Annotated in this window: 56 protein-coding genes (2 of these 56 running past the window's edge); 24 read left to right on the top strand and 32 right to left on the bottom strand. The window is 45.6% G+C overall.

Going from position 1 to position 57,671, the window contains the following annotated elements; all coding sequences use genetic code 11:
- The 3 genes in view from pnuC to D2V93_RS04065 are tightly spaced (at most 41 nt apart) and all read right to left on the bottom strand, a layout consistent with a single transcriptional unit that may run on beyond the window.
- Positions 1 to 368, bottom strand: partial view of a nicotinamide riboside transporter PnuC gene (pnuC, locus tag D2V93_RS04075; protein WP_083569535.1) — the 5' portion only. The gene continues 274 nt to the left of window position 1, outside the view; the window shows 368 of its 642 coding nt (coding positions 1-368); its start codon is at positions 366 to 368; the stop codon falls past the left edge of the window.
- Positions 352 to 612 carry a YkoF family thiamine-binding protein gene (locus D2V93_RS04070; RefSeq protein ID WP_119618493.1) on the bottom strand — a complete coding sequence of 87 codons (261 nt, stop codon included), beginning with the start codon at positions 610 to 612 and terminating at the stop codon, positions 352 to 354. The genes pnuC and D2V93_RS04070 overlap by 17 nt, the downstream gene beginning before the upstream one ends.
- Positions 613 to 653: 41 nt before the next feature.
- The gene (locus D2V93_RS04065) at positions 654 to 1,295 is read right to left on the bottom strand and encodes a 4'-phosphopantetheinyl transferase family protein (protein ID WP_119618492.1); all 642 of its coding nucleotides are present in this window, start codon (positions 1,293 to 1,295) and stop codon (positions 654 to 656) included.
- A gap of 74 nt (positions 1,296 to 1,369) precedes the next feature.
- On the opposite strand from D2V93_RS04065, the gene ahcY reads away from it, so the two are divergent.
- On the top strand, positions 1,370 to 2,686 hold the full coding sequence (gene ahcY, locus D2V93_RS04060; RefSeq protein WP_119618491.1) for an adenosylhomocysteinase: 1,317 nt from the start codon (positions 1,370 to 1,372) through the stop codon (positions 2,684 to 2,686).
- 70 nt (positions 2,687 to 2,756) lie between these two features.
- Here ahcY and D2V93_RS04055 read toward each other — a convergent pair whose 3' ends face one another.
- On the bottom strand, positions 2,757 to 3,335 hold the full coding sequence (locus D2V93_RS04055) for a DUF3332 domain-containing protein (protein ID WP_072876015.1): 579 nt from the start codon (positions 3,333 to 3,335) through the stop codon (positions 2,757 to 2,759).
- A 161-nt stretch (positions 3,336 to 3,496) separates the two neighbouring features.
- Between D2V93_RS04055 and D2V93_RS04050 the strand changes: the two genes are divergently transcribed.
- Positions 3,497 to 4,609 carry a D-TA family PLP-dependent enzyme gene (locus D2V93_RS04050; protein WP_119618490.1) on the top strand — a complete coding sequence of 371 codons (1,113 nt, stop codon included), beginning with the start codon at positions 3,497 to 3,499 and terminating at the stop codon, positions 4,607 to 4,609.
- Positions 4,610 to 4,613: 4 nt separating this feature from the next.
- On the opposite strand, the gene D2V93_RS04045 is transcribed toward D2V93_RS04050, so the two are convergent.
- From D2V93_RS04045 to D2V93_RS04020, 6 genes are all read right to left on the bottom strand, one after another.
- A complete protein-coding gene (locus tag D2V93_RS04045; RefSeq protein WP_119618489.1) occupies positions 4,614 to 5,636 on the bottom strand; it encodes a phytase in 1,023 nt (340 codons plus the stop codon).
- Positions 5,637 to 5,746: 110 nt separating this feature from the next.
- On the bottom strand, positions 5,747 to 8,647 hold the full coding sequence (locus D2V93_RS04040) for a TonB-dependent receptor (RefSeq protein ID WP_119618538.1): 2,901 nt from the start codon (positions 8,645 to 8,647) through the stop codon (positions 5,747 to 5,749).
- 171 nt (positions 8,648 to 8,818) lie between these two features.
- The gene (locus tag D2V93_RS04035; protein ID WP_072876021.1) at positions 8,819 to 10,420 is read right to left on the bottom strand and encodes a tetratricopeptide repeat protein; all 1,602 of its coding nucleotides are present in this window, start codon (positions 10,418 to 10,420) and stop codon (positions 8,819 to 8,821) included.
- A 140-nt stretch (positions 10,421 to 10,560) separates the two neighbouring features.
- Positions 10,561 to 10,821, bottom strand: a complete 261-nt coding sequence (rpmA, locus tag D2V93_RS04030; protein ID WP_072876023.1) for a 50S ribosomal protein L27 — start codon at positions 10,819 to 10,821, stop codon at positions 10,561 to 10,563.
- A 24-nt stretch (positions 10,822 to 10,845) separates the two neighbouring features.
- Positions 10,846 to 11,385, bottom strand: a complete 540-nt coding sequence (gene rplU / locus D2V93_RS04025) for a 50S ribosomal protein L21 (protein ID WP_119618488.1) — start codon at positions 11,383 to 11,385, stop codon at positions 10,846 to 10,848.
- 102 nt (positions 11,386 to 11,487) lie between these two features.
- Complete coding sequence (locus D2V93_RS04020; protein ID WP_119618487.1) at positions 11,488 to 11,934, bottom strand: DUF4199 domain-containing protein; 447 nt, start codon at positions 11,932 to 11,934, stop codon at positions 11,488 to 11,490.
- Positions 11,935 to 12,118: 184 nt separating this feature from the next.
- Here D2V93_RS04020 and D2V93_RS04015 point away from each other — a divergent pair, with 184 nt between their 5' ends.
- The 3 genes from D2V93_RS04015 (at position 12,119) to D2V93_RS04005 (ending at position 16,072) form a co-directional block, all read left to right on the top strand.
- Positions 12,119 to 13,441 carry a M16 family metallopeptidase gene (locus D2V93_RS04015; protein WP_119618486.1) on the top strand — a complete coding sequence of 441 codons (1,323 nt, stop codon included), beginning with the start codon at positions 12,119 to 12,121 and terminating at the stop codon, positions 13,439 to 13,441.
- A gap of 1 nt (position 13,442) precedes the next feature.
- Complete coding sequence (locus D2V93_RS04010) at positions 13,443 to 15,515, top strand: M16 family metallopeptidase (protein WP_119618485.1); 2,073 nt, start codon at positions 13,443 to 13,445, stop codon at positions 15,513 to 15,515.
- A gap of 119 nt (positions 15,516 to 15,634) precedes the next feature.
- Positions 15,635 to 16,072: a hypothetical protein gene (locus D2V93_RS04005; protein ID WP_119618484.1), complete on the top strand. Its 438-nt coding sequence runs from the start codon at positions 15,635 to 15,637 to the stop codon at positions 16,070 to 16,072.
- Here the strand turns inward: D2V93_RS04005 and gldD are convergent, their stop codons facing one another.
- From gldD to mutY, 4 genes are read right to left on the bottom strand one after another with little or no spacing between them, the layout of a single operon-like run.
- Entirely contained in the window at positions 16,073 to 16,639 is a 567-nt protein-coding gene (gene gldD / locus D2V93_RS04000) for a gliding motility lipoprotein GldD (protein WP_072876036.1), read from the bottom strand.
- Positions 16,626 to 17,939, bottom strand: a complete 1,314-nt coding sequence (locus D2V93_RS03995; RefSeq protein WP_072876038.1) for a gliding motility-associated protein GldE — start codon at positions 17,937 to 17,939, stop codon at positions 16,626 to 16,628. Before D2V93_RS03995 ends, gldD begins: the two co-directional genes overlap by 14 nt.
- A gap of 24 nt (positions 17,940 to 17,963) precedes the next feature.
- On the bottom strand, positions 17,964 to 18,419 hold the full coding sequence (locus D2V93_RS03990; protein WP_119618483.1) for a single-stranded DNA-binding protein: 456 nt from the start codon (positions 18,417 to 18,419) through the stop codon (positions 17,964 to 17,966).
- A 23-nt stretch (positions 18,420 to 18,442) separates the two neighbouring features.
- Positions 18,443 to 19,483, bottom strand: coding sequence for an A/G-specific adenine glycosylase (mutY, locus tag D2V93_RS03985; protein ID WP_119618482.1), 1,041 nt, complete (start codon positions 19,481 to 19,483; stop codon positions 18,443 to 18,445).
- A 124-nt stretch (positions 19,484 to 19,607) separates the two neighbouring features.
- Here mutY and D2V93_RS03980 point away from each other — a divergent pair, with 124 nt between their 5' ends.
- The 3 genes from D2V93_RS03980 to D2V93_RS03970 all read left to right on the top strand — a co-directional run bounded on the left by D2V93_RS03980 (position 19,608) and on the right by D2V93_RS03970 (position 22,263).
- Positions 19,608 to 19,898: an HU family DNA-binding protein gene (locus D2V93_RS03980; RefSeq protein ID WP_072876044.1), complete on the top strand. Its 291-nt coding sequence runs from the start codon at positions 19,608 to 19,610 to the stop codon at positions 19,896 to 19,898.
- A gap of 276 nt (positions 19,899 to 20,174) precedes the next feature.
- Positions 20,175 to 21,722, top strand: coding sequence for an Rne/Rng family ribonuclease (locus tag D2V93_RS03975; RefSeq protein ID WP_119618481.1), 1,548 nt, complete (start codon positions 20,175 to 20,177; stop codon positions 21,720 to 21,722).
- Between the two features lie 55 nt (positions 21,723 to 21,777).
- A complete protein-coding gene (locus D2V93_RS03970; RefSeq protein WP_119618537.1) occupies positions 21,778 to 22,263 on the top strand; it encodes a regulatory protein RecX in 486 nt (161 codons plus the stop codon).
- On the opposite strand, the gene D2V93_RS03965 is transcribed toward D2V93_RS03970, so the two are convergent.
- The 4 genes from D2V93_RS03965 to bioA all read right to left on the bottom strand — a co-directional run bounded on the left by D2V93_RS03965 (position 22,260) and on the right by bioA (position 26,857).
- On the bottom strand, positions 22,260 to 23,135 hold the full coding sequence (locus D2V93_RS03965) for a cupin-like domain-containing protein (protein ID WP_072876048.1): 876 nt from the start codon (positions 23,133 to 23,135) through the stop codon (positions 22,260 to 22,262). The two genes, D2V93_RS03970 and D2V93_RS03965, sit on opposite strands and share 4 nt — an antisense overlap.
- Before the next feature lie 59 nt (positions 23,136 to 23,194).
- Complete coding sequence (bioB, locus tag D2V93_RS03960) at positions 23,195 to 24,292, bottom strand: biotin synthase BioB (protein ID WP_119618480.1); 1,098 nt, start codon at positions 24,290 to 24,292, stop codon at positions 23,195 to 23,197.
- Between the two features lie 81 nt (positions 24,293 to 24,373).
- Entirely contained in the window at positions 24,374 to 25,561 is a 1,188-nt protein-coding gene (locus D2V93_RS03955; protein WP_182849936.1) for a beta-ketoacyl synthase N-terminal-like domain-containing protein, read from the bottom strand.
- A 9-nt stretch (positions 25,562 to 25,570) separates the two neighbouring features.
- The gene (bioA, locus tag D2V93_RS03950) at positions 25,571 to 26,857 is read right to left on the bottom strand and encodes an adenosylmethionine--8-amino-7-oxononanoate transaminase (protein ID WP_245978088.1); all 1,287 of its coding nucleotides are present in this window, start codon (positions 26,855 to 26,857) and stop codon (positions 25,571 to 25,573) included.
- A gap of 62 nt (positions 26,858 to 26,919) precedes the next feature.
- Here bioA and D2V93_RS03945 point away from each other — a divergent pair, with 62 nt between their 5' ends.
- Positions 26,920 to 28,395, top strand: coding sequence for an ArnT family glycosyltransferase (locus tag D2V93_RS03945; RefSeq protein ID WP_245978087.1), 1,476 nt, complete (start codon positions 26,920 to 26,922; stop codon positions 28,393 to 28,395).
- Here the strand turns inward: D2V93_RS03945 and bioD are convergent.
- From bioD to D2V93_RS03930, 3 genes are read right to left on the bottom strand one after another with little or no spacing between them, the layout of a single operon-like run.
- Positions 28,387 to 29,001, bottom strand: a complete 615-nt coding sequence (bioD, locus tag D2V93_RS03940; protein ID WP_119618478.1) for a dethiobiotin synthase — start codon at positions 28,999 to 29,001, stop codon at positions 28,387 to 28,389. The two genes, D2V93_RS03945 and bioD, sit on opposite strands and share 9 nt — an antisense overlap.
- Positions 28,998 to 29,384 carry a putative signal transducing protein gene (locus D2V93_RS03935; RefSeq protein ID WP_119618477.1) on the bottom strand — a complete coding sequence of 129 codons (387 nt, stop codon included), beginning with the start codon at positions 29,382 to 29,384 and terminating at the stop codon, positions 28,998 to 29,000. The genes bioD and D2V93_RS03935 overlap by 4 nt, the downstream gene beginning before the upstream one ends.
- The gene (locus D2V93_RS03930) at positions 29,381 to 30,532 is read right to left on the bottom strand and encodes an aminotransferase class I/II-fold pyridoxal phosphate-dependent enzyme (RefSeq protein WP_119618476.1); all 1,152 of its coding nucleotides are present in this window, start codon (positions 30,530 to 30,532) and stop codon (positions 29,381 to 29,383) included. The genes D2V93_RS03935 and D2V93_RS03930 overlap by 4 nt, the downstream gene beginning before the upstream one ends.
- 63 nt (positions 30,533 to 30,595) lie before the next feature.
- Here D2V93_RS03930 and D2V93_RS03925 point away from each other — a divergent pair, with 63 nt between their 5' ends.
- Both D2V93_RS03925 and D2V93_RS03920 read left to right on the top strand, forming a co-directional pair.
- Complete coding sequence (locus D2V93_RS03925; RefSeq protein ID WP_119618475.1) at positions 30,596 to 32,392, top strand: M61 family metallopeptidase; 1,797 nt, start codon at positions 30,596 to 30,598, stop codon at positions 32,390 to 32,392.
- Positions 32,374 to 32,922, top strand: coding sequence for a GNAT family N-acetyltransferase (locus D2V93_RS03920; RefSeq protein WP_245978086.1), 549 nt, complete (start codon positions 32,374 to 32,376; stop codon positions 32,920 to 32,922). The genes D2V93_RS03925 and D2V93_RS03920 overlap by 19 nt, the downstream gene beginning before the upstream one ends.
- A gap of 50 nt (positions 32,923 to 32,972) precedes the next feature.
- Here the strand turns inward: D2V93_RS03920 and D2V93_RS03915 are convergent, their stop codons facing one another.
- From D2V93_RS03915 to D2V93_RS03890, 6 genes are all read right to left on the bottom strand, one after another.
- Positions 32,973 to 33,251: a F0F1 ATP synthase subunit delta/epsilon gene (locus D2V93_RS03915; protein WP_072876069.1), complete on the bottom strand. Its 279-nt coding sequence runs from the start codon at positions 33,249 to 33,251 to the stop codon at positions 32,973 to 32,975.
- Positions 33,252 to 33,327: 76 nt separating this feature from the next.
- On the bottom strand, positions 33,328 to 34,836 hold the full coding sequence (gene atpD / locus D2V93_RS03910) for a F0F1 ATP synthase subunit beta (protein ID WP_119618473.1): 1,509 nt from the start codon (positions 34,834 to 34,836) through the stop codon (positions 33,328 to 33,330).
- Between the two features lie 163 nt (positions 34,837 to 34,999).
- Positions 35,000 to 37,816 (bottom strand): TonB-dependent receptor, encoded by a 2,817-nt coding sequence (locus tag D2V93_RS03905; protein WP_119618472.1) that lies wholly within the window; start codon positions 37,814 to 37,816, stop codon positions 35,000 to 35,002.
- A 205-nt stretch (positions 37,817 to 38,021) separates the two neighbouring features.
- Complete coding sequence (gene glmS, locus D2V93_RS03900) at positions 38,022 to 39,869, bottom strand: glutamine--fructose-6-phosphate transaminase (isomerizing) (protein ID WP_072876075.1); 1,848 nt, start codon at positions 39,867 to 39,869, stop codon at positions 38,022 to 38,024.
- Between the two features lie 130 nt (positions 39,870 to 39,999).
- Entirely contained in the window at positions 40,000 to 41,823 is a 1,824-nt protein-coding gene (locus D2V93_RS03895; protein WP_119618471.1) for a DUF4270 family protein, read from the bottom strand.
- Positions 41,824 to 41,828: 5 nt separating this feature from the next.
- Entirely contained in the window at positions 41,829 to 42,638 is an 810-nt protein-coding gene (locus tag D2V93_RS03890; protein ID WP_072876854.1) for a glycogen/starch synthase, read from the bottom strand.
- A gap of 102 nt (positions 42,639 to 42,740) precedes the next feature.
- On the opposite strand from D2V93_RS03890, the gene panC reads away from it, so the two are divergent.
- From panC to radA, 5 genes are all read left to right on the top strand, one after another.
- Complete coding sequence (gene panC, locus D2V93_RS03885; protein WP_072876079.1) at positions 42,741 to 43,589, top strand: pantoate--beta-alanine ligase; 849 nt, start codon at positions 42,741 to 42,743, stop codon at positions 43,587 to 43,589.
- A gap of 12 nt (positions 43,590 to 43,601) precedes the next feature.
- Positions 43,602 to 43,952, top strand: coding sequence for an aspartate 1-decarboxylase (gene panD / locus D2V93_RS03880; RefSeq protein WP_072876081.1), 351 nt, complete (start codon positions 43,602 to 43,604; stop codon positions 43,950 to 43,952).
- A 2-nt stretch (positions 43,953 to 43,954) separates the two neighbouring features.
- Positions 43,955 to 44,920, top strand: a complete 966-nt coding sequence (locus tag D2V93_RS03875; RefSeq protein WP_119618470.1) for a lysylphosphatidylglycerol synthase transmembrane domain-containing protein — start codon at positions 43,955 to 43,957, stop codon at positions 44,918 to 44,920.
- 24 nt (positions 44,921 to 44,944) lie between these two features.
- Entirely contained in the window at positions 44,945 to 46,090 is a 1,146-nt protein-coding gene (locus D2V93_RS03870) for an alpha/beta hydrolase (protein ID WP_119618469.1), read from the top strand.
- 122 nt (positions 46,091 to 46,212) lie between these two features.
- Positions 46,213 to 47,574 (top strand): DNA repair protein RadA, encoded by a 1,362-nt coding sequence (gene radA, locus D2V93_RS03865; RefSeq protein WP_119618468.1) that lies wholly within the window; start codon positions 46,213 to 46,215, stop codon positions 47,572 to 47,574.
- Positions 47,575 to 47,710: 136 nt separating this feature from the next.
- Here radA and D2V93_RS03860 read toward each other — a convergent pair whose 3' ends face one another.
- Complete coding sequence (locus D2V93_RS03860) at positions 47,711 to 48,751, bottom strand: aldo/keto reductase (protein ID WP_072876091.1); 1,041 nt, start codon at positions 48,749 to 48,751, stop codon at positions 47,711 to 47,713.
- 60 nt (positions 48,752 to 48,811) lie between these two features.
- Positions 48,812 to 49,576: an exodeoxyribonuclease III gene (locus D2V93_RS03855; protein WP_119618467.1), complete on the bottom strand. Its 765-nt coding sequence runs from the start codon at positions 49,574 to 49,576 to the stop codon at positions 48,812 to 48,814.
- Between the two features lie 124 nt (positions 49,577 to 49,700).
- On the opposite strand from D2V93_RS03855, the gene D2V93_RS03850 reads away from it, so the two are divergent.
- The 3 genes from D2V93_RS03850 (at position 49,701) to D2V93_RS03840 (ending at position 52,704) form a co-directional block, all read left to right on the top strand.
- Positions 49,701 to 50,249 (top strand): cysteine hydrolase family protein, encoded by a 549-nt coding sequence (locus tag D2V93_RS03850; protein ID WP_119618466.1) that lies wholly within the window; start codon positions 49,701 to 49,703, stop codon positions 50,247 to 50,249.
- A 47-nt stretch (positions 50,250 to 50,296) separates the two neighbouring features.
- Entirely contained in the window at positions 50,297 to 50,818 is a 522-nt protein-coding gene (locus D2V93_RS03845) for a DUF1697 domain-containing protein (protein ID WP_119618465.1), read from the top strand.
- A gap of 173 nt (positions 50,819 to 50,991) precedes the next feature.
- Positions 50,992 to 52,704: a DUF262 domain-containing protein gene (locus D2V93_RS03840; RefSeq protein WP_119618464.1), complete on the top strand. Its 1,713-nt coding sequence runs from the start codon at positions 50,992 to 50,994 to the stop codon at positions 52,702 to 52,704.
- Positions 52,705 to 52,709: 5 nt separating this feature from the next.
- Here the strand turns inward: D2V93_RS03840 and D2V93_RS03835 are convergent, their stop codons facing one another.
- A complete protein-coding gene (locus tag D2V93_RS03835; protein ID WP_119618463.1) occupies positions 52,710 to 52,898 on the bottom strand; it encodes a hypothetical protein in 189 nt (62 codons plus the stop codon).
- Positions 52,899 to 52,997: 99 nt separating this feature from the next.
- Between D2V93_RS03835 and D2V93_RS03830 the strand changes: the two genes are divergently transcribed.
- The 4 genes from D2V93_RS03830 to D2V93_RS03815 all read left to right on the top strand — a co-directional run bounded on the left by D2V93_RS03830 (position 52,998) and on the right by D2V93_RS03815 (position 54,790).
- Entirely contained in the window at positions 52,998 to 53,222 is a 225-nt protein-coding gene (locus D2V93_RS03830; protein ID WP_119618462.1) for a helix-turn-helix domain-containing protein, read from the top strand.
- 108 nt (positions 53,223 to 53,330) lie between these two features.
- The gene (locus tag D2V93_RS03825; RefSeq protein WP_245978085.1) at positions 53,331 to 53,681 is read left to right on the top strand and encodes a DUF4844 domain-containing protein; all 351 of its coding nucleotides are present in this window, start codon (positions 53,331 to 53,333) and stop codon (positions 53,679 to 53,681) included.
- Positions 53,682 to 53,882: 201 nt separating this feature from the next.
- Positions 53,883 to 54,137, top strand: a complete 255-nt coding sequence (locus tag D2V93_RS03820) for an autorepressor SdpR family transcription factor (protein ID WP_072876099.1) — start codon at positions 53,883 to 53,885, stop codon at positions 54,135 to 54,137.
- Positions 54,138 to 54,139: 2 nt separating this feature from the next.
- Entirely contained in the window at positions 54,140 to 54,790 is a 651-nt protein-coding gene (locus tag D2V93_RS03815) for an SdpI family protein (protein WP_119618534.1), read from the top strand.
- A 51-nt stretch (positions 54,791 to 54,841) separates the two neighbouring features.
- Here D2V93_RS03815 and D2V93_RS03810 read toward each other — a convergent pair whose 3' ends face one another.
- Positions 54,842 to 56,383, bottom strand: coding sequence for a glycine--tRNA ligase (locus D2V93_RS03810; RefSeq protein WP_119618460.1), 1,542 nt, complete (start codon positions 56,381 to 56,383; stop codon positions 54,842 to 54,844).
- Between the two features lie 36 nt (positions 56,384 to 56,419).
- Positions 56,420 to 57,316 carry a hypothetical protein gene (locus D2V93_RS03805; protein ID WP_072876105.1) on the bottom strand — a complete coding sequence of 299 codons (897 nt, stop codon included), beginning with the start codon at positions 57,314 to 57,316 and terminating at the stop codon, positions 56,420 to 56,422.
- Between the two features lie 296 nt (positions 57,317 to 57,612).
- On the opposite strand from D2V93_RS03805, the gene D2V93_RS18805 reads away from it, so the two are divergent.
- On the top strand, positions 57,613 to 57,671 hold the 5' portion of the coding sequence (locus D2V93_RS18805) for a ComF family protein (protein WP_245978084.1). 388 nt of this gene lie beyond the right edge of the window; only the first 59 of its 447 coding nucleotides appear in the window; the start codon lies at positions 57,613 to 57,615; the stop codon falls past the right edge of the window.

Here is a 57,671-nt window from a genome sequence, read left to right as displayed (position 1 = left end):
ACCCCATAGGTAACGAGCATGGTGAGGACAAAAAGGCCGAGACCTACCCATTTTTCCTTCGTATCCGTTCTGGTGATAAGCACCACGGGGTCTCTGTTCTCCTTTCTTCGGGCCCAGTTCCACCAGCCATAAATACTCATGATGGAGAAATAGAAATTCAACATCATATCCCCAAAAAGTCTGTCCACAAAAAAGATGTAGGTGGTGATGGCCGTGCCCACCAAGCCCGTGGGATAGACCATGATGTCTTCTTTCTTGGCATAGACCACACTGGCAATCCCGAAGAAAAAAGCGGTGGCCTCCAAGATGATGAGGGAAAGCTCCCTATCCTCGTAGGGCCCTAGGAAAAAATCAAAAATGGGGCTCATAACCGCTTCTGTCGGATTTTACCATTTTCATGGCCAGTACCACATGGTCCAGGGCACCAAAAGTTTCCTTGATCTCTTTTTGGAGCAATACCATGACCTTGTCGTAGTCCCCGAATACTTGTGTGCTCAACGGATTCTCCAGAACGGTGAGCCCAGAAGCACGCAATCTTTTGATAAAATCAATGATAGGAGGCTCAAAATCATCTTGTAACGGGGTAAGGGTAAGCTCTACGGAAATCTTCATGGGAACACTTTTTCAGGGGCAAAACTACTAAAAAGAAACGGTCAACCCCCCATCATTTTGAGTGCATACACGCAGGTGAATCCTTCAAACTCAAAAAACTCGATCTCATACTGCGATTTTTTTCCCTTGTATAGAATTTCGGCCACGGTGCGCGAATCATCGAACGTAAAATCCATGACATTGATATGCCGCAAAAAACTGAGTCCCTGCTGCGCGTATATTTTATAAAGGGACTCCTTCGCGCCCCATACTATGGTCAGTTTTCGGATGATGGCCTCTGCATTGGCCAAGGTCTTGTACTCCCCAATGGGTGTGAACTTGTGTGCAATATTGAGGATTTTGTCCCGCTGCATCTCTATGTCGATGCCTACCTCGTCGGTCTCGCTCACAATGATCCCTGTAAAATTGTGGGAATGGGTAATCGAAATGTAGCTTCCATCTTTGAGATGGGGCTTGCCAAAATCATCGTAGTAAAGGTCGCTGTCCTTGTATCCGGCCTCTGCCATCAGGTGTCTTATGCTCAAGAATGCCCTACGGTGCGCCTCGGATTTCATGCCGTCCATCCTGCTCTGGCAATGCGAAGTGAGCTCCACATTCCTAGATAGCTGGGACTCAGGTTCGGTGACCTTCCAGACATATACCTTGGTAGTGGGTGAAACTGTTATGGTTTTGTAAATGGGCATGACCAAAAGTTAAGCGAATTTGTATCTTTGTAGCACTAATAAAGCGAAGCTACAAAAGTAAATATACATAAAGTATGAGCACAAAGACAATTCCGTACATACCCTATAAGGTAAAGGATATCTCCCTTGCAAGTTGGGGAAGAAAAGAGATTGAGCTTGCCGAAGCGGAAATGCCAGGACTTATGGCGTTACGGGAGGAATATGGGAGCCAACAGCCCTTGAAGGGCGCCCGAATTGCCGGTTGCCTGCACATGACCATCCAAACAGCGGTCCTTATCGAGACCTTGGTGGCCCTTGGCGCAGAGGTGACCTGGAGCTCCTGCAACATATTTTCCACACAGGACCATGCCGCTGCCGCCATTGCCGCAGCAGGCGTTCCCGTTTATGCCTGGAAAGGAATGAACGCACAGGAATTTGATTGGTGCATTGAGCAGACCTTGTTCTTTGGGGAGGATAGAAAACCCTTGAACATGATCTTGGATGATGGTGGTGACCTTACCAACATGGTCTTGGACAAATATCCAGAATTGGCCCCAGGTGTCAGGGGACTTTCCGAGGAGACCACCACGGGGGTACACCGTTTGTATGAACGAGTGAAAAAGGGAACTTTGCCCATGCCCGCCATCAATGTGAACGATTCCGTGACCAAATCCAAATTCGACAACAAATATGGCTGTCGTGAAAGTGCTGTGGATGCCATCCGCAGGGCCACGGATACCATGTTGGCCGGAAAGCGCGTAGTGGTTGCCGGTTATGGCGATGTTGGCAAAGGTACTGCAGCCTCTTTCCGAGGGGCCGGATCTATTGTCACCGTTACCGAAATAGACCCCATCTGTGCCCTACAGGCCTGCATGGACGGCTATGAGGTGAAAAAATTGGAGACCATCGTCTCCAATGCCGATATCGTGATCACTACCACTGGCAACAAGGACATTATCCGTGAAGAGCACTTTAGGGCCATGAAGGACAAGGCCATTGTCTGCAACATAGGGCATTTTGACAATGAGATTGATATGGCTTGGTTGAACGACGCCTATGGCGACACCAAGGACGAGATAAAACCACAGGTGGACAAATACACCATCAATGGCAAGGATATCATCATTTTGGCGGAGGGCCGATTGGTCAACCTAGGTTGTGCCACAGGACACCCCAGTTTTGTGATGAGCAATTCGTTCACCAACCAGACCTTGGCACAGATAGAGCTCTGGAACCACAGTGACAAGTATGAGAACGACGTTTACATGCTTCCAAAGCACTTGGACGAAAAAGTGGCCAAACTGCATTTGGCCCGTTTGGGTGCAGAGCTCACCGAGCTTAAGGAAGACCAGGCCGAATACATTGGCGTGACCGTTGATGGTCCTTTCAAACCTGATTATTATAGGTATTAAAAATCCTACAAGTATAAACATAAAACCCCAAGGCAAGCCTTGGGGTTTTTATTTGCAAATTATTTTTACGTTAATCCGCCAAAAGACCTTGCTCGTAGTAGCAGGTCTTGTTCTCTTTCAACAAAGCCAAGCCTTCTTCCCTTGTATCCATTGGGTCGATTTTGATCTGCTCTCCGTTGGGCATATAAACAATGTAAAACCCTTCTTCAAAAGAGGAAAGTTTGATGATCTCTCCATTTGGACGAACGGCGTTCCAGGATTTTTCATCCGGCTTGTACACCAAATCTATTTTCTTTCCTTTCTTGGGCCCTTCGACCACGGTCACTTGGATCCTGTTCTGGGTGGCCACCATTTTGTAGGTATTGCCCTCGTGCTCCACCATCTGCGTCTCAGATTCCCCTGGTTTCATGGCGATGGGATTGGATCCCGACCAGAACTCGATGACGTTGAAAATCAAAACATCACCTAAAAAGAACAGTCCATAGACAGGGACAATGTTCAGTCCCCAGAAAATCAGGTTGTCCAAAAATTTGCTGTCTGTCAATCCCTGGTTCCAGTCCTTTAGGTTATTGAACGCTTTAAATGAGCCCAAACAACTGGTAAACAGAATAGAACAGGCCAACAATGAAGAAATAACGGCTTTTTTCATGATATAAGAATTATGGTTAATGGTCTTAAAGCTACGAAAAGATCTTCTTGGAACCATTACAGATTTCATACCCGTATCAACATATTTTCCATTTTTAGTACAGGTAAGGTCCCTTTCAATTCTACAGTGATGATTACCTTTACCTCTAAAAACAGGTAGGCATGGATACTAATTGGCACCGAATAGAAAATGTGGAAACGGTGGACTCCCCATCAATTGTTCTATACCTGGAACACATAAAGTACAATTTGGAAAGGATGGCATCCCTTGCCAATGGCCATATCGAGCGGTTGATGCCACACATCAAGACCAACAAAATGCCGAAAGTGATGCAATTGTTGTTGGAGTCGGGCATTTCCAAATTCAAGGCATCGACCATTGCCGAAGCGGAAATGGCCGCCGAAGCCGGGGCGGCATCTGTGCTCATCGCACATCAACTGGTGGGGCCCAAAGTGGATCGTTTCATCCGTTTGGCCAAACATTTTCCCGATACGGAGTTTTCCACCCTGATAGACAATATTGACAGTGCGGAACTTTTGAACCAAAAAGCATTGGAACAGGAGCTTATCGTCAATATCTATATCGACATCAACAATGGCATGGACCGTTCCGGGATCAGGATCGGGACGGAACTGGATGTGTTGTTGGATTATTTGAAAATTTGCAAAAATCTTTCTTTCAAAGGGTTACACGCATATGATGGTCATCTGAGGGATACTGACTTTGCCGTCCGGAATGAAAAGATAGAAGCGGGCATAAGAGATGTGGAAACCTATTTTGAAGCCCTCAAGGAAAGCTATCCGCAGGCCCATTTGATCTGCGGCGGTACGCCTTCCTTCACTTCACACATCCTACAGGAAAAAAGGATCGCCAGTCCGGGTACCTGCGTACTTTGGGATTGGGGGTATGGTGAAAAATTGACGGAACAGGATTTCAAATATGCTGCTCTTCTGGTGACCCGCATCATTTCCAAACCCACCGAGGGCATCATCACCGTGGACATGGGTCACAAATCCGTGGCCTCCGAAAACCCCATTGACAAACGCATAAAATTCCTGAACCTTGACTCCTATGAATTGGTTTCACAAAGTGAAGAACACGGGGTCATCAAGGTTCGGGACTGGGACAAATGGAAGGTCGGAGATGTACTTTACGGTGTTCCCTACCACATTTGCCCCACCATCAATCTCCATGATGAAGTATCGGTGATCCAAAACGGAAGAAAAATGGACACTTGGGAAATCACTGCACGGAAACGAAAGCTTCGCTTTTAAGGCATCAATCCAAATCCAGTACTTTCCCCAAATCGTAAAAGTAGAAATCCTTCGCGTCGTTCATAGCGGCAAAGAGCCCATTTGGAAAGGTATCGTTCAAGGGCACCGTGACCACATCGCAACCATCGGTCTCGGTCGTGGATAGGTTCACCGCCTTGATGAAGCTGTTGTCCTTTCGGGAGAAAATGTTGAATTGCCCCCTTTGCTGGTCGGAAACAATGATATAGCCTTCACCGTTCGGATATTTGGCGATGGCGATTCCCTCAATGTCCTCCAAAAACAGCTCGCCGCCAAAGCAGGCCAGTTCTTCGTTACCCATGTTGGGTTCGGCATGATACTTTTTCACACATTCCCCTTCATCGGAATAATACACAAAGCCGAGCTCGTTGTCCACGGCAATAGCCTCGATTTCCTTTCCTCCGGTAAAGCTCCCGAACTTCCGTACTAAACGGGCAGAAATCCCTGTGCTGTCGGATTCCAATTTATATTGATAGAGGTAAGAACCGCTGGGACCTATTTTTCGCCCTACAATGGCATACATGGACGAATCTTTAAGCGATTTGTACAGGCTGATTCCCATGGCCAACCGCTGCTCTGCATTCGGTTCATCTTCAAAAACAGGGAAGCCGCCACCGTCCAATGGTTTCATGTCGGGCACGGAAAACAATCGAATCTGCTGTTTTTCCCTTTCGGTAAAGGCAATGATGTCCACGGCAATGGAATCGTTCAACTGAAAACCATATTCCACATCCGCATTATTGGGCCGTTGGATATCCGTTATTGATTTCTCCCTAATGATCTTTCCGTTCAGGTCAAAGGCATAGACACCCCCATTGGTTTCCTTATCGGTTCCAAAAACGATGCTCTTTGAGGCATCTTTAGGATGGATCCAAATGGCGGGGTCGTCGGTGTCATTAGGTGTTTTTTCGGTGATGATGTCCGGTGCTATGGCAGGCAATTTGGGAGCCTGTTGTTTACAGGAAAGCACCAAAATTGATAAAAAAAGTAATATTCGTATCTGTTTCATTAGGATCTATCTATTAAAAGTACATTCAAAAATGTCATATCGAGCGCAGTCGAGATGTTTTTCAGGGAAAACGTTCATACTCGTTCTCGACTACGCTCGAACTGACAATGCTATTTTTTGAACAAGTCATATTTTAACCCAAAGGTCCATCGGGTACTGTAGAACTCGGCCTGCTGGGTCCTTTCCTTTACACTTTGGAAATAGCGCAATGGTTGATTGGTGATGTTGTTAACATCGGCATAGAGCCTTAGGTTCTTGTTGATGGTATAGCTTGCATTGAAATCCAGAAAGAACTGGGTGTCATAATACCTGTCCTCAAAGGCATTGCCCCCGATTTCATCAATATAGGAATCGGAAAAGTTGGCAGACAACCTCGCACTGAACCTTTTATCGGCATAGCCCAAAGACCCGTTGAACATGTTAGGTGCGGTATTGGGCAGGTCCAGATCGGTACGCTCGTCACCATCTTCGTTGCGGATACCATCAGCACTTGAGCTCAAATAGGTGTAGTTCAAGTAGATGCTGAAGTTTCTGGCAAAACCGGGCAAGAAATCCAGCTGTCGTTGGAATGAGACCTCTGCACCAAAAATAGAGGCAGCATCCCCATTCAAAGGTTGGTACACATCATATCCCGCGGTACCAGCTCCAAAGGTGTCGCCCTCTGCCTGCGTGATATAGGTGTAGATAAAATCGTTTATCCTCTTGTAAAAAACGCCTCCGGAGATGATTCCCACACTTTCAAAATAGTGTTCGGCATTGAAGTCAAAGTTCATGGAAGTGGTAGGGTCTAGTTCTGGGTTGCCCACAACAACCTCCCTGTCCTCATTGATTATCTCTGCCCTTGGAATCAAATCCACATAGTTTGGACGGGCCAAGGTATTGGTCCATGCCAATCTCAAAACAGTACTATTGTCCAAGTCATATTTAAAATGGATGCCTGGCAAAAGGTTGGTGTACGAGTTCTCATCCGATACTTGTTCCACTTCAATCCCTTCCTCTATTCCGGCATCTTCGTCCTCTTCAATATAGGTCACCCTATTGCCCTCTGTCTCCAATTTGGTGTTCTCCATCCGAAGACCTGCCAATACGCTTAACTTATCGGACACTTTTTGGTTGATCATGGCATAAGCGGCCCACACATTTTCCTTCACCTCAAAATTACCGGGAAGATACTCGTCTGGAACGGCCTCCCCATTGGTACTGTTCAGGTCCAAGGAACCCAGCCACTCCTCACTGGCAAAGGTCCCTGCGCGGTACTTTTCCCCAGCCAAGAAATCAGGATTGGTGTAGTCTTTGACTGGCACATCGGCCAGAGTGGGGTACAGGTCTTCAAAATCATATTCAAAGAAATCGTTGTTTCTTTCCTTGGTCTTGAAGCGTCCCCTTGCCCCAAACTTTAGGGTGCCTCCATTGCCCAAAAGATCTGCAGGCAATTCAAAATTGGCAAAGAAGTTCATGTCCTCTTCGTCGGTGTACTGGTTCTCGTTGGTCAGTTCGTCAAATTCAAATGCCCCCAAATCGTTAAAATCACTGGCATTGGCAGCGGTCATGATCGGGTATTTTGGGTTGCTGTTGTCATTGTTAACGATATATTCGGTGGCATAGACCGCATATCTTTCATTCAATCGCTCCTCGGATGCCTTGGCATAGGACCCCATCCAATCAAATTTCAGGCTGCCGAACAAATGATTACCACCAAGGGTATAGTTCTGCATACGTTGGTCTTCCAACCTGCGGTTTTGGTTGCGCCCTCCGGCTATACCCCCCTTGGTTTCCCGGACCACCTCGGCCGGAAACCTCGTAGGCACTCCATTGGTAATGGTAAAGTCACCTGCTTCAATATCCTCTCCGTCCAAAATCTCTTGTGCAAAGGCAAACCGATTTTCACGATCATCCCTCCAATTATACATGGTCTTTAGGAAAATATTGTTGTCCGCATTGATCTGGTAATCCAAATTGGCGGCAAAACTCCGTCTTACCCTTTGCACCAAATACGTGCGTTGCTCGGTAACATTGGTATAGGGGTCTACATCCACTTCTTCCAAAATGGGCTCGCCCTCTTCATCTTCTTCACCTGTGTTGTACTCAAATTCATCGGTCCATTCGGCCTCGATGTTGTGCGATCCAAAATCATTATCGTTGATGGTGGCCGAGACCATCCATCCAAATTTTCCGTCTTTGGTACGGTCCCCCACCAACAGTGACCCGTTCCAAATCCTCTTATCGGTGATGAAATTGACGCCTGAACCAGCAGTTGCCGAAAGCCTGAACCCTTGTGGTGCAGTCCGGGTGACCAAGTTCACGGATCCCCCCAAGGCATCTGCATCCATATCGGGGGTAACGGCTTTGTTCACTTCAATGGTCTGGATCATGTCCGAAGGAATCAGGTCCATCTGGATGTTCCTATTGTCCGCTTCCGCAGATGGGATCCTGCTCCCGTTAAGGGTCACGGAGTTCAATTGTGGAGATAGACCCCGGACGATAATGTTCCTTGCCTCCCCTTGATCCACCTGCATAGTGATACCGGGTATACGCTTGACGGCATCCCCAATGTTCGCATCGGGAAATTTTCCGATTTGATCAGTGGATACCACATTGGTGATGTTCAGGTTCGTTCTTTGTGTGTTCAACGCCTTTGCCTGGCCGCTGAGCCCATAGGCACTTACTTGTACTTCATCAAGTTCCACGTTGGTCGGGTTCAGGACTATCCCCACCGATGTGGTCTGTCCGGCCGTAACGGAAACTTGTTGCTCTACATCGGCATACCCCATATAGGTAATGGTAAGGGTATAATCTCCAGCAGGAATACCCACCAAAGTAAACCTCCCATCAAAATCCGTAATCCCTCCTTTGGAGATGGACTTCATATACACATTTGCGCCTGGGACGTAAATTCCGTTTTCATCGGTAATGGTTCCTTGTATGTTTCCTGTTTGGGCCTGTGCATTTGCGAGGCCAAACAGTGGAAAAAGCGTTACAAAAATTAGTTTTTTAAGGTTCATCAGTTTCATTTTGGTTTGAATTAGAATGCCTTCCAAAACTATGTATATCAGGTGATTATGATTTAAATTAAAGGGAAACAAAAAGGAAACAAAAGTGAAAAAGGGCGGAAACAACAGGGCAACAATTACAGTTATTTTACATTGGGCTAACCTTTTCCAAATAAGAGGCGAAAAATAGCGTCAGAGATCGATCATAAAATTTACCAGCTCTTCTTTTTGGTCGATGGGCAGCTTTTTTCTCAACCTATGCCTCGCCACGCGAACACTGTCCGGGGTGACCCTCAAAATGGAGGCAATTTCCTTGGAGGACAAGTTCAACCGCAACAACATCCCCAAACGTAATTCTGCAGGGGACAGACTATTTTCCGATAAGGATGAAAGTTTTTTGATGAACTCTGGATGGATCTCCTTGAAAAAGACCATAAACTCATCCCATTCCTGTTCCTGCTGTAGGTTAAAATCAATTTCCTTGACCAGTTCCTTGATCTTGCGAGAGGCATCCATGTTTTTTCGGGCGGCAATATTCCTAAGGGTATTGGCCAAATCCAGCAAGATCTTGTTCTTCTGGGACAAATGAAGACTGTATCGGGACAGGGAGGCTGTTTTCAACTGGATTTCATCCTGTAGATTCTTCTCTTCAATGGCCTTTTTCTCCAATTCCGCCTTCAACATCCGCTGCTTATACTCCTGGATCTTCAGCGTGGCCTTTCTTTTTCTTCCCAAATAATTATACCCAATGGTGAGGATGGCTACAATAGCGAACAGGGCCACCCACAAGAGGTTTTGGTTGGCGACACTGACCTTGTTCTGTTCTTTGAGCAGTTGGATCTCCACCTCTTTTTTATTGGTCTCGTATATGGTCTGGAGTACATTGAGCTGGTCCGTGTTCTGTGATCGGAGCATGGCACTGTTGAATTCCTCTGCTTGCAAGAGATGGGCATGTGCCTTTTCGTAGTCTCCCATGAGCGCATAGGTCTTGGACAGGTCTTTGTGGGCACTTTCCAATTGATGGAGATCGTTCAGCTGCTTTGCCGCCTCCAAGGCCATGCTTGTTTTTTCCAACGCAGAAGGATAATCCCCGGTCTTTCTGAAAGCATCGCCCAAATTGTTGAGGACATTGATTTCCTCCGCCTTTCCAGAACCTTTTAGATATTCATAGGCCCGCATGAAGAATTTGTGGGCCAGATCAAATTTTTCCAAATCTTCATAGATACTGCCAATGTTCTCATTGGTGATGGCCACACCATGTTCGTTCCCCAACTTCTCGAACAGGGAAAGGCTTTCCTCTTGATCTTTCAGGGCCTCCTCATATTCCCCCTGCTTTTCATGGCTTGCACCGAGCAGCCCCAAGGAAATGGCAAGGCCCTTATCATTTTTTAACTGTATCGATGATTTTCTGGTTTCCTCAAAATGCTGTTCGGCCAGTTCAAAATTGTTGAGTGACAGGTATACCTTCCCGATATTGTTGTTCAGGACGATGAAAAGTTCATCACTAAAACCAGTTCCCAATTCTTCCAAGGCCTTGTTGTATTCCGCCATGGCCTCGGTATACAATCCGAACGAGTGATAATACTCTCCCAGTTGCAAATGGGCCTCTGCTATTTTTATGGGAAATCTAGGTTGCTCCTTGGATTCTTCCAATCGTTTCTGAAGGGCATAAAAAGTGGAGTCGGGTCTCCTGATATTGGAAACTGTATGATTGGTTTGCTGGGCAAAACCAACTGAATGGATCAACACAAGTGCGAGTGCCATCACATAACCAAACCCAAAGAACTTTTTCATTGGCACGTTTAGGGATATCAACTTTCAAGAAAGTCAATCATCCTCACCAAAACATCAACTTTAGGTTATGAAACCATTAAAAAACAGCAACAAAAAAGGCCCATCGAAATGATGGGCCTTTTCACTAGTATGAGTTTTTATTAAGCTTGGAATGGCTCAATGGAAACAAAAGATTTTCCACTTGCCTTTTTCTCAAACTTAACGATACCGTCCACCTTGGCGTGCAAAGTGTGGTCTTTACCTGCGTATACGTTGTCTCCTGGATTGTGCTTGGTACCACGTTGTCTAACAATGATGTTACCGGCAACAGCTGCCTGGCCACCAAAAATCTTAACGCCCAAGCGTTTCGATTCTGATTCCCTACCGTTTTTTGAACTACCTACACCTTTCTTGTGAGCCATGATATATAAATTTTAGTTCGTTTCTTATTTGCTTAATGCTTCGATCAACTCGGCCTTCTTCATGGAAGAATAACCGCTAATGTCCTTGGCCTTTGCCATGTCCTTCAATTCGGCCACTGTTTTGGAGTTTAGGTCCTCAGTTGCCTTTGGAGCTTCTTTTTTTGGAGCCTCAGCTTTTTTCTCAGCTGCTTTTGGTGCTTCAGCTGGTTTTTCATCAGCTTTGGCCTTGGCAGGAGCCGCTTTCTTGGCACCTTTGGCCACGATACCTTCAACCACGATCTCGGTCAGATATTGTCTGTGACCGTTTTTCTTTTGGTAACCTTTACGTCTTTTCTTTTTGAAAACGATTACCTTGTCACCTTTTAGGTGCTTTACGATTTTGGCCTCTACGGCCGCTCCTTCTATGACTGGGGCGCCAATGGTTACGTCACCTCCATCTTCCAAAAGAAGTACTTTGTCAAAAGTGACTTTTTGGCCTTCTTCTTCCTGCAAACGGTGAACGTACACTTTCTGGTCTTTTGCAACTTTGAATTGCTGCCCTGCCATCTCTACAATTGCGTACATAATACGTTGATTAGATTAAAATTAATTCGCTTAATCAAAATTAGCGGGTGCAAATATACTGCTAAATCCTTAATCTACAAGTATTATTCCCCTATTTACCCATTATTTTTTGGAGTTGTTGGAGGTTTTGAACAACTGCATGAAGGAAAGGGTCAACACCAAGGAGGTGGCAAATCCCATAATGGCAACGGTAAAGAAAACGATCCCTTCAAAGTTTCTATAGTCCTTGGCCCACACGGAGGAAAGCCTGTCCAGAAAATTACCGTCCAGTTCCGTGGCATAGAGCGCAAAAAAAATGGTGAACAACAGGGTGGCAATGAAGCCAGTGGTAACCCCCGCGGTGAACCCATTCCCGTAGCTAAACCCCTTACCTTGCCTGAGCTTGGTGTATTTTATGGTCTCATAGATCCCAAAACCTGTGATGACCCCGTTAAAAAGACTGTAGAACACATTGGTGTGCTTGCCGATGAGCGATAGTATCAGAAAATAGGCAATCAATACAGCACTGGTAACTATTCCAAAACGAATGGGAAGGGTCATTTTTTTCATCACTTGGCTTTTTTTGAATGTGATGTTTAAATTACTGAATGTTTGTGAATTATGCCACTATTTATTCCAAAAGGCTTGGACCCCTGTCCCGGCCTTGCAATTTTTATGCTATATTTAGTGTAACATCCATCAAAAAAACAACACCAACCTCTGTATTGACCTATCACTATAAAATGAAAACTTTATGAGAAAACATCTGCTTTCAGCATTTTCCATACTCTTTGCAAGCTCCCTCCTTTCCGCTCAGGAAGTGGTTTTTGAAGAGTATGACCTCGACAATGGACTCCACGTGATCCTGCATCAGGACAATTCGGCACCCGTGGTCACCACTTCGGTCATGTACCATGTGGGATCCAAGGACGAAGATCCCCAAAAAACGGGCTTTGCCCATTTCTTTGAACACCTGCTGTTCGAGGGCACCAAAAACATTGGACGTGGGGAATGGGACAAAATCGTTTCTGCCAATGGGGGCAGCGGCAATGCCAATACCTTTCTGGATCGTACCTATTATTATGAGACTTTTCCATCCAACAGTTTGGAAGTGGGCCTATGGTTGGAATCCGAAAGATTGATGCACCCCATCATCGGACAGGTCGGGGTGGATACCCAAAAAGAGGTGGTGCAGGAAGAGAGAAGGTTGCGTGTGGACAATTCGCCCTACGGCGCATTTTTTGAACAGCTCCTTATGAATCTATATTCCAAACATCCATATCGTTGGGGCGTTATCGGCTCGCTGGACCACTTGGCCAGTGCCACCTTGGACGATTTCAAAAAGTTCAACAAAACCTATTATGTTCCCAACAATGCCGTTCTGGTGATCGCTGGGGATTTTGATACCGCAAAGACCAAAAAAATGGTCGCAGATTATTTTGGTCCCATCCCAAAAGGGGCCGAAATCAAAAGGCCAGACGTAAAGGAAGATCCCATCACCCAAACCATTTATGCATCCTATCAGGACCCGAACATCCAAATCCCCGCCATTCTTCTGGCCTATCGCACACCGGGACAAGGGCAACGGGATGCCTATGTGATCAACATGATATCCACCTACCTGAGCGATGGGGAAAGCTCCAAGCTCTATAAAAAACTGGTGGACGAGAAAAAAATGGCGCTACAGATCCTTTCCGTTCCCATCGATGCGGAAGACTATAGTTCCTACATTGTAGGTGGACTTCCCGTGGGGGAAAACTCCATCCAGGACATCAAAAAGGAAATCGATGAGGAAATCCTGAAACTACAGATGGAATTGATTTCCGAAAAGGATTACCAAAAGCTCCAGAACAAGTTCGAGAACCAATTTGTGAACGCCAACAGCAGTGTTCAGGGCATTGCCAATTCCTTGGCAGAAAACTATATGTTGAAGGACGACACGAACCTCATCAACACGGAAATCGATATTTATCGCTCCATAACCCGTGAAGAGATCATGGAAGTGGCCAAAAAATATCTAAAAGTGAACCAACGTGTGGAACTGGAATATCTACCTGAACAAAAAGCAGCCAATTAAGATGAAAAGATATATTGTATTGACCGTGCTGTCCCTTTTGATGACAGCATCCTACGCACAGATAGACAGGAGCAAACAACCCAAGCCAGGACCCGCTCCAGAGATCAATTTAAAGGAGCCCTCCCGTTTTGAACTAAGCAACGGACTAAAGGTTTTGGTGGTCGAAAACCACAAGCTGCCTAGGGTAAGAGTGCAACTGTCCATCGACAACCCTCCCATTCTGCAAGGGAACAAGGCAGGGGTTTCGGACCTGACTTCCAGCATGCTCGGCAAAGGGTCCAAGAACATTCCCAAGGACGATTTTTACGAGGAGGTGGACTTCCTTGGAGCAAGCATCTATGTAGGCGATCAAAGTGCCTTTGCAAGCTGTCTGTCCAAGTATTTCCCAAGGATATTGGAGCTGTTGGCCGATGCCTCTCTCAATCCCAACTTCACCCAAGACGAGTTTGAAAAGGAAAAGGAAAAGCTCCTAACAGGCCTAAAGTCCGAGGAAAAAGACGTTTCTGCCATTTCCGATAGGGTCCAATTGGCTCTGGCCTATGGCAAAGACCATCCCTTTGGCGAGATCACTTCAGAAGAGACTGTGAACAACGTGACCTTGGCAGATGTGGAGCAGTTCTATAGGTCGTACTTTGTTCCGGCCAATGCCTATTTGGTAGTGATCGGCGATGTGGATTTTGAGAATGTGAAAACGTTGGTGACCCAATATTTCACACCGTGGACCAAGGCCGTACCTCCTTCTTTTGCCTATTCCGATCCTGCTGATGCACAATACACACAGATCAATTTTGTGGATGTACCCAACGCAGTTCAATCCGAAGTGGCCGTACAGAATATCACCCATCTGAAAATGAAGGACGATGATTATCTGGATGCGCTCTTGGCCAACCGGATCTTGGGCGGGGGATCCCAGGCCCGCTTGTTCAAGAACCTAAGGGAAGACAAAGGCTACACCTACGGTTCGTACTCCGGTATTCGGGACAATAAGTACAGCCCCATGCGCTTCAGCGCATATGCACAAGTGCGGAACGCCGTTACCGATAGCTCCGTGGTCCAGATTCTCCAAGAAATAGACAAGATCACTTCCGAACCGGTTTCCCAAGAGGAACTGGACAATGCCAAGGCCAAATATGCCGGTAGTTTCGTCATGGCCTTGGAAAGACCGGAGACCGTGGCCAATTATGCCCTCAACATCGAAACCGAAGGGCTTCCCAAGGATTTCTACAAAACCTATTTGGAACGTCTGGATGCCGTGACCGTAGCGGATGTCCAAAAAGCGGCCCAAAAACATTTCTCCACCACCAATGCAAGGGTAGTGGTCACTGGAAAGGGCAGTGACTTCCTGGAAAATTTGGAGAAAGTTTCCTTCAAAGGGAAAGCCGTCCCCGTCCTTTTCTATGACAAATATGCCACGAAAACAGAAAAGCCCAATTACACAGCAGAAATGCCCGAGGGTGTGACAGCCGATACCGTATTGGAAAAATACATAGAGGCCATTGGCGGAAAAAGCAAACTGGAAGGGGTGGAATCGTATTCCATGGTCGCCGAGGCAGAAATGCAAGGCATGAAGCTGGAACTCGAAATGAAAAAAACTACCAAGGACCAGTTTATGCAGGATGTGAAGGTTATGGGCAACTCGATGCAAAAACAAGTGCTCGATGGGGACAAAGGATACATGGTCGTACAGGGACAGCGCAAGGATCTATCCCCTGAAGAGGTGAACAAGATCAAGGAAGAATCCGCTGCTTTTCCAGAACTGAACTATCTGGCCGCTGGCGGCATCATTTTGGAAGGCATTGAGTCCGTTGACGACAAGAAGGCCTACAAACTAAAGATAAGCGAAAAGAAAAGCGCTTTTTATGATATGGAGACCGGCCTTAAGGTGCAAGAGGTGAGCACGGAAGAGATGCAAGGGCAGCAAATGACGAACACTGTGGGCTTTGGGGACTATCAGGAAGTTTCCGGTATCAAGTTCCCGTTCAAGATCACCCAGAGCATGGGGCCGCAAAACTTTGAGTTTTTGGTAAAGGAGCTCAAGGTGAACGAAGGGGTAGATGCTTCCGATTTCAAATAAAAACAAACACAACCCATATAAAAAAGGGCACTTTTCAAGTGCCCTTTTTTCTTTCCCCCTTCTTCGATCCAAATAGCAGTTGCTTTGGAACAATGTGTTATTTTTGAAAAAACTTTACCATGAGAAAAATCCTTTCGACACTTGCCTGCACCCTATTGATTTTCTGTTTTTCATGCAAAGAAGCGAAAAAAGCCCCAGAAGGGCCCACCCAAATGGAGCAGGTGATGGCCATCCATGACGAAGTGATGCCCAAGATGGGAAAATTGGGGAAACTGGTCGGGCAGCTCAAAAGTAAAGCGGACACTACCGCAGTGGGTCAAGAGTATGAAACGGCCATGAGGGACCTACAGTCGGCCCATAAGTCGATGATGGATTGGATGAGGGATTTTGGCGACAGATTTGATTCCGATGAAATCATGAATGGGAAAGAACTCAGTGAGCAAAAACAAATTTGGTTGGATGAGGAAGAGGCAAAGGTAAAGGCCCTTAAAGAACAGATCAATGGGAGTATCGAAAGGGCCGAGGCCCTACTTACCGAAGAGAAAGTGGAGGAATGATCATTTTTTCCATCGTAAGCTTTCCATGATATTGCGAATGTCGTTTTGCAGGTACATGGCCGCTGGCAGAATGGAATCATAATTGGGCTTAGCGTAGAAATACAAAGAACCCGTCACAAAGTGGTCCGTGCTGTCCGTGACATAGAACTGCGACTGTGAGGCAGCATTACCGGTCACTTCAAAAAACTTACCATATACTTTTTCCTCCGGATGCAGATATTCCACAGGAGCGATTTGGTCTGCCTTCACCACATGCTCGTAGGTGAGTTTTTCCGCATCGATCATCAACTCCCTGATATTGCCGTCCACCTTTTTATAGGTAAGAAAAATGGCCCCTTTCATTTGGGGATAATCCAAAACGAGGGAACAGTCTTTGTTCTCTTTGATGTTCGATGAAATGTTCCGGTCAAAAGTATAGGCACAGTCCACATCGGTTTCCACATACTCGGCCCTGGGATAGTCCAACCGCAACATGGCCTTGGGCTTGGGCAACACTTCGTCTTTGCAGCTTGCGGTCAAAAAGACGATGGCAATAGAGGTGAAAATTAGTCCGCTATACTTCTTCATGTGGCAAGGTTACTTTTATGCGCTTCAATCTTTTTTTGTCCATGCTTTCCACAATGAACTGGTATGATTTGAAAAGGATTTTCTCTCCCTGCTTGGGGAAACTGCCCGAAATTTCGAGGACAAAGCCGGCTATGGTCTCCGATTCCCCTTTCTTGGATTCAAATTCCTCTTCGTTCTCAATTTTCACGACCCGATAGAAATCCTTCAATGTGGTTTTACCGTCAAAGACATAATTATGGTCGTCCAATTTGGAGAAGACCAGATCTTCATCGTCGAACTCATCACTGATATCCCCGACAATTTCCTCAATGATGTCCTCCAAGGTAACGATACCCGAGGTGCCCCCATATTCGTCCACCACAACGGCCAAATGGTTCTTCTTGTCCTGAAACTCCAATAGCAGGTCATCAAGTTTTTTGTTTTCCGGCACAAAATAGGGCTCCCTGATGAGGGACATCCAATTGAACGTCTTCCGATCTATATATGGCAATAGGTCCTTCACATAGAGCACGCCCAATACATTGTCCATATTCTCGGAAAACACGGGAATCCTGGAATATCCGTTCTTTTTGATTTCTTGGAGCACTTCGGGAAACTTCATTTTCTCGTTGACCGCAAAAATATCGATGCGGGGCCGCATCACCTGTTTGGTATCGGTGTTACCAAAGGTAACGATCCCTTCCAATATCTTCTGCTCTTCCTTTGTAGTATCCCCTTCTGAAGCCAATTCCAATGCCTGGGACAGGTGGTCCACGCTCAGACTTGATTTTCGCTTACCAAGTTTGTCTTCCAAAAACAAGGTGGCCGACCTCATTGGGGAACTCAGGGGTGTAAAAAGAAAGCTGAGACCATTGATCGGCATTGCCATAAAATGGGAAAACTGTACGCGGTTCCTGTTCGCATATATCTTGGGAAGGATTTCCCCGAACATCAAGATCAAAAAAGTGGCCACGACCACTTCCAGCAAAAAGCGAAGGGTTCCATCGATATTGGAGAAAAGGGTGTCTCCAATGGAACTGAACAGCAATACGATACCTATATTGATGGCATTGTTGGTGATGAGGATAGTGGCCAATAGCTTTTTGGGCTTTTCCAACAATTTCACGATCAGTTTTTCACGGGAAGATCCATTCTCCTCCATCTCGTTCAAATCGGTCTGGGTAAGACCGAAAAGTGCCACTTCGGCACCGGAAATCAGTGCCGACCCCATCAATAGCAATATAAGCACGATTACTTTGATAGTGAATATACCACTAAAAGCTGCAAAGAAAAAGACCAAACAATGGGGCTCGGGATCCAAATGGTATTGCTTTAGACTTTGGTTTTAAAATGGCAGGTCGTCATCTTCTTCGGTATCGTCCATCGGCGCGGCCGGCCCTTGGTTCCTTATAGGTTCCTGTTGTACTGGGGCCGATGTCGTCTGCGTATTGGCCATACTTTCCTTTTTGGTGGTCAAAAAGGTGAAATCCTGAACATGCACCTCAGTGGTGTATCTCATGTTGCCGTCCTCTCCTTGCCACTGCCTGTTCTTCAACCTGCCTTCCACATACACCTTATCACCCTTGCTCAGGTATTTTTCACAGACTTCTGCGGCCTTGTTCCTCACCACGATGTTGTGCCAATCCGTATTGGTCACCTTCTCTCCTGTTTGCCTGTTCGTATAGGTTTCATTGGTGGCCAAGGGGAATCGGGCAACACAATTTCCACCTTCAAAATAGTGGATTTTCACTTCGTCTCCCAAATGCCCGATCAGCATTACTTTGTTCAATGTTCCGCTCATAACTCTTTAATTAATCAAAAGTACTAAATTTTAAATGTCTTGATGAAATCTGCAATCAAAACAGGGACAGGAAAAGCCGCTATTTTGTTCCAATGGACCCCCTCCTCCAAGATACCGGGAGTTTTTGCCATCCAAAATTTGGTGTGCAGATGTTGATGGGACAGTTTGTGCACTATAGGGCCATCTGTATTATATAAGGTAAGGGACCCCAACTCAGGAATTCCGTTTTTGTCCTTTATCTCCTGTTGAAGGGAAGCTTCATCCAATTCTTGTTCAGATTCCACCAAGGGAAATTGATATAGGTTCTGCCAGATTCCCTTCCCACGCCGTTGTTCCATCAATGTATGGCCGTTATCATCCAGAAACACCACGTAGTTGAAATGGCGCTCCTTGATCTTGGTCTTGTTCAATTTGACGGGCAAGTGGGCTACTTTGTCCTCTTTCAGGGCAACACAGCTTTCATTTAGCGGACACAACAGGCAATAGGGTTTCTTTGGCGCACATTGTATGGCCCCGAATTCCATAATTCCCTGATTGTAATCCCTGATGTTTTGGGCATCCATGACCTCCCGTGCCAGTTCCTTGAAATATTTGATGCCCTCCGTACTGTTTATAGGTAGGTCCACTCCAAAGTATCTGGCCAGCACCCGATACACATTGCCGTCAACCACAGGTTCGGGGACATCAAAACAGAAAGAGGCTATGGCACTGGCAGTATAGTCGCCCACTCCTTTCAACGATTTCAGTCCCTCGTAGTTCCGGGGAAATTCACCCCCATGCTCGCCAACCACCATTTTTGCCGTCGCATGAAGGTTGCGCGCCCGGGAATAATACCCCAGGCCCTGCCAGAGTTTAAGCACTTTTTCCTCGGAGGCCCCTGCGAGGTCCCGAACTGTGGGGAAGGCTTCCAAAAACCTGTGATAATAAGGCATTCCCTGCGCCACACGTGTCTGTTGGAGCATAATCTCGGACAGCCAAATCTTATAGGGATCACGTGTTTTCCTCCAAGGAAGGTCACGTTGGTGCTCGCCATACCAGGCCAGAATTTTATGGGAAAAAGACATGCGTAAAAATACTATCGTCCAAATGTATCAGTTTATATACTTAAAATTAAAGGCTTTAAATGAAAGATTAATTTTAATGTTTATATTTGCAAGCCTAAAAAAATAAGAAAAATAATCAAGAGAAATGACGAAAGCAGATATTGTAACTAAAATCTCAGAAAAGCTAGGAATTGAGAAAGGTGACGTACAAGCAACAGTAGAATCTTTTATGGAAGAGGTGAAATCTTCCTTGGAAAATGGAGATAATGTTTATTTAAGAGGTTTTGGGAGCTTTATCATAAAGACCCGCGCCGAAAAGACAGGTAGGAACATTTCAAAGAACACTACCATCAAAATCCCCGCACACAATATTCCTGCCTTCAAGCCCGCCAAAGTTTTCGTGGAAGGTGTAAAGAGCAACGTACAAGTAAAATAATATAATTAACAACACTTAAAGGAAGAGCCATATGCCGAGTGGAAAGAAAAGAAAAAGACATAAGGTAGCTACCCATAAGCGTAAAAAACGCAGAAGAGCTAACCGACACAAGAAGAAGTAGTTGTAGAGACTACTTTTTCATTTTACATCCATACGTTCTTTGACATAGAGATTCAAGAAACGAATTTCAATCGGTTCGAAAAATAACCGATCCCATATATTGTTTAATCATTTGTCCCAAAACCTATTCTTTGGGATGAATATAAATCGATTCAGGTGAATAGAGAATTAATCGTTAGATCTAGTCCCGAAGCAGTCGATTTTGCCTTGTTAAAGGATGGAAAACTCATCGAATTACACAAAGAGGAGGACAACAACAACTTTTCCGTAGGAGATATCTTCTTGGCCAAGATCAGAAAACCCGTTACAGGCCTAAATGCGGCATTTGTCAATGTAGGTTATGAAAAAGATGCGTTCCTGCACTATCATGACCTTGGTCCGCAATTGTCCTCCATGCTTAAATTCATCAAAAAAGCTAGAACAGGGAAGTTAAAAGACTATACCTTAAAAGATTTTCCATTTGAAAAAGACATTGACAAGAATGGCAGCATCACTGATGTGATCAAGGCCAATCAGTCATTATTGGTACAAATTGTAAAAGAACCCATCTCCACCAAGGGCCCAAGAATCAGTTCCGAGCTTTCCATAGCCGGACGCTACTTGGTCATGGTCCCTTTTTCCGATCGGGTCTCGGTATCGCAAAAGATAGCGAGCAAAGAGGAAAAGGACAGGCTCATCAGACTCGTGAAGAGCATCAAGCCCAAAGGATTTGGAGTCATTATCCGTACCGTTGCAGAAGGCAAAAAAGTTGCAGAACTTGACAAAGATCTTCAGAACCTGCTATCCAAATGGATAGCCATGTGCAAGAAATTGCAGAGAGCCTCACATCCATCCAAAGTATTGGTGGAACTCAACAGGGCCTCGTCCATCCTAAGGGATGTTTTCAACGATTCCTTTTCGGGAATCCATGTTGATGATGAAACGCTTTACAACCAGATCAAGGACTACGTGCATGAAATTGCACCCGAAAAAGAATCCATTGTAAAGTCATATTCAGGCCCAGTCCCCATTTTTGAGAAATTTGGGATAGAGCGGCAGATCAAGACCTCTTTTGGCAAGACTGCCTCCATGAGCAAGGGCGCATACCTTGTTATTGAGCATACCGAAGCACTGCATGTTATCGACGTGAACAGTGGCAACCGCTCCAACAAGGCCAAAAACCAAGAAGACACCGCTTTTGAAGTCAACCTATTGGCTGCATCCGAAATTGCAAGACAATTACGTTTGCGTGATATGGGTGGCATTATCGTGGTGGATTTTATAGATATGACCCGGGGCGATCACAGGAGAAAACTGTTCGATCACCTTAGGAACGAAATGAAGGACGACCGTGCAAAACACAAGATTTTGCCCCCCAGTAAATTTGGCCTTGTACAGATCACAAGGCAAAGGGTGCGTCCCGAAATGAACATCAAGACCAGTGAGGAAAACCCCAACGGCACAGGTGCCGAAGTGGAGGCCCCCATTGTGTTGATCGATAAGATCCAATCAGATCTGGAGCGAATCCTGAAAAGCGACCAAAAGAACAATGGGATTGTACTCAACATACACCCGTTCATTGCGGCCTACCTTACCAAAGGATTCCCTTCCATCCGTTCCAAATGGTTCAAAACCTATAAAAAATGGATAAAGGTCCAGCCTAGGGATGCCTATACCTATCTTGAATATGATTTCAAGGATAAAGACGGTAAAACATTACAATAATCAAAGAGCGACTCCAGAAATGGGGTCGCTTTTTTGTTTTATGTACTTTTGGGACATGCAGCACAACAAGAGCCATACCCTATCCGAAGCCACAAAAACATTGGAGAACTATTGCGCTTACCAAGAGCGTTGCCATTATGAAGTGGTGCAAAAATTAAGGCAGATGCGCATGATTCCCCAGGCCATCGATGAGATTGTGGCCCACCTGATCCAGGAAAATTATCTGAACGAGGAACGTTTTGCGAAAAGCTATGCCAGGGGCAAGTTCAACATCAAAAAATGGGGCAAGGAACGCATTGTCCGGGAATTGAAGCTACGCCAAATATCGGTGTTCAACATCAAGAGTGCCCTTACCGAAATTGATGAAAGCGATTATTTGAACACTTTGGACGAACTTGCCAAAAAAAAACTGGAACAGATCAGAGAAACCAACATCCACAAAAAAAAGCGAAAACTAGCAGATTACCTGCTCTATCGTGGTTGGGAAAGCCACTTGGTCTATGAAAAACTTACCGAACTGATCGGGGACAAAACGGTTTAGGTCCACTTTTGGGCGATCAGCCTTTGGGTACGCACCACCGCCTGCTCATTTTTCCAATCAATCCACTGCTGTCCTTTCCACTTGCGCATCAAATTATCAAAATGGCGCATCACGAAAATGTTGTATACGGCCCTGCTCAAATTTTTGGGTTTTTTGGCAATAGACCGCAAACTCATGGAAAAACCCGGGGTCACATACTTCATATAGTGCCAATATCCCTCTGGGATGTATAGCACATTGCCATGCTCCAGGTCAGCGATATGCCCCTTGGCGTGTTCAAGTGCCGGCCATTGCTCAAAATCGGGAGCATCAAAGTCGATATCCTCCCTGGTGATCAAGGAATGTGGAATCTTGTACAGGAACTTGGTCTCCGATTGCGAATAAAGGATACACTGCTTTTTCCCTTCAAAATGAAAATGGAAAATATTGGCGAGATCGATGTCGTAGTGCATAAACGTATACGAATCCTCACCTCCGAAGAACAACATGGGCAGGCCTTTCATCAGTTTCAGTCCAAAATCGGGATAGGTAAAATCCTTTTGCAGTTCAGGCACCTCTTTGAGGATGTTCCAAAGGAAGATACGGTATTTGGTAGGGCCACTCTTCAACAAATCCACATAGTCCGACATCTTCATTTTGGCATGGGGTTGGTTGAAACCTTCATCATGTTTTACAGGTCGATCATCATACAGGGGCACTTCCTTTTCCCCAGCCACTTGTTTCATATAGTCCAAGCTCCACTTGGAATGCGCGGGCCAATCCTCAATAAAGCGTTCGATCACTACTGGCTTTTGGGGCTTGAAATAGTTTTGGATAAACTCCTTCTTGGAAAGAGTTGTTTCCCTAGGAATTTGTTCAAGGTTCAGCTTCAAGATTTCAAGGAGTTTGAAACCACTAAATTACTAAAACGTTTTTAAATAGTTACCAAACCTTAATCTTCGGAAACCAAACTTCCTTTGTGTTTGGCAGCTTCGTTCCGTTCGATCGTATGCCCCGGTCTGGACCATTTTGGCTTCTCTCCCTTTGCCGCATATTCAGAATCGATGGCTTCCACGGTCTGTGGTTGGGGCGCTTTCACAAAGGCCTTTTGGGGATTCAGTCCCAATTGCCGGAACATTTCCATATCCTCGTTCACATCGGGGTTGGGCGTGGTGAGCAATTTGTCCCCCGCGAAAATGGAATTGGCACCGGCAAAAAAGCACATGGCCTGTCCTTCCCGACTCATTCCTGTTCTCCCTGCGGACAACCTGACCTGCGTCTGAGGCATCACGATACGGGTAGTGGCCACCATACGGACCATTTCCCATATCTCCACAGGTTTTTGGTCTTCCATCGGGGTGCCATCCACCGCTACCAAGGCGTTGATGGGAACCGATTCGGGCTGTGGGTTCAAGGTGGCTAGGGCCACCAACATCCCGGCCCTGTCCTCAATGGATTCTCCCATGCCTATGATTCCACCGCTACAGACCGTAACGTTCGTCTTGCGTACATTTTCTATGGTCTGCAAACGATCTTCATACCCACGTGTGGAAATGACTTCCTTATAATATTCTTCCGAAGTATCGAGGTTGTGGTTGTAGGCATACAGACCTGCCTCTGCCAAACGCTTGGCCTGATTTTCGGTGACCATGCCCAAGGTACAGCAGACTTCCATGTCCAGCTTGTTGATGGTCCTGACCATCTCCAACACTTGGTCAAACTCTGGTCCGTCCTTTACGTTTCGCCATGCGGCACCCATACAGACACGGGAACTACCTGAAGCCTTCGCACGCAATGCCTGTGCCTTTACTTGATGTACGGTCATCAGGTCATTCCCTTCCACATTGGTATGGTAACGGGCCGCTTGAGGGCAGTACCCACAGTCCTCCGGGCATCCGCCTGTTTTGATGGAAAGCAGGGTGGAAACCTGTACGGTATTAGGATCGTGGTATTGCCTATGGATGGTGGCCGCCTCATACAGCAGCTCCATAAAAGGCCTGTTATATATTTCGAGGATTTCTTCCTTGGTCCAGTTGTGTCTTGTAGTCATATTTCTTAGTATGTCTAGTTCAAAAGTAAGGCATTCTTCCAAAAAGAACTGCCAAAGTCTGTGTTTTTAGGACAAGCCTGTTCATAGCGCATCGGGCCGTTTCAATAAAATACTGACCGCATTTCCCCCAAAACCAACGGCATTCACCAATACCTTCCCTATTGGTTTTGATTGCTTTTCATTGCTGAAAAATGGACTGCCGATGTATTCCTGGTATTTCATCATGAGTACTGCCATTTCCAAACTCAACAATCCTGAAGCACCAAAGGTGTGCCCCAGTTTCCATTTGTTGGTGGTCAAAAAAGGTACTGTATGTCCGAATACTTTTTGGATGGCGTTGAACTCGGTCTGGTCCCCCTTTATGGTCCCGGGAGCGTGCATCACCACGGCATCCACTTGGGAAGGGTCCAGATTGCCCAAGGCCATTTTCATGGAGTCCTGGAAACATTGGGCATCGGTACTGATGGAAACGCTATGCTCCAAGGGTTCCGTGGCGTATCCTATCCCTTCAATCAACGCTAGGGCATGTTTCTTGGTCCCTTTTTCCAAACAGGCAAGTCCCGCGGCTTCACCCAACACCATGGTGTTCTGGTTTTTGTCCAAATTCATGGCTTTGCAAGGGTACTCATCTCTCGACTGCGCTCGAGATGACATCTTTGAATAGACTTTCAAGGCCTGCATTTGTGCAATGGTAAAAGGGGTCAATGGTGCTTCGCTTCCACCCACCAAAAATTGGTCCGTCATTCCGCTCTGGATCCAAGCTACGGCATTCAACACCGCATGCAAGGCAGTGGAACAGGTGATGGAATGTGAAATTTCCGGACCCTTGCTTTTAAGATCATGGGCCACCCATGAGGAAATGTTCCCCAAAGTGGTCGTTGGGGAAGATAGGGTCGCAGATTTGCCATCCCGCAGAAATTCTTCGTGGTATTTTTCAAAAAGGGAAGTGGCCCCTCGTGAAGACCCTATGTTGATCCCAAAATTGGATCCTTTCTCCCATCCGGCACTTTCTATGGCCTTTCGGGCAGAAAGGATGGCAAACAGTACAGAATCGTCCAAATGCTTGTACTTGGCATCAGAATGGCGTAGATCTTCAATTTTTAGTTTGATGGTTTCTGGCAATTGCGACACCCACACCTTTTGCTCTCCAATAAGCGCCTCAGAGAGAAAATGTTCGTTCCGGTTATAGGATTGCCAAACCTCTTCAAGGGATTCTCCCAAAGCAGAAATGGAGGATAGGGCCGTTATGGAAATGGGTTCCTTCAACATAACAATAGCTTATACCAATTCAAGAGCCGACCGGATGGCATCATAGATTCTTTCCATCTGCTCTTTTGTGGTCACATAGGGGGCCAAGATATAGATGGTGCTGCCCAAAGGCCTCAAAAACACCCCTTGTTCCATAAAATGGGCAAACAGCTTGTTGCGCAAATTACCATAACGCTCCATTTTCACGTTCAGGTCGAGGGCAAAAATGACCCCAAGCTGACGAATGTTCCCCACTTTGGGATGGTCCTTGATCTCTTCGCCAAACTGCTGGTGCCACTGCGAAATGGCCTTGATGGATTGCTGGATTTCCTCACTCTGGAGAAGTTCCAAAGCGGCCAGTGCCGTTGTGCAGGCCAGGGGATTTGCCGAATAGGTGTGCCCATGGAAGAGACCCTTGGCAATATCATCGCTATAAAAGGCCATATACACCTCTTCGGTACAAGTGGTCAGCCCCATTGGGAGCAGTCCGGCCGTCAAGGCCTTGGACAGGCAAACAATATCAGGCTTGGTCTCCAGATAATCCGAAGCAAAAGGTCGTCCCGTTTTTCCAAAGCCCGTCATCACCTCATCCGCTACGAGCAGCACCCCATGTTCTTTCAAAAGGGCAAGGATCCTGTCCAGACCTTCAGCGTCATGCATCTTCATGGCCGCCGCCCCTTGAACCAAAGGTTCGTAGATAAACCCTGCAAGATTGTTGTTTTTCAACCGCTGCTCCAATTGTACCAAAATGGAACCGATATTTTCTTTGGTGGGCACAGGGATTCGTTCCACCTCAATGAAGAAATCCTCAAAGGGTCCGTTGTAAACCGAAAGTCCGGAAACCGACATGGCCCCGAAGGTGTCACCGTGAAAGCCCTCTTCAAAAGCCAAAAGCACATTGCGTTTTTGCCCTTGGTTAAAATGGTACTGCAACGCCATTTTGATCCCAATCTCCGTCGCCGTGGAGCCATTGTCCGAAAAAAACAATTTTTGTTGACCTTGTGGCAATATCTTGACGAGTTCTTCGGACAAGCGTACGGCAGGTTCGTGGGTGAATCCGCTAAAGACCACTTGGTCCAGACGCTGCATCTGATCCATCACCTTGTCCAAAATAAAGGGGTTGCAATGCCCGTACATACAAGTGTACCACGATGCGATGCCGTCCACGTACTGCTTACCGTCCTCATCATAGAGCAGCGCACCGCTCGCCCTGGATATGGCCAACATGTCCGGGCTTACCTTGTGCTGGGTGAGGGGGTGCCACAGGTGTTTTTTGTCCCTGTCCGATAATTTTTCCAGTGCTACAGAATCTCTCAAAACATTCAATTTATCTATATTGCAAAGATGATAATTAATAGCCAATAAACCCGACGCCGACCGTGCTTAATACATTCCGAATTCGTGACTACAACGACCTCGATTGGAAGAAGGTCCTGACCCTATTGATCATAGTGGCCCTTTTTATTCGTTTCCCATTTTTTTTTAGGGACTATGTGGATCGGGACGAGAGCACGTTCATCCTTATGGGGCAATCTTGGGCGGATGGGCACCTGCCCTACACCCAGCTTTGGGACCTAAAACCCCCGATCACTTTTCTGTATTTTGCCATCATCATCAAGCTTTTTGGGAAGAGTTTTTTCGCCATCCGGTTTTTTGGGGCCATCATGGTTGCCGTGACCGCCTTGTTCACCTATGGCATCACCCGAAAGATCACCTCCAAAAAAATTGCTTTTTGGGTAGCGGTTTTCTGTGTGTTCTTTCAAAGTCTGTTCGGGAGCCTACAAGGCGTAATGTCGGAACATATCTGCACCTTTTTCTTTGTGATCGGTATATACCTGGTTGTCCACAAGAAGCAATGGGGTTGGTATTTGTTGGCCGGGCTTCTTTTTGGGTGCGCCATCATGTCCAAATTGAACATGGCCTATCCCGTACTCACCTTGGGCATCTATTTCTTGTCGGAGGGGTTTGCCAAGAACACTTTGTCCCGAAGCATCCGAAACTTATTTTTTATGGGAATCGGGATTGGCCTCACGGTACTTGTCACTGCACTGCCCTACTACCTACAGGATAACTTGTACGTTTGGTGGGAGTCCATTTTTGAGGCACCTTTGGCCTATTCGGGCGGAAAATACCATTCTCCCGTGAAAACGCTGCCGTTCGTGTTCATTGTGCTTGGACTTTTAATTACCGGCTTTGCATACAAGGTCATTGATTTTAAGACCCGGGAATCCCAATTGCTGACTGTTGTGATCATCGGAATCCTGCTTTCCTTCATGCAAACTGGGAAGGTAAACGGCCATTACCTCATCCAGCTCTATCCGTTTATCCTTATTCCTTTGGGCGTGGCCTTTGGCAAACTTCCTAAATTGAAAAAATCGTACCGCCCCTTGATCATTGCACTGCTCTTCTTGATCCCAATGGAATCGTATCTGGAGTATGTGAACATCGTTTCCAACAAAATAAAGAAAGGATCCTTTTATAACGGTGAGGGCATTGATGTCCCCAACTATATTTTAAAGCACCAATTGGACACCAAGAACATCTTTTTCACCGAGTACCATATCGGCTATTGGGTGCTGGGAGAAACACCCCCAACAAAGGTGTCCATCCATCCGAGCAACATTACCCGGGACGAGCTTTTCTCCGATCTGGACAATCCGAGGAACAGTGGCATGGAAGAACTCCGGTATATCATGGAAACGATTCGGCCCAACATCGTGGTGGCCCGAAAAGGAAAAGAAATTTTTGACAAAAAACTGGTGAGCTACAACACCTATATCGATGCCTACCTTGAGGAACATTACCAACTCACGGCGACCGTTGGGCGAGGGCTCATTTACCAACGGCTAGAATGATAGAAGGGCTGTCCGGAACTTATCCGCATATTCCCTCACTTTCCTTTTATCGAATTTTGGCTCCTCATGGATCCGCCCCAAAAAAACGGCCCCTGTTTTTTTCAAGATGATTGCTTCGGTAGTGGGATGCTCGTCCCCACTGAAAATAATCCCGACCTGAACTTCTTTTTGCTGTAATTTTTCGATGGTCAGTAGGGTATGATTGATGCTGCCGAGGTAATGCCTGGAAACCACGATCACTTTATGGTCGGGCTGGATCAGGTCAAAAATGGTATCCGTATCGTTCAAGGGCACCAACAAACCACCCGCCCCCTCGATCACCAAATGATTCCCGGTGATAGGCGGTATGATGGTATCCAAATCTATAGTGACACCATCTATTTCTGCAGCGGCATGCGGGCTCATTGGGGTATTGAGGGCATAGTTATTGGGATGGATAACGGTCTTTTCATTGGAAATGAGCGATTCCACCTTATGGCTGTCCGAGTTGTCCAAGTCTCCGGCCTGAATGGGTTTCCAGTAATCGGCCTGAAGAGCCTCCACCACAATGGCAGATGCAACAGTTTTTCCCACTTCGGTTGAAATTCCGGTTATAAATAGCTTCATTTGGCGGGTCTTGTAACAAAATTGCACTGCATGCACTGATATTTTCTGGGTTCAAAGAAAGGAAAGAGCTTATAAAAAACATTCTTTCTGGAATAATAAATTTCAGATTTGGCGGCCTTGCAATTGGGGCAGACAATAGGATTTCCCTCATCATCAGTGGCATAGTTCCTGATCTCGTCGAAGATATGCTTGGCCAGTTCCTTATCGCTCGAATACACCTGGAGCTTTACCCCGCCTATGGCGGCACTGATCAGGGGGTCGGAATTGATGGTCGCTTCGTCCCTAAGGAATACGGCAATGCCCTCTGCTTCCAGCTTTCCTTTGATGATGACCGCATCGGCAGGGAACTCAAAGGTCCCCAAGGTGTAAAATTCTGCTTTCATGGGTTGATGAGATTGTTCAACAATACCAAAACTTTTGTTATTTCCTCTTTTGTATTGAATGCGTGCAGACAGAAACGCAAGCGTTCCTCCCCTTCCTTCACCGTTGGGGAAAGAATGGGTTTTACATCAAATCCTGCTGTCTGCAATTGTTTGGCAATGGCCTTTACCTTGCCATTTCCAGGGACCAGGGCACATTGTATGGCCGAATCGCTTTTGATGAACCTGTCAGTCATTTGCAAACGTTCCATTTCCTGCTTGAAATGCCCAATGTTGGCCCGTAGTTGCTTGGAAATAGCTGCGCCTTCGTTGCCAAGATATTGATACGCCGCCAAAATGGTGGCCACGGTGTGTGGTGGAAGTGCCGTGGTGTAGATAAAACTCCTCGAAAAATTCACCAGATATTCCTTCAATGGTTGGCTTCCAAGAATGGCCGCGCCATGGCAGCCCATCGCCTTACCAAAAGTGATGATGCGGGCAAACACTTCCTGTTCCAGTCCCTCTTCCGCAACCAAATCTCGGCCATTTCCATAAATTCCGGTGGCATGGGCCTCATCCACCACTAAAAAACAGCCGTTATGACCACAAAAATTTGCCAGACGCTTTAGATCTGGGGAATCCCCGTCCATGGAAAAAATGGATTCGGTGACGACATAGATTTCCGTCAAGCCGTCCATGTTTCGACTGCGCTCAACATGACGGGCCAAATCATCAATATCATTATGGGCAAATTTGTAGCTTTTGGCATTCCCCATCTGGATTCCGTCCCGGATGCTGGCATGAACCAATTCATCATACAAAACCATATCGCCCCGTTGCGGAACGGATGAAAAAAAGCCAATATTGGCATCATAGCCCGAGTTGAACACCAAAGCGGACCCAGAGTTGTGATGGCTGGCCAAAAAATCTTCCAATCTTGCATAAAGCTGATGGTTGCCCGAGAGCAATCGGGACCCAGAGGAACCATTCATTTGGGGAGCCTCTTTCAATAAATCAAGTGCCATTTGGGCAATTTTTTCACTCTTGGCAAGGCCTAGATAATCGTTGGAGGAAAAATCAATGGAGTTGCCCTGCAATGGCAAATGGCGTAAGGAACCATTTTCCTTACGTGCCGAAAGTTTGGACTGCAATTTTTTGGGCAATTTCTCCATAGGGCAAATGTAGTACTTCCTGTTTTTAAACAGTATCTTAGTCCTTCATAAACCGTATTGAGAATGAAGATTTCCTTTTCTTTTTTGGTGTTGTTTTCCTGCTTTTTAGGGATGGCACAGACCAATTCGTACACCATTTCCTTTGAGAATGCAGCACACCACGAAGCTGTGGTACAGGCCACTTTCCCCGAACTGAAGACGGACAAGGTTTCTTTTCGGATGAGCAGGACCTCGCCGGGGAGATATGCCCTGCACGAGTTTGCCAAGAACGTGTACGGACTTAAGGCCACGGATAGTAAGGGAATACCCTTGAAGGTGCATCGCCCCAATCCTTATGAGTGGGAAGTGTCCGGGCACGATGGCACCATAAAAATCGAATATACGCTGTTTGCCAATAGGGGAGATGGGACCTATTCCCAAGTCGATGAGACCCATGCCCACCTGAACATTCCCGCAACCTTCCTCTTTTCTTCGGAACTGAGCGAGCGCAAGATCGAGGTGACCTTTGATGTGAGGGAAGACCTCAATTGGAAGGTGGCCACCCAATTGCCCTTGGTCTCCGGCACTACCTATTCCGCACCCAACCTGTATTATTTTATGGACAGTCCCACAGAGATCAGTGATTTTATGCTGCGCTCTTTTGAAGTGGATGGAAAGACCATCAACCTTGCCCTGCACCATAACGGCACGGAAGCCGAAGCGGACACTTATTTTGAAAAGGTCAAAAAGGTGGTCCTCGCCGAAAAGGACGTCTATGGGGAACTCCCCGATTTTGATCATGGTTCCTATACTTTTCTGGCGTGTTACATCCCAAATGCATCCGGGGACGGAATGGAGCACAGAAATTCGACCATTGTGACCAGTACCCGCAGTTTGGGCAATGGGGGCATGGAGCGAAACATCGGAACCGTTTCCCATGAGTTTTTCCACGCTTGGAACGTGGAACGCATCCGCCCTAAATCCTTGGAACCTTTCGATTTTGAGGCCGCGGACATGAGTGGGGAGCTTTGGTTCGCCGAAGGATTCACCAGCTATTATACCAATCTCATCCTCTGCCGTGCAGGATTGATGTCCCCGAAGGAGTATGTGGAGGGCTTGGCGGGCACCTTCAATTATGTTTGGAACTCCCCTGCGCTGCAATTTTTCAACCCGATTGAAATGAGCCATCAGGCCCCGTTTGTCGACGCTGCTACCTCCGTGGAGCCCGTGAACCGGGAAAACACCTTTATTTCCTATTATTCCTACGGCAGTGTCCTAGGTCTGGCATTGGACCTTTCCCTAAGGGGAAAAGGGTTGAATCTGGATGATTTTATGAAATCGGTCTGGAAAACCTATGGAAAGCCCGAAGTACCCTACACCATTGAAAATCTCCATAATGCCTTGAACAACTATGCAGGAAAGGATTTTGGAGATTCCTTTTTTGATCAGTATATCTACCAAAGTGAAATGCCCGATTATGCTTCTTTGTTGACATCTGTTGGCGTACTGTTGGAGCAGCCCAAGGACGTCCCTTATTTGGGCACCTATGTGTCCATGAATGCCGATGGTCTGGGAGCAAGCCTGTTGAGGAACACCCAAATAGGAAGTCCTACCTACAAAGCGGGCCTGGACAATGGTGACATTATCCTGAACATCAATGACGTTCCTTTTTCCGAGGGACAAAAATTCGAGGACTACCTGAAGCAATTCCAAATGGGGACACCGCTCCAAGTGAACTATACCAGGTTCGGGGAACGCAGGACCACGACCATGACATTGGCCCCCAGTCCAGATTATTCGTTCAGCTTGATGGAGGACAAAGGGCAAACCCCAGCTCCCAAAATGCTGAAACAACGAAAAGATTGGCTCAAGGTGGAGTGATGGTTTCCTATAAACAGGCCTCGTCCTTGGAGGAGTTGGAACAGATCCTGGCCCTCCAGCAAGAAAATCTGCCCAAAAACATTTCCGTGGAGGAAAGCGCAAAGGAGGGCTTTGTCACTGTGGAACATACCTTGGAACAGCTAAAGGCTATGAACGATGAATGTGGCCATATCATTGCCGTGGACAATGATGCCGTTGTGGGTTACGCACTGTGCATGCACCCCAAATTTGGCGATACTGTCGAGGTGTTAAGACCCATGTTCGCCGAAATTGATGAAATCCGGGGAAACCGGATGGATTACATGGCCATGGGACAGATCTGTGTGGCCAAAAGCCATCGTGGAAAAGGAATATTCCGAAACCTGTACCTGACGATGAAAGAAAAACTGCCGACAGGTTTTGACACCATCATCACCGAGGTGGACGGACAGAACAAAAGATCATTGGCTGCCCACGCGGCCATTGGTTTTGAGACCTTAAAAGTGTATTGGTCAGGCGGAAGGGAATGGCACTTGATTGGATTGGAATAAAAAAGGCCGCCCAAATAGGGCGGCCTTTTTTATGTACATGGTTGCACTCGTTAATCAGCAAGTACAATCACTTTGTTGTCCTTCATTTCAACGGTACCGCTGGTTATGGCCAAGACAGTTTCTCCGTTGCTTCCTTTGGAAAATTTGCCCTGAAAGGCTTCGTCAATGACAATGTTGCCCTTCACCTTCACCTTGCCTTCCTGCAATAGGGAGACAATGGGTGCATGGTTTTCCAACATCTGGAACTCACCATTTACTCCTGGAACGGTGACCGAGGTCACTTCTCCAGCGAACAATGTGGCTTCAGGTGATACGATTTCTAAATACATATTTTCTAGTATTGAGATATGAGATTTAAGTATTTAGATTATTCTAACTTCTTAATACTGGTGTCTCAATTCTGTTCTACGCTTCTGCCAACATTTTCTCCCCGGCCTCAATGGCTTCCTCGATGGTGCCTTTAAGGTTGAATGCGGATTCTGGCAAGTGGTCCAATTCACCATTCATGATCATGTTGAATCCTTTGATGGTGTCCTTGATATCCACCAAAACCCCTGGGATACCTGTAAACTGCTCCGCTACGTGGAATGGTTGTGACAAGAAACGCTGTACTCGTCTTGCCCTACCTACGGCCAACTTATCTTCTTCGGAAAGTTCTTCCATACCCAAGATGGCAATAATGTCCTGTAGCTCTTTATATCGCTGTAACAACTCTTTTACACGTTGTGCGCAACCGTAGTGCTCTTTGCCCAAAATGTCCGGGGTCAAGATCCTTGAAGTGGAATCCAATGGATCCACAGCAGGGTAGATACCCAACTCGGCAATTTTACGGGAAAGTACGGTGGTGGCATCCAAGTGGGCAAATGTGGTTGCTGGCGCTGGATCCGTCAAGTCATCCGCAGGTACGTAGACCGCCTGTACAGAGGTAATAGATCCTCTTTTGGTCGAAGTGATCCGTTCCTGCATGGCACCCATTTCAGTAGCCAAGGTTGGCTGGTAACCCACTGCGGAAGGCATACGTCCCAATAGTGCGGACACCTCGGAACCTGCTTGGGTAAAACGGAAAATGTTGTCCACGAAGAAAAGTACGTCCTTTCCTTGTCCGTCACCTGCTCCATCACGGAAATACTCGGCAATGGTCAGTCCGGACAATGCCACACGGGCACGGGCACCTGGAGGTTCGTTCATCTGTCCGAACACGAAGGTTGCCTTGGACTCCTTCATCACTTTTTTGTCCACTTTGGACAAATCCCATCCTCCTTCTTCCATGGAGTGCAAGAATTCATCACCATATTTTATAATCCCTGACTCCAACATCTCACGAAGCAAATCGTTTCCTTCACGGGTACGTTCCCCAACACCAGCAAATACGGATAGACCTCCGTGTCCTTTGGCAATGTTGTTGATCAACTCCTGGATCAATACGGTCTTACCTACCCCGGCACCACCGAACAAACCGATTTTACCTCCTTTTGCATAAGGTTCGATAAGGTCGATTACCTTGATCCCTGTGAAAAGAACCTCTGTTGAAGTGGAAAGGTCTTCAAATTTTGGGGCCTCCCTGTGAATGGGAAGTCCATTGTCTCCAGTCTTCGGTAGGTTCTCCATACCATCGATGGCATCACCGATCACGTTGAAAAGCCTTCCATATACAGCCTCGCCTATGGGCATCTGTATGGGGTTCCCGGTAGCAACTACCTCAACTCCCCTACTCAAACCATCTGTTGAGTCCATGGAAATGGTCCTTACGGTATTTTCGCCAATATGCGATTGTACCTCCAATACCAATTTGGAGCCATTGGCTTTTGTAATCTCAAGGGAGTCGTAAATTCGTGGAATCACCGTCCCCGATTCAAACTCAACATCAATGACCGGGCCTATAATTTGGGCAACCTTACCTGTAACTTTAGACATTAGTGTGTTTATTTTTAATTGAATACACGGAAAAAAACCGTTTTTTTTCCGGCTGCAAAGATATGCTTTTCCCTTTTTATTAAGAAACCGATTTTTTGTTTTTTTAAAAAGAAAAAAGGCACTGAAAAATTCAGTGCCTTTTTAAATATTCCATTCGTATTTTTTAAGGATTTATGGCCCAAGAAACATAGTAAATGGAACCTATGTTACCTGTGCCGATCGCGGTATAATATTCATCACCCAACAAGTTGGATCCACCCACCTTGAACACCGACTTGATGCTGGGCACCGCATAGTTGACCTGTGCATCCAAAACGGTAAAGGCAGGAATATCCCCATCGGCGAAGGAAGCTTCCCAATAGTAGCTGTCGCTCCACCTGTAGTTCACATTAAAGCCAAAGTTCTTGAAGAGCGCCGCATTCCCGAAAGAGGCTTTCACCTTATGTTTTGGGGTGTTGAAATTGGTCCTTAAATCTGGGTATTTGCCTTCATCGATGTCCAACTCGGCATAGGTATAGTTGACCCCAAAATCAAAATTTCCGATCTTGGTGTCCACACCCACTGTTCCTCCATACGAATTGATAGCTGCATCAGAGTTGGTATAGGTCTGGTAAGCCTGAAAATCATTATTCCTGAGTGCAGCCAACGAGAGAGCACCATCCCCAGCTGTACCATAAAAAGGCACCAAGGTTACAGTATTGGCCAAGAAATCTGAATAACTGTTGTAATATCCACTCAAGTCTACTGTAAACCGACCCAACTGAGCCCTGTACCCAGCTTCAAAAGCTGTGATTTCTTCTGGTTTTACTAAGGGTGTGTTCACTGCTTGTGGAGTGCCATTTTGGACCGAAGTACGGGAGAAAGCATTTTCATAAGCGGCCCTGCCAGTAATTTGTACTGTAGCGGGTAATCCATAATCATTTTGGGCCCTTTCACTTATACTAAAAGTTCTAATGTCCCTGTCCAAATTAGTGGGAGCAGAACCTACCAATATTGCAGAGCCCGCATTCAACCCTATAAACAAATCTTGGGTGGTAGGGTTTCTGAAACCTTGCTGTACGGAAACCCTCAAGTTGTGGTTTCTTTTTTCCCCGGCGGTATAGGCCAAAGAAAGCCTTGGCGAAACAAATCCATCAAAGAACTCGTTTTTGTCGTAACGGGCAGAACCGGTAAACTTCAACCGATCATCCAAGAATTTTTTCTGAAGCTGCACATAGGCCCCATATTCGTTATAGGAAATGGGTCCATCAATATCCGTGAAAATGGTCCCGTTGGAATTCAATACATACTCCCTGAAAGAACCTCCCAGTTGCAAATCGGCCCAGTTATCAATCAAATGGGCAAAGTTGTAGTTTCCATTGATGTGGCGGAACTTGGTCTTATCGATAAATTTGGCCCCCGTAGTTAAATTTCCATCGTTGGTCACTTGGTTGAACGCACTTTCAAAGGCAGGAGTTCCAGGAATCAACCTTCCCTGATCGGCATACGCCCTTGCTGCTGCATGTGCTTGAACAGAAGCATCTTCTCGAGATGTTCCTTGCTGCACCAACCCTAAAAATGTAGGTATATATGTCCCAGCATAATCTCCAAACCACGACCTTTCACTTGGATCATCAGGATTTGGGGCATCTCTCTTCCATAATCTATTTATGTTGATTGCCGCAAAACGCGTATCATACGCATCACCGGAATTTTCGGAAACGATGTATCCACGAAGGAAGAAATTCTTGTTCTTGATCTCCAACTTGTGCTGTTGCATGGTGAACCCACTTACCGCATAGCGATTGGCCCCTTGGTAAATAGTGGTTCCACGACCAATCCTGCTGTTCAGGATGATTTCAAAATCGTTGGCAAAGGGTCGATAATGCAATGCAAAATCCGATTTCACACTTTCCGCTCCATAATCAGCCAGATCCGCTTCATCATAACCTGTTCTTGAAACATATGCAGACCCTACCGTACCTGAAGGCAAAGCTTGCTTTGTTCCATCTGGAAGATCTGGAAGAGCAAGGTCATCAAAATCCAGAGTTGTCGCCACTTCATCACCATACACATTCAGCCCATTATATCCTGGATTGGAACGATCGGCGCCAGGGTTGTTGAGGTCCACTGTACTATTGGCATGCCAATCCTCACCGGTCAACACCGATAGGTTTGCCTTAACGGCCACTTTGTCACTAAAAGCATGGGCGGCCCGTATGCCGAAGTCCTTGTAAAAGTTGTTCCCAGCGGCATCCTGTACCGTGACCCCGCCTTTAGCGTAGGCACTTATTCCTTGAAAATCAAATGGGTTTTTACTGTTCATGAAAAGGATACCATTGAAGGCTCCTGCACCGTATAGGGCAGAGGAGGCCCCAGGTAGGATCTCCACGCTCTGTACATCCAGTTCGGACATCCCGACCAAGTTACCCAAAACGAAGTTGAGACCGGGCGCGGTGTTGTCCATTCCGTCCACCAATTGCAAAAACCTATTGTTGGCAAAAGTGGCAAAACCCCTTGTGTTGATGGACTGAAAGGTCAAACTGTTGGTGTTGATGTCCACTCCTTTCAGGTTCTGCAAGCCTCCGTAAAAAGATTCGGAGGTGGTGTTCTTTATTTCCTTAAGTCCAAAACGCTCCACGGAAACCGGGGATTCAAAAATCCGCTCGGGTGTCCTCGACGCTGAAATGACAATCTCATCCAAAAGGGTAGAGGCTTCGGCTAGGGTAATGGAAAGGGTCTGGTTATTGGAAGTGACATTGGCCACAAAATCTGAAAACCCGATACTCGTTATCCTAAGTTGGAACGGTGGGGCCTGTGAGGTATTGAAAGTGAAGTTCCCATCGAAGTCCGTAACGGTTCCTTCGGTTTTTCCTACCAAGACCACATTGGCCCCGGGGATGGGCTGGCTATTTTCATCAACTACTTTTCCTTGGACGGTTGTCTGTGCATTTGAGACAATACCAATCAGCATAAGGAAAATGAACATAAGTCTTCTCATTGGCTATGAATTTGAGTTAAATTTGGTTTAAGTGCCTGTTAAGCAATGTATGTGGAAGATACATTTTTTTTCATTTGATTTCTACAAATATGGAAAAAATTATGCATGCATAATACTTTTTTGACAAAATTCCATGCTCAAAAATACTGTATCAATAAAAAAGGCGCCAATATCGGCGCCTTTTCTTTGAAAATATGTCTTAAAATCACTCCACGGTGACGGACTTTGCCAAATTTCTTGGCTGGTCCACGTTGCACCCACGCATCACGGCAATGTGATAGGACAGCAATTGCAAGGGTATGGTGGTCAAAAGCGGTGAAAGGCTTTCGGAGGTTTCTGGCACCTCTATCACGTGATCGGCCAATTCCCTAACGGATACATCCCCTTCGGTGACAATGGCTATGATTCTTCCTTTTCTGGATTTAATTTCCTGAATGTTGCTCACAACTTTCTCATAGTGCCCTTTTCGTGTAGCAATGACCACCACTGGCATTTGCTCATCGATCAAGGCAATGGGTCCGTGCTTCATTTCTGCGGCCGGATATCCCTCTGCATGGATGTAGCTGATTTCCTTTAGCTTCAGGGCTCCTTCCAGAGCGACTGGAAAATTGTACCCCCTACCCAGATAAAGACAATTGGGTGAGTCCTTATAAATATTCGAGATTTCTTCTACAATCGGGTTGGACAAAAGCGCTTTTTCCACTTTGGAAGGGACACTTTCCAATTCAGCCAAATATTCATGGTACTTGGATTGCGACAAGGTTCCTTTCTCGTGGGCCAACTTGAGCGCGATTAGCGTCAACACGGTAATTTGGGTGGTGAACGCCTTGGTCGATGCCACTCCTATTTCCGGACCTGCGTGGGTATAGGCTCCTGCATCGGTTTCCCTAGCTATGGATGAACCCACCACATTGCAGACCCCAAAAACAAAGGCTCCTTTTTCTTTTGCCAATTTGATGGCAGCCAAGGTATCGGCGGTCTCTCCTGACTGTGATATGGCAATGAGCACGTCCTTTTCGGTGATGACCGGGTTCCTGTACCTAAATTCGGAGGCATATTCCACTTCTACCGGAATACGGGCCAGGTCTTCAAAAATGTATTCTGCCACAAGTCCGGCATGCCATGATGTTCCACAGGCCACGATGATGATTCTATTGGCATTCAGGAACTTTTCCAGGTTTTGATCGATACCCGCCATCCTGATGATGCCCTTATCCGCCAACAAGCGGCCCCTGTAGGTGTCCAATATGGCCCTGGGCTGTTCGTAAATCTCCTTCAGCATAAAATGCTCGTACCCTCCTTTTTCAATTTCCTCAAGATTGAGTTGAAGTTCCAGAATGTTAGGGTAGGCTATCGCATCGTCCTTGATCTTTCGTAGTTTGATTTCCTTGCCGATCCTCACAATGGCCATTTCCTCATCTTCCAGATATATCGCATTGTTGGTGTATTCAATAAAAGGGGAAGCGTCCGATGCAATAAAATATTCGTTTTCACCGATGCCAATGGCCAATGGACTTCCCAGTTTGGCCACCACTATCTCATCGGGTTTGTTCTTGTCAAAAACAGCAATGGCATAGGCCCCTACCACTTGGTTGAGCGCTATCTGCACGGCCTTACCCAGTTTGACACCTTCTTTGTTCTTTACTTCTTCAATAAGGTTGACCAACACTTCGGTGTCTGTGTCGGATTCAAACGTATAGCCACGCTTGATCAATGCCTGTTTGATGGAATCGTAATTTTCTATGATACCGTTGTGGATGATGACCAAATCCCCGGAATTGGAAAAATGGGGATGCGAGTTGACGTCGTTGGGGACCCCGTGGGTGGCCCATCTTGTATGTCCAAGCCCTAGTTTGCCGGAAATTGAAATGGATGACTCGGTCTTTTGCTTGAGGTCATCCACTTTCCCCTTGGTCTTGGAAAGATGGGTGTTCTCCCCGTCGTAAAGTGCTATTCCCGCACTGTCGTACCCTCTATACTCGAGCCTTTGAAGGCCTTTTATTATTATGGGATAAGCATCCCGATGACCAATGTAACCTACTATTCCACACATAAGATTTTTTTTAGTTAAAGTCCACTATTGGGGGTTAGCGGCCATCAAATTTAAAATCTCTTGACCAAAATCCATGTATTCGTTACGTTAAAACGATGAACACCCAAAAATCTTCTTCAAGTGGTAGCCATCAATTGGCCTCGGTGTAGAAAATCTCAAGTTTTAGTTTCTTCCCTTCTTCTCCCGGAGCCACATTGCTTCCATAGAGCACTGTCCCCAAGGGGCTAACAGCAGACATCACGGGATAGTCCACCGCATTGGACACATTACCCACCGCTTCTTGAATATTGGGGAATGAGATATTGGATGTCAATGTAAGGGCCAATTTGGCATTGGATGAATCCCGAACAATGATGTTGTTGATGTGCTCCGTTATCCGTATGGTGTACTTTATACCTTTCCCGCTTTCCTTCTGTATGACACCATCGTGGTTGGTGTAGTAATTCAATGGGTTTGGCGTAGTGTTCGGCGTATTTGCCTCATTGGCCGTGTTGTACAATGGAAAACCGGTCTCAGCATTGAAAAGGTACAATCTTGGTGGTTCTTCCACGGTTCCGCCCGAATTATCCAAGGTTTCCCTGTCCACATAAAATACCAGATTGGCCTCGTTGATGATCCAATTGTTGGCCCTTACCTGATCGATGAGTTGGGACCCCTCGTTTTCCAATTCGTCAAAAAGTCTGATCTCTGTCAACGTGGCCCCTCCTTTTACATATATTCTTGGTGCATTCTCCCCATTGTCCAGTGCACTGGCAACATCCGCTGGAAAGGCCTCATTTTCAAAGACATTTACAGCATTGCCTGAAACACCATTGTTGGTGTTCATCATCAGCCCAAGCACAAAATCCCTTTCGGCAGTTACGACGGTCTCCTCTTCCGTATCGTAGTCTTGGTATTCATAGGTGACCGTTATGGTGGCCCTGGTAATATCCAACAGGAACATGAGTTCTTCCATGTTTGTTCCGGAAAGGTGGATGCCCCTGAAAAAATTCCTGAAATTGGATTGGTTCAGCAATTCTGGCTTTCCTTCCATATCCAAAAGGTTGGTCTGGAAAAATTCGTTGCTCAGCGGGATACGGATTCCCGGGGTCAATTTAGTCTCTATTTGATTGGATTCATCAACGTCGGTATCCGGGTCATCATCCTTATAGGATACGATGATATCCTCATTGCTAATGGTGACTTCCTCATTGGCAATAAGTTCTCCGATAAAACCAGAAAAATCATGGTTGGAATAGTACTCTTGCGCTTCCTGAAAGCCAGAATTAGGATCCAAATTTCTTAGAAAATAGTTGGAGCGGGAAACACTCAAATTAAAGGTTGCTGTCCTATCCCCGTATATGCTGTCCAAATCATATCGCCTGACAAAGTTGTTGGCCACAAAATCGTCCCCTGTACCATCCTCGTTAGGGTCAAATGGGTCAGAGCCTATGACCCTTTCCTGATTGTCCGTCACACCGTCACCGTCCCAATCAGAGTTGGGATCGTTGACATCCTCTCCTTCTTCAAACTCATCGTCTACCCCGTCACCGTCGCTGTCCCCAGAAGGTGGCAACTGAAAAGGGATGTAGAGATAGACCTCCTTAACAGTTTCATTTTCCTTGACCGTGGATGCACTGTCGTCAGAATCTGCATTGTCCTCGGCTGCCTGTGTAAGGTCCCCAAAAGTGGGGTTCTCAGTGGTCAAAGTGACCTGGGAAATAATGCTGGCCGTTCTTTTTCCATATATAGGGTCGGTAAACGTTCCCAATTGGTACAGTGGCAACCTATTGGTCTGGACGGCGGTTATGCCCTTGTTGTAGGCAAACACCCCATATTCGACCTTTCCTGTATTAAAGGGCTCTCCTCCAACAACACCTTCTCCAATGGTGTTCAGCTCGTCTTCACAAGAAGCTATCAGTAGAAACAAAGTCCCAACCAAGGTTGAAACTTTAATGATTCTGGAAAATCTCATGCAATTTATTTTAAAACCTCCGTTTTATAGAAATTTGTGTATGCCTCTTCTGCTTCCTGAAGCGAAACATAGGGCAGTACGGGTTTGGAAAGATTGGCTATATGGTCCTTCAGATCCTCCGACATCTCCTCCGAGGCTAAAATAACGGCATCGGAATAATCTACGGCAACCTTTAACAAATTATTATAGTCGGGATTGGATAGGTATGAAATATCACTCTTGTCTATCCCATCGAAGGAAATCTTGTTGATCATCTCACTGTCCAGCTCCCCGTCATATCCCTTTCCATAGACCGATGTGACAATCTTGCTGTCGGCGAACAAAGGCTCGTCGGCATAGTATTTCCTGAGGTATAGGGGCAACAGGGAGGCCATCCAACCATGCACATGGATGATATCTGGCGACCAGTTCAACTTTTTGACGGTTTCCACCACCCCCTTGGCAAAAAAGATGGCGCGTTCGTCATTGTCAGGAAACAGCTTCCCTTCCGAATCCTTGAAAGTCGCCTTTCGTTTAAAATATTCCTCGTTGTCTATGAAATAGACCTGGATACGTTCCCTTGGAATGGACGCCACCTTGATGATCAGGGGCATGTCCATGTCATTTATGACCAAGTTCATCCCCGATAAGCGTATGACTTCATGCAATTGATGCCTTCTTTCATTGATATTTCCATATCTTGGCATGAAAATGCGTATTTGCCCCCCATTGCTGTTCACCATTCTCGGTGCTTCGTACGACATTAAGGAAACTGGATTCTCTGGGAGGTATGGAACTAATTCAGAAGATACAAACAATATCTTTTTACCATTCATAAACACTTTCTTTTGTTTATCTGAAAAACGTAGCTGCAAAAGTACAAAAATTATGCTGATTACCAGTATTTATAGTATTTTTGCACGCTCTTGAATGTCGCCATGCACATATTCGACCGCAAAAAGGAGCTTGTTTCCTTCTTACAGGACGAGAGAAAAAAAAACATCTCCATCGGCCTCGTGCCCACTATGGGGGCACTTCACACGGGGCATGTCTCTTTGGTAAAAAAGGCGCTTTCCGAGAATGGATTGGTAGTGGTCAGTATTTTTGTGAACCCCACCCAATTTGACAAAAAGGACGATCTGGAAAAATATCCCAGGAGTTTGGAAAGGGATGTGGAACTGTTGCAAAAGGAATCCGATCAAATCATCGTCTTCGCACCATCCATTGATGAGATCTATGGCAAGTCCGTGAAATCACAATCCTATGAGTTCGACGGTCTGGACAAGGTGATGGAGGGCGAGTTCCGGGCAGGGCATTTCAATGGTGTCGGCACCATTGTAGAGCTTTTGTTGAGGACCGTCTCCCCCGATAAGGCTTATTTTGGCGAAAAGGATTTCCAGCAGCTACAGATCATCCGTAAAATGGTGCAGATCAAAAAACTGCCCTATGCCATCATTGGCTGCCCTATAGAACGGGAACCCAACGGATTGGCCAAGAGTTCCCGTAATGAACGCCTCTCCGAAACGACCAAGGAAGAAGCTGGCCTGATCTATGAAACGCTACTGGCCGCCAAATCAAAATTTGGCACGGAAAGTGCAAGTAGCATCCGGCACTGGGTAAAATCGGAATTTGGGAAAAATCCCGTGTTCAACTTGGAGTATTTTGAGATAGCCGATGAGAACACGCTGACACCCATGCTGAAAAAACAGAACGACCAAAAATATAGGGCATTCATTGCCGTTTATGCCGATGGCGTACGCTTAATTGATAATCTAAGATTGAATTGATAATTTTGCACCATGCAAGTAGAAGTTGTAAAATCAAAAATCCATAGGGTAAAAGTCACTGGGGCCGACCTAAACTACATAGGCAGCATCACCATTGACGAAGACCTTATGGACGCAGCCAACATCATCAGGGGCGAGAAAGTGCAGATCGTCAACAACAACAATGGTGAACGGTTGGAGACCTACGCCATCCCCGGACCTAGGGGGTCTGGCGAACTCACCCTAAACGGTGCCGCAGCCCGGAAAGTGGCCGTGGGCGACGTACTCATCCTCATCACCTACGCCTGGATGGACATTGAGGAAGCAAAGGCATTCAACCCTGCGTTGGTCTTCCCGAACGAGGCCACCAATCTACTGAACTAGTTTTGGGCAGCTCCCTGAAAAAATTTCTCAAAATAGGTGTCCCCATAGCCTTTGGGCTGTTCTTGGTCTGGTATTCCTACAGTTCCACCACACCCGAAGAGCGCAAACAGATCATCCATTACATTTCCAACGCCAGCCCGTTTTGGGTCACCGTATCCGTGGTCATGGCCATCCTTAGTCATATCTCCAGGGCCATCCGCTGGAAATACCTTCTAGAGCCTCTTGGTTACAGGCCAAAGACGCTGAACAGTATCTTGATTGTCCTAATCTCCTATTTTGCAAATTTGGGGATACCACGTTCCGGGGAGATCCTAAGGGCCACAGCACTGACCACCTATGAAAGAGTGCCTTTTGAAAAAGGATTTGGCACCATCGTCTCCGAAAGGGTCATCGATTTGTTGATGCTCTTGCTCATCGTGATGGTCACCTTGGTATTGCAAACGGATATCATCCTTGCTTTTTTGGAAGAAAAAGGGGTGAATATCATAGGCGCCATTGGTATTTTGTTGGTGGGAATCGTCGGTCTGTTTTTGGCCACCTACATCATCCGAAAATCCAAATCACCCTTTGCCAGCAAACTGAAAACATTCCTCAACGGACTTTTGGACGGCGTGCTCAGCCTTTTCAAAATGAAGAAAAAATGGCCGTTCATCTTCCACACACTCTTCATATGGGTTGCCTATGTGGGCATGTTCTGGGTGATAAAACATACCGTGGCCGAGACCACCTCCCTTTCTCTCAGTGAGCTTTTGGTCGCCTTTGTGGCCGGTGCCTTTGCCATGTCCACCACCAATGGTGGAATCGGCCTCTACCCCATCGCTGTGAGTGCGGCCTTGGGCATCTTTGGCGTCAGCTCTGTTTCCGGGGATGCCTTTGGGTGGATTATGTGGATCGCGCAGACCCTCATGGTGGTCGTTTTCGGCACAATATCCTTCATCGTATTACCGTTATTGAATAGAAATCGGTAACCCTAGCCGCACAAAACTTAACCAATGAACAAAAAACTACAATTCCTATTGTTGGGCTTGGTGTGCTTCAATGTTGGCGCCCAGGTCAAACAGGAGATCTTCGAATCCTTCAAACTTCAGGAAAGAAGAAATGTCTCCTACTATTTTCCCGAGGACTATTCCGAAGAAAAAAAATACCCGTTGCTGGTCGTGCTGGACGCCGAGTACCTTTTTGACCTTGTGGTGGTCAATGCCAAGTTCCAAAGCCGTTTGGATCGCATGCCCCAGGTAATCGTGGTAGGTGTGGGCCAGGCCGAGAACGATATCCGATTGGAAGATTGCGCCCATGAAGAATTCTCGGGACTCCCTTCCGACAAGGGAAAAATGTTCTATGAGTTTCTGGGCACGGAGCTTATCCCTTATTTGGAGACCAGCTACAACATTGCCCCTTTCAAAATGTTCGTGGGGTATGACATCACCGCCAATTTTGGCAACTATTACCTGTTCAAGGACCGTTCGCTATTCAATTCCTATGTGAGCATATCGCCCACCTTGGCCACAGAAATGGAGAACCGGGTCCCCGAACGCCTTTCGGCACTCGAGCAAGTGATCTTCTACAACCTGATTGTCGAGAAAGAACCCTCGGACGATAGGCAACGTATCCTTCAAATGAACCACAGCATCAATTCCATCACCAAGGAAAACCTGCACTATTTCTTTGATGAATATGAAAGTGCCGACCATTCGTCCATCGCGGCCTATGGCATTGGAAAGGCATTTGACAATGTCTTTAAAATATTCCGGCCCATCAGTCCTGCCGAATACAAGTCGGAGATATTGACCTCCGAAGAACCCGTGTTCAACTATTTGGAAAACCGGTACAGCACCATAGAAAAACTGTTTGGCTTCCAAAAACCTGTGGAACTCAACGATATCATGGCCATTTATGCCGCTTGCAGGAAAAAGGAAGATTACGAATCCCTGAAACCTTTGGCCGAGCTCTGCAAAAAAGAATATCCCGACACTATGATGGGCTTCTATTTTGAGGGAGAATATTACGAAGAGATCGGGGAGCCCAAAAAAGCGTTCAAAACTTTCGAAAAAGCATTCCAAATGCAGGAGATCGACTTCTTGACCAAAGACATGGCCCTTGAAAAAATAGATGCCCTTAAAGCAGATTTTGGCTATTGATCTTTAAATTCTTGGATAATTAGAGCGTTGGAAAAAATGCTCCAAAAATCAAGCAATCCAAAAATCCAATGGTCCAATCATCCATCTAAATCCATATCTTTAGGCCTTCACCAATTCAAGGAATGGCCAAGACCAAAACAGCTTTTTTTTGCCAAAACTGCGGCACCCAATATGCCAAATGGGTAGGCCAATGTTCCTCCTGCAAGGAATGGAACACTGTTGTGGAAGAAGTGGTACAGAAGGAAGAAAAAAGGAGTTGGAAAACCGATATCTCATCGGTAAAGCAGGCCAGCAAACCCCTTCGTGTTTCCGAAATCACCCATGAGAAAGAACTTCGACTGGATACCTTGGACCAAGAGTTCAACCGTGTTCTAGGTGGGGGATTGGTCCCTGGTTCATTGACCTTATTGGGAGGCGAACCTGGCATTGGAAAAAGTACCCTATTGTTGCAGATTGCCTTAAAACTGCCGTACAAAACCCTTTATGTTTCCGGTGAGGAAAGCCAGCGACAGATCAAAATGCGTGCCGACCGTATTCAACCCAATAGCGAAAACTGCTACATCCTCACCGAAACCAAGACTCAAAACATTTTTCAGCAAATCGGCGCCTTGGAACCCGATCTAGTGGTCATCGATTCCATCCAGACCCTGCATACCGATTATATTGAATCCGCTGCAGGGAGCATTTCGCAAATCCGTGAATGTGCCGCCGAACTCATCAAATTCGCCAAGGAAAGTCACACCCCGGTGATTCTGGTGGGACACATCACCAAAGACGGAACCATAGCCGGACCAAAAATTTTGGAGCACATGGTAGATACTGTCTTGCAATTTGAAGGTGACCGCAATTACGTCTACCGAATCCTTCGTTCGCTAAAAAACCGCTTTGGTTCCACGGCAGAACTCGGTATTTACGAAATGCAGGGAAGTGGGTTGAGGGAGGTGAACAATCCCTCCGAAGTATTGATTTCCAAAAATCAGGAAGACCTCAGCGGAACTGCCATTGCCGCCACCGTAGAAGGCATGCGTCCGTTGTTGATAGAAATTCAGGCGTTGGTAAGCACTGCGGTTTATGGAACTCCACAACGTTCCGCAACCGGGTTCAATGCCAAACGCTTGAACATGCTCTTGGCCGTTCTTGAAAAACGGGCAGGATTTAAATTGGCCGCCAAAGATGTCTTTTTGAACATCACCGGGGGCATTTCGGTAGACGATCCCGCCATTGACCTTGCCGTTATGGCCGCTATATTGTCCAGCAATGCCGATATCCCTATTGAAAAGGGCATCTGTTTTGCTGCGGAAGTGGGCCTTGCTGGGGAAATCCGTCCGGTGCAACGTGTGGACCAACGTATTCTGGAAGCCGAAAAACTAGGTTTCTCCACCATTTTTGTTTCCAAAAACAATAAAATCGGTCTGAAAAATACAGGCATCCAAATCCGTAAGGTTTCCAAAATCGAGGATGTGGTGAGTGCCCTGTTTGGGTGATATAGACACAAATTTCACGAATGGTCACGAATACTTTTGCTCTTGAACTTGAAACTTGTTCACTGCCCATAGAAAAACTTCATTCATTCTGAAGAACACAAAATGATTGAAGAAACTAGTTGTTTCACTATACATTTTATGGCGCTGGGTTCGGAATAGCATTATGGATGGCCTCGATTCCTTCCAACACCTCATCCGAAAGGTCCACATCGATACTCTCAATGTTCTCCTCAAGCTGCTCCATACTGGTCGCCCCGATGATGTTGCTCGTTAAAAATGGTCGGGTGTTCACAAAGGCCAACGACATCTGCGCCAAGCTCAACCCATGTTCTTGGGCCAGTTGGGCATATTTCTCAGTGGCTTGGGTGGCGGTTTCCCCACTGTACCTATTGTAATTGGGAAAAAGGGAAACCCTTGCCTTTCTTGGGGGAATCTCGGTCAAATATTTTCCGCTGAGTACCCCAAAAGCCATGGGCGAATAGGCCAACAATCCAATTTTTTCACGTGTCGAAATTTCGGAAAGCCCCACCTCGAACAAACGGTTCAAAAGGTTATAAGGGTTTTGGATGGTCAACATACGTGGCAGGGACCTGTGCACTTTGCTCTCCTCCAAGAACCGCATGGTCCCCCATGGTGTTTCGTTGGAAAGGCCCACATGCCTTATCTTTCCTTCGGCAATCAGATCACGAAGGGTCTCCAGAACTTGGTGGATATTGTCCTCCCAACCATCAATGATATGTGCGTTGAATCCCCGTTGCCCAAAATAATTGGTGTTCCGTTCGGGCCAATGCAGTTGGTACAGGTCGATATAATCCGTTTGGAGCCGCTGTAAGCTGCCTTCCACCGCACTTATGATGGATTCCTTACTGAACCCAGTGCTCCTGATATGCGTAGCGGCATGTCCTTTTCCCGCTATCTTGGACCCCAATACCACTTTGTCCCTGTTCCCGGTTTTTTTGAACCAGTTCCCAATAAATTCCTCGGTCACTGCATAAAGTTCCTTCTTTGCGGGAATGGGATAGAGCTCTGCGGTGTCAAAAAAATTCACCCCTTGATCCAGGGCATAATCCATCTGTTCATGGGCCTCTTCCTCGGTGTTCTGCCTGCCCCAAGTCATGGTGCCAAGGCATATTTTGCTTATTCGGATGTCGGTATGTGGGATTCTGGTGTATTTCATCATATCAAATTTAGGACGGTCAAAGGTAACTAAACCAAAACATTGACTTTTAAGCCAAGGTTATTTTTCCACTTCCAACAAAATGGGACAATGGTCGCTGTGCACAGCCTCGGATAGGATCACCGAACGCTTCAACCTGCTCTCCAAAGGCTCTGCCACCATGCCGTAATCCAACCGCCAGCCCTTGTTGTTGGCCCGGGCATTGGCCCTGTAGCTCCACCATGTATAATTGTCGGGCTCTTTGTTGAAATGTCGGAAACTGTCAATAAACCCACTGTTGATAAAGTTGCCTATCCATTCCCGCTCCACGGGCAGAAAGCCGGAAACATTCTTGTTCCGCACGGGATCGTGGATGTCAATGGCTTCATGACAGATGTTGTAGTCCCCGCACACGATCAGGTTGGGGCGCTCTTTCCGAAGGACATCGGCATATTTTTGAAAATCGGCCATGTACATCAGCTTATGGTCCAAACGGTCCAAATTGGTCCCGGAGGGCAGATACATGCTCATGACGGAAAGGTCCCCAAAATCGGCGCGGAGGTTCCTTCCTTCATGGTCCATATAATCTATGCCCGTACCATATTCCACATGATCGGGCTGTTGCTTACAAAGTAAGGCCACTCCGCTATACCCTTTTTTCTGGGCACTGAACCAATAATGGTGGGGATATCCCGCTTCTTCAAAAACCGAGGTATCCACTTGGTCCACCATGGCCTTGGTTTCCTGTAGGCAGACCACATCCGGATCTACCGCCTGCAACCATTCCACAAAACCTTTGTTGAGTGCGGCCCTGATGCCGTTCACATTGTAAGAGACGATTTTCATCTTTAAAATTTTTCCTAAAAATAGCCATTGTATGCTTCTTCTTAAAATTGAATTTAACAATGGCCCTATTCCAAAAACAGATTGCAGTTCCTTTTGTCGTAATTTTAAGTCCAAACACAACCATATGACGGCACTTGTTCTGATCGATATCCAACTTGGTCTACAGGAAATGGCTTTTTATGGCACAGAACGCAATAATCCCATGGCAGAGGAGAATTGCCGGAAAATCTTGTTGGCCTTTAGGGAAAAACAATGGCCCGTGTTCCATGTGAAGCACGATTCCACCAACCCCGATTCCCCATTGCACCCCTCCAAAAAAGGGAATGCGTTACACCCCTTGGTGGAACCCATCAATGGTGAGCCTATTTTTGCCAAAAACGTGAACAGTGCCTTCATAGGTACCGCTCTTGAAACCCAGCTTAGGGCAATGGCCATTTCGGAACTTGTTATCGTTGGTCTTACCGTGGAACACTGTATCTCCACTTCGGTGCGAATGGCGGCCAATATGGGCTTTGCTGTTGTTTTGATATCGGATGCCACCGCGGCCTTTGACAAAGTGGGCGTGAACGGTCAAGTTTATGGGGCCGACCTCATCTACCACACCGAACTGGCCATCTTGAATCGGGAATTTGCCCACATCATGGATACGGACACGTTCTTGAAGAGTCTGTAAAATTGATTATCTTCTCCTTTTTTATCCATTTTAGAAAAACACATCAAATGGAAACTTGGATTGCAATGCTAAGAGGCATCAATGTCGGGGGAAATCATATTGTTCCCATGAAGGAACTGAAACAACTGATGGAGTCCAACGGATTTTCCAATGTCAGGACCTACATCCAAAGTGGGAATGTGGTTTTTGAAAGTCCGCAACGACCTTTGGACCAAATTGGACAACTGATAGAGCAGAAGTTTGGGTTTATGCCCTACATTTTTGTGTTGGGCAGGGACGAGCTCATGGCCGCCGTGGCGAATTGCCCCTACGAGAGCGACCAGGAAAAGACCATCCATTATTTTTTTCTGGACAAGGAACCCGAAATTTTTGATGAGGCGCTTTTGGATTCCTTAAAAGCCGACAGCGAACGGTACATCCTAATTGAAAAGGTGTTTTACCTCTACGCCCCAGAAGGCATAGGCCGCTCCAAATTGGTGGAAAAAATAGGGAAGGCTTTGCCAGGCGTGACTATGACAGCCAGAAACCTGAACACCATCAACAAGTTGGTGGAGATGGTGAAGTCGTGATGGCAAAGAATTGACTATGATCAGACCTCAACCCCCTAATGGTTTTTTTATTGCATGGTATTGGTTTTGAAGGGTTATGATTAATTGTACAGATTTGTATTATTTCTTTACGGTTATACCCTATATTTATTTAAAATGGCATGGCCCATCTTTCTCAATCTAAATAATATTCCATGAATATCTCAAGCATAGACAAAACAATAAGAGCTGTTCTAAAATCAAGCTACTATAAGATACCAAGATTCCAAAGACCCTATTCATGGGAGAAAGAACATATTGAAGACTTTTGGAATGATTCTATTAGGGAGAGCAGTGGTGACTACTTTATAGGTTCGATGGTTGTATACGAAATATCAAATGACACCTTTGGTGTTGTCGATGGCCAACAAAGGTTGACAACAATTACAATGTTACTTGGAACTATAAGAGAAGCCTTTAAAAGTATAGGTGAAGAAAGTTTAGCAAAAGGGACACAAGGCATGATAGAACGGAAAGACCTGGATGATGAATTAAATTATGTCTTACAAACTGAGAGTAGCTACCCATTTTTTCATGAGAATGTTCAAAAATTTGATGCTTCTGAGGTAACAGATATTCCAGCAAAAAAAGAAGAAGAACATATTAAAAAGGGCTATGATTTATTAAAGTACCTAGTAGAAAAAGAAATAGAATCTATAGAAGTTAGTACAACAATTTCTGCCAAGGAAAAGCATAAACAGAAAATTGAAGCCCTAAAAAATATTAGAGATAAGATTTTAAATCTCAAAGTAATATATATAGAGCTTGACAATGAAGATGATGCATATATAATTTTTGAAACTTTAAATACTAGGGGGAAAGATTTACGAGTATCAGATTTAGTGAAGAACCATCTCACAAAGATGTTACCAAAAAAGAATAAATCTGTTGATCTCTCAAAAGATAAATGGACTGAAGCACGCACAATTATTGAAGGTTCAAATGCAGATTTGAACATGGATAGCTTTTTACATCATTTTTGGCTTTCAAAATATGAATTCACAACTCAGAAAAAATTGTTCAAATCTTTGAAACAAACAGTTGACAGAAAAAACGCTAAAATATTTCTTGATAGTATATTAAACGAAACACGGATTTATAGAGAGTTTCTTGATATAACTTATCGAGAATGGAAAAAAGAAGAATTAGACTTGAAAAATTCATTAAATGCATTGAATATTTTTAGGGTAAAACAGCAAATACCTATGTTACTTTCTGTTATGAGAGAATACGAAAGAGGAGGTCTTAAACTAAAGAGGGTAAAAGATATTGTAAATGCTATTGAGTGTTTCCATTTTATATTTACTGCAGTAACCTCTCAAAGATCCTCGGGGGGGATTTCATTTATGTACGCTTATCATGCAAGACAGCTTGACCAAGCAACCCCAAATGATAAAACACAAGCTTTGGATGAATTAAAACAAAAACTTCGCAAGAAATTGCCCACAAAAGATGAATTTATTGCAAACCTAATGGAATTAAATTATAGCTCAGTTTATACTAAAGAAAAAGCTCTTGTTAAATATATTCTGACTAAATATGACAATTATTTTTCTCAGAAATCAAAATCCGGAACATCAATAGATTATAATCATATGACAATTGAGCATATTTATGCTGAAAAGGACACTTCAAAATCAATTGGTATTTCAGACATAGGTAAAATAGGCAATCTTCTTCTGATAGAAGAAAGTTTAAATGGACAATTAGGAAACAAAAAATTTTCAAATAAGCATCCTATCTACCTAAAATCTAAAATATTCCTTGATGATGAGGTTAGAAATGCTTCGGATTGGGATAAGTCTAATATTCTAAATAGGACAGAAAAAATTGCTGAAAAACTATTTGATAAAGTATTCAAATTCTGAAAAACTCACCTCAAAACCCGCTTCAACTCCCTCAACACCGTCACCACATCCTGTAGTTCCCGTTGCTCAAAAGTGTCCTGTTCCACATAAAAGAGCATTTCCACAGCCAAATCCAAATATTCTACCAAAACTTCTGTAGTACCAAAGGTATCAACGATCCACTCGTTCAGTTCCGTGATTTGGGATTCGGTCATTTTCAACGCATTTTCACTTATATCTAAAGATATAAAACTATTTTGAAAAGCCACTAATTAGTAGTAATTAATTAATGGCCCCGTAGATTTCTTTACACCATGGACAAATCAAAGGAAATCAAGAAACTGGCCCATCGTATCAAATCGTTACGAATCCAAAAGGGGTACACGAGCTATGAAAATTTTGCTTTTGAAAAGGACATACCCCGTGCCCAATACGGGAGATATGAAACAGGCACAGATATTCAATTCACAAGTTTGCTAAAAATTGCCCAAGCTTTTAACATGACCTTGGAGGAATTTTTCAGTGAAGGGTTTGATTAAGGATAGATGAAAACATTAAAATCAATATTATTCCATTTCTCCAAAGCAATAATTTTATTATTGTGCTTTACGGCATTTGGACAACAACAAACCAAAGCTCTCGATTATATGAACGAACAATTTGAAGAATTCATTGCCAAAAAGAAATTTGTGGAAGAAGGATTTTATCCGGGAATAGCTGAGGAAAAATTGCGGCCCATTTTCACTGAGAAAATCAATTTGGCGGCAAAGGATTTTCAAAAAGTTGCTACATCCTCTAATCCAACAAACGAAAGATATATGGAAGCGATAAAAACAGGTCTATCCCGATTTTCAGAAATTTATTTGGAGTTGGATACTGAGGACAGGGAACAGGTTTGTGTCTATTTTGAAGAGTTGATGGATATTGTTGGCTTGGAGAGCTCCAATGGCCAACTCAACATGTTCATGTACGGATTCGATCCTTCAAAAAGAAACTAATTTTTAATCTATTGTCACCCTGAATTTAGTTCAGGGTCCATCCCCATAACCAAAAGATGAGATGCTGAAACCAGTTCAGCATGACCCGTTCACCTTTCACCCAAAATCCTTTTACCCCCAAGACCCTTCCCCAACACCTTTTACCCAACTCATTTGGAAACATCATTTAATATTTAGATATTTATCTAAATAACTAATAAAATGAATTCCCTCTTCAAAGCCCTTAATGATGAAACGCGACGACAGATCGTGGAACTACTCAAGGAAAGGGACATGAACGCGGGGGAGATTGCCGAACGGTTCAACATTTCCAAGCCCAGCATTTCGCACCACTTGGACATTTTGCGCCAGGCCAACTTGGTGACCAGCGAAAAAAAGGGACAGTTTGTGGAATACTCCCTCAACACCACCATTTTGGAAGATTTGCTCAATTGGATACTAACCTTAAAGAAATGACCATGAACCTAAAAAAAGAACTGCCACTCATTGGAGTTGTGCTACTGCCCTTTCTATACTTGGCCTATATATGGAACCAACTGCCCGAACAGGTGCCCTTGCACTACAATATCAAGGGAGAGGTGGACCGCTATGGCGATAAATCCGAGCTCATCATGATCCCTATCATGATGCCCTTGCTGATCTATGTGATTTTTTTGGTGGTTCCCTACATCGACCCCAAAAAGCAATTGCACAAAATGGGCAACAAGTACTACACGCTAAAACTTTTGCTGACCGTTTTCATGTCCATACTGGCGCTCATCATCCTCTACACGGCCAAGAACCAATCTTGGTCCAATCCCAGCTATATCCTGCTGATGATGGGTGTGCTTTTCATCATTTTGGGAAATTACTTCAAGACCTTAAAAGCCAATTATTTTATCGGTATCCGAACTCCATGGACACTGGAGAGCGAGTACGTCTGGAAGGAAACCCACAAAACGGCGGGCAAAATCTGGTTTGTTGGGGGTATTTTGGTGGTGCTTTTTAGTTTGATCTTAGATCAAAAAACCAACTTTATCGTGTTTATGTCCATTACCGGAATCCTGGCACTGGTCCCTATTGTACATTCCTATCTCTTGTACAAAAAACAAAAGGAAAGCCAACAATAGTCTCCCCAAGGAAACATTGCAGCACACGACTTAAAAGTTCAGGTTGAAAAATCAGATTTTCTGCAACCAATAGCGCATATCCACCTCTTTGGAGATGATGTCCTTCACTTCGGAAAGTTTCACACGTTGTTGATCCATGGTGTCCCGATGGCGGATGGTGACGGTATCATCTTCCAAGGTTTGATGGTCCACGGTGACACAGAAGGGCGTTCCTGCGGCATCTTGACGACGGTAACGACGGCCTACGGCGTCCTTTTCATCGTAATCCACATTGAAATCCCATTTCAGTTCGTCCACCAATTTTTGGGCGACTTCTGGGAGTCCATCCCGTTTCAACAACGGTAGAACGGCCACTTTGTAGGGGGCCAACACAGCAGGAATCTTTAATACGGTACGGGTTGTGCCGTTCTCAAGTTCTTCTTCTTGTAGTGAATTAGAGAACACGGCCAAGAACATACGGTCCAGACCAATGGAGGTTTCCAACACGTAGGGCACGTAGCTTTCGTTCAACTCTGGGTCGAAGTACTGCAATTTTTTTCCGGAATATTTTTCATGGTTGCCCAAATCGAAGTCGGTACGGGAGTGGATTCCCTCCAACTCCTTGAACCCGAATGGGAACTTGAATTCGATATCGGCCGCGGCATCGGCGTAGTGGGCCAATTTTTCATGGTCGTGGAAACGGTAATTATCGGCTCCCATTCCTAAAGAGAGGTGCCACTTCATTCGCTTTTCCTTCCATGCCTCGTACCACTCCATTTGGGTACCCGGCTTGATGAAGAACTGCATTTCCATCTGTTCAAACTCCCGCATACGGAAAATGAACTGACGGGCCACGATCTCATTTCGGAAAGCTTTCCCTGTTTGTGCAATCCCGAAGGGAATCTTCATACGTCCACTTTTCTGAACGTTCAAAAAGTTGACAAATATACCTTGTGCGGTCTCCGGCCTAAGGTATAGGTCCATGGCACTATCGGCTGAGGCACCCAATTTGGTACCGAACATCAGGTTGAACTGCTTGACATCCGTCCAGTTTTTAGATCCGGATATGGGACAAACGATTTCCAACTCCTCGATCAAGGCCTTCACATCGGCGAGATCTTCTTTTTCCAAGGATCTTGCCATGCGTTTCAGGATGGTATCGGCCTGGGCCTGATATTCGATGACGCGCTGGTTGGTGGACAAAAATTGTTCTTTATCAAAACTGTCACCAAAACGTTTTTCTGCCTTGGCCACTTCTTTATCGATCTTTGCTTCAATCTTGGCGACATGGTCTTCGATCAAAACATCGGCACGGTATCTTTTTTTGGAATCCTTGTTGTCGATCAACGGATCGTTGAAGGCATCCACGTGGCCAGAGGCCTTCCAAGTGGTGGGGTGCATAAAAATGGCGGCATCGATGCCCACGATGTTCTCATTGAGCTGCACCATGGCCTTCCACCAATATTCGCGAATGTTTTTCTTTAGCTCGGCCCCGTTCTGCCCGTAGTCATACACTGCGCTGAGTCCATCATATATCTCACTGGATTGGAACACGTACCCGTATTCCTTCGCATGGGAGATTACCTTCTTAAAAATGTCTTCCTGATTTGCCATTGGGCAAAAATAGAATTTTACCCAAAAAGAAATGCGCTATTTCAACTGAAATTCAGTGGAGGCGAGCAATCTTTCGTCCTCAAACACATTCAAGGTATAGATTCCCTCCACCAATGATGCTTCGGGAACGGTTATGGCGTCGCAGATACTGATCTCTTTTCCGGTGTAAACGATTTCCACTTTCTTGCTATAAGTGTTCCCGCTCACAGAAATGGTGTTGGCATTGTCCTCGATGACGGCCATATTGGGGTCCAAAAATTGGAGGTACAACACCTTGATGTCGCCTTTTTCATTGGCATCGCTCAAAATAGTGACACAGCCCCGCAATTTTTCAATAGTGGAAGCCTTGTTGGTCTTGATGGGCCTGCCTGCCCTTAATCGGAAACCGCTTCCTTCGGCATCCTGTAGTTTTAAGTAGCTTTTGATCTTGAGCTCGCGGGTGAGTTCCCTGTTGGTTTCCCGTAGCAGGGACTCTGTTCGCTCCATATTGCTGGCCCTGCCCCTCAAATCCTCAAGTTGCTTGCGGGTCTCTTCATACCTACTGGCCAAAAGACTATTGTTGTACCGGAGAAAGTTGTTCTTGAGTTTTAGGCTATCAAAACGGATTTCCAACTTACGTAGTTCCTTTCGGGTCTCTTTTAATTTGGTGATACTGAAGTTCAATCGGCCCACGGAGTCCAACAATTGTTGCACCCGGAACCTAGAGGTCTGCAATTCTATATCGTTCACTTCATTGAGTCCTGATAAACGGTCCACTTCGGCCTTCATCAGGGTCAGGTCCTTCACCAAAAGGGATTTCTCCTGTTCCAAAAAGGACATTTGGTTCTTGGACTGTGCATAGCTGTAGTAGAAGGCTATCAAAATACCCACAATGACCGCAACAAGCGCAGCAAAGATAATCTTGTAGTTGAAATTGTTATCTTGGGGGTTCATGGATTGACAGACTACTCTAACGCGTATAAGATTTGACACCAAAAAGGTTGGCTAAGATAATAAACGAGATTAACAACATCCTATTGCCAAGGGTATGTTTTGGATGTAATGCCCAATTATTTAGGGGAGAACACATTTTGTGTGCAGTTTGTCGACATGATGTGCCACTCACCGATCATAACTTTCTGGAAGAAAACGCAGTAGACCGTATGTTTTATGGAAGAATCCCGATAAAAAAGGCGGCTTCGTTCATTTTTTTCCCTAAAAATGGCCTGGTAAAAAACTTGATCCATTGGTTGAAATATAAAAACCAAGAAGAGATAGGGAGCTTTTTGGGGGATTGGTGTGGCGCCCA

Source organism: Flagellimonas taeanensis (genome assembly GCF_003584105.1).
In the GTDB taxonomy this organism is placed as follows: Bacteria; Bacteroidota; Bacteroidia; order Flavobacteriales; family Flavobacteriaceae; genus Flagellimonas; species Flagellimonas taeanensis.
The sequence above is the reverse complement of the archived record's forward strand: the minus strand, read 5'-3'. Positions and strand labels throughout refer to the sequence as shown.

Excerpts from the sequence above, each read along its gene's own strand:
- rplU (WP_119618488.1), bottom strand. The coding sequence starts at position 11,385 with ATGTACGCAATTGTAGAGATGGCAGGGCAGCAATTCAAAGTTGCAAAA.
- D2V93_RS03815 (WP_119618534.1), top strand. The coding sequence starts at position 54,140 with ATGAACCTAAAAAAAGAACTGCCACTCATTGGAGTTGTGCTACTGCCC.
- D2V93_RS04020 (WP_119618487.1), bottom strand. The coding sequence starts at position 11,934 with ATGAAAAAAATGACCCTTCCCATTCGTTTTGGAATAGTTACCAGTGCT.
- D2V93_RS03930 (WP_119618476.1), bottom strand. The coding sequence starts at position 30,532 with ATGGAGAAATTGCCCAAAAAATTGCAGTCCAAACTTTCGGCACGTAAG.
- D2V93_RS03820 (WP_072876099.1), top strand. The coding sequence starts at position 53,883 with ATGAATTCCCTCTTCAAAGCCCTTAATGATGAAACGCGACGACAGATC.
- D2V93_RS03905 (WP_119618472.1), bottom strand. The coding sequence starts at position 37,816 with ATGAGAAGACTTATGTTCATTTTCCTTATGCTGATTGGTATTGTCTCA.
- D2V93_RS04040 (WP_119618538.1), bottom strand. The coding sequence starts at position 8,647 with ATGAAACTGATGAACCTTAAAAAACTAATTTTTGTAACGCTTTTTCCA.
- D2V93_RS04045 (WP_119618489.1), bottom strand. The coding sequence starts at position 5,636 with ATGAAACAGATACGAATATTACTTTTTTTATCAATTTTGGTGCTTTCC.
- D2V93_RS03840 (WP_119618464.1), top strand. The coding sequence starts at position 50,992 with ATGAATATCTCAAGCATAGACAAAACAATAAGAGCTGTTCTAAAATCA.
- D2V93_RS03935 (WP_119618477.1), bottom strand. The coding sequence starts at position 29,384 with ATGAAAGCAGAATTTTACACCTTGGGGACCTTTGAGTTCCCTGCCGAT.
- D2V93_RS04065 (WP_119618492.1), bottom strand. The coding sequence starts at position 1,295 with ATGCCCATTTACAAAACCATAACAGTTTCACCCACTACCAAGGTATAT.
- D2V93_RS03925 (WP_119618475.1), top strand. The coding sequence starts at position 30,596 with ATGAAGATTTCCTTTTCTTTTTTGGTGTTGTTTTCCTGCTTTTTAGGG.
- D2V93_RS03895 (WP_119618471.1), bottom strand. The coding sequence starts at position 41,823 with ATGAGATTTTCCAGAATCATTAAAGTTTCAACCTTGGTTGGGACTTTG.
- D2V93_RS03970 (WP_119618537.1), top strand. The coding sequence starts at position 21,778 with ATGCAGCACAACAAGAGCCATACCCTATCCGAAGCCACAAAAACATTG.
- D2V93_RS03835 (WP_119618463.1), bottom strand. The coding sequence starts at position 52,898 with ATGACCGAATCCCAAATCACGGAACTGAACGAGTGGATCGTTGATACC.
- D2V93_RS03855 (WP_119618467.1), bottom strand. The coding sequence starts at position 49,576 with ATGAAAATCGTCTCTTACAATGTGAACGGCATCAGGGCCGCACTCAAC.
- atpD (WP_119618473.1), bottom strand. The coding sequence starts at position 34,836 with ATGTCTAAAGTTACAGGTAAGGTTGCCCAAATTATAGGCCCGGTCATT.
- D2V93_RS04070 (WP_119618493.1), bottom strand. The coding sequence starts at position 612 with ATGAAGATTTCCGTAGAGCTTACCCTTACCCCGTTACAAGATGATTTT.
- D2V93_RS03980 (WP_072876044.1), top strand. The coding sequence starts at position 19,608 with ATGACGAAAGCAGATATTGTAACTAAAATCTCAGAAAAGCTAGGAATT.
- radA (WP_119618468.1), top strand. The coding sequence starts at position 46,213 with ATGGCCAAGACCAAAACAGCTTTTTTTTGCCAAAACTGCGGCACCCAA.
- D2V93_RS03870 (WP_119618469.1), top strand. The coding sequence starts at position 44,945 with ATGAACAAAAAACTACAATTCCTATTGTTGGGCTTGGTGTGCTTCAAT.
- D2V93_RS04005 (WP_119618484.1), top strand. The coding sequence starts at position 15,635 with ATGAGAAAAATCCTTTCGACACTTGCCTGCACCCTATTGATTTTCTGT.
- ahcY (WP_119618491.1), top strand. The coding sequence starts at position 1,370 with ATGAGCACAAAGACAATTCCGTACATACCCTATAAGGTAAAGGATATC.
- D2V93_RS03915 (WP_072876069.1), bottom strand. The coding sequence starts at position 33,251 with ATGTATTTAGAAATCGTATCACCTGAAGCCACATTGTTCGCTGGAGAA.
- gldD (WP_072876036.1), bottom strand. The coding sequence starts at position 16,639 with ATGAAGAAGTATAGCGGACTAATTTTCACCTCTATTGCCATCGTCTTT.
- D2V93_RS03990 (WP_119618483.1), bottom strand. The coding sequence starts at position 18,419 with ATGAGCGGAACATTGAACAAAGTAATGCTGATCGGGCATTTGGGAGAC.
- D2V93_RS04055 (WP_072876015.1), bottom strand. The coding sequence starts at position 3,335 with ATGAAAAAAGCCGTTATTTCTTCATTGTTGGCCTGTTCTATTCTGTTT.
- D2V93_RS03825 (WP_245978085.1), top strand. The coding sequence starts at position 53,331 with ATGAACGAACAATTTGAAGAATTCATTGCCAAAAAGAAATTTGTGGAA.
- panD (WP_072876081.1), top strand. The coding sequence starts at position 43,602 with ATGCAAGTAGAAGTTGTAAAATCAAAAATCCATAGGGTAAAAGTCACT.
- D2V93_RS04010 (WP_119618485.1), top strand. The coding sequence starts at position 13,443 with ATGAAAAGATATATTGTATTGACCGTGCTGTCCCTTTTGATGACAGCA.
- D2V93_RS03845 (WP_119618465.1), top strand. The coding sequence starts at position 50,297 with ATGGAAACTTGGATTGCAATGCTAAGAGGCATCAATGTCGGGGGAAAT.
- D2V93_RS03810 (WP_119618460.1), bottom strand. The coding sequence starts at position 56,383 with ATGGCAAATCAGGAAGACATTTTTAAGAAGGTAATCTCCCATGCGAAG.
- D2V93_RS03850 (WP_119618466.1), top strand. The coding sequence starts at position 49,701 with ATGACGGCACTTGTTCTGATCGATATCCAACTTGGTCTACAGGAAATG.
- D2V93_RS03830 (WP_119618462.1), top strand. The coding sequence starts at position 52,998 with ATGGACAAATCAAAGGAAATCAAGAAACTGGCCCATCGTATCAAATCG.
- D2V93_RS04035 (WP_072876021.1), bottom strand. The coding sequence starts at position 10,420 with ATGAAAAAGTTCTTTGGGTTTGGTTATGTGATGGCACTCGCACTTGTG.
- panC (WP_072876079.1), top strand. The coding sequence starts at position 42,741 with ATGCACATATTCGACCGCAAAAAGGAGCTTGTTTCCTTCTTACAGGAC.
- mutY (WP_119618482.1), bottom strand. The coding sequence starts at position 19,483 with ATGTCTTTTTCCCATAAAATTCTGGCCTGGTATGGCGAGCACCAACGT.
- D2V93_RS03805 (WP_072876105.1), bottom strand. The coding sequence starts at position 57,316 with ATGAACCCCCAAGATAACAATTTCAACTACAAGATTATCTTTGCTGCG.
- D2V93_RS04015 (WP_119618486.1), top strand. The coding sequence starts at position 12,119 with ATGAGAAAACATCTGCTTTCAGCATTTTCCATACTCTTTGCAAGCTCC.
- D2V93_RS04050 (WP_119618490.1), top strand. The coding sequence starts at position 3,497 with ATGGATACTAATTGGCACCGAATAGAAAATGTGGAAACGGTGGACTCC.
- glmS (WP_072876075.1), bottom strand. The coding sequence starts at position 39,869 with ATGTGTGGAATAGTAGGTTACATTGGTCATCGGGATGCTTATCCCATA.
- bioB (WP_119618480.1), bottom strand. The coding sequence starts at position 24,292 with ATGACTACAAGACACAACTGGACCAAGGAAGAAATCCTCGAAATATAT.
- bioD (WP_119618478.1), bottom strand. The coding sequence starts at position 29,001 with ATGAAGCTATTTATAACCGGAATTTCAACCGAAGTGGGAAAAACTGTT.
- D2V93_RS03890 (WP_072876854.1), bottom strand. The coding sequence starts at position 42,638 with ATGAATGGTAAAAAGATATTGTTTGTATCTTCTGAATTAGTTCCATAC.
- rpmA (WP_072876023.1), bottom strand. The coding sequence starts at position 10,821 with ATGGCTCACAAGAAAGGTGTAGGTAGTTCAAAAAACGGTAGGGAATCA.
- D2V93_RS03860 (WP_072876091.1), bottom strand. The coding sequence starts at position 48,751 with ATGAAATACACCAGAATCCCACATACCGACATCCGAATAAGCAAAATA.
- D2V93_RS03955 (WP_182849936.1), bottom strand. The coding sequence starts at position 25,561 with ATGTTGAAGGAACCCATTTCCATAACGGCCCTATCCTCCATTTCTGCT.